The 44,668-nt window shown below is 67.4% G+C and carries 41 protein-coding genes; 5 read left to right on the top strand and 36 right to left on the bottom strand.

Features of this window, described 5'->3' with window-relative positions:
- Positions 1–38: 38 nt before the first annotated feature.
- The 32 genes from ACQG3P_RS01685 to ACQG3P_RS01530 form a co-directional block, all read right to left on the bottom strand.
- Positions 39–1,184: a flagellar hook-length control protein FliK gene (locus tag ACQG3P_RS01685; RefSeq protein WP_426804031.1), complete on the bottom strand. Its 1,146-nt coding sequence runs from the start codon at positions 1,182–1,184 to the stop codon at positions 39–41.
- Positions 1,184–1,639 (bottom strand): flagellar export protein FliJ, encoded by a 456-nt coding sequence (gene fliJ, locus ACQG3P_RS01680; protein ID WP_068851672.1) that lies wholly within the window; start codon positions 1,637–1,639, stop codon positions 1,184–1,186. Before fliJ ends, ACQG3P_RS01685 begins: the two co-directional genes overlap by 1 nt.
- Positions 1,640–1,642: 3 nt before the next feature.
- Entirely contained in the window at positions 1,643–3,025 is a 1,383-nt protein-coding gene (locus tag ACQG3P_RS01675; RefSeq protein ID WP_095363805.1) for a FliI/YscN family ATPase, read from the bottom strand.
- Entirely contained in the window at positions 3,022–3,657 is a 636-nt protein-coding gene (locus ACQG3P_RS01670) for a FliH/SctL family protein (protein ID WP_095363804.1), read from the bottom strand. Before ACQG3P_RS01670 ends, ACQG3P_RS01675 begins: the two co-directional genes overlap by 4 nt.
- Positions 3,654–4,640 carry a flagellar motor switch protein FliG gene (fliG, locus tag ACQG3P_RS01665; RefSeq protein ID WP_068854644.1) on the bottom strand — a complete coding sequence of 329 codons (987 nt, stop codon included), beginning with the start codon at positions 4,638–4,640 and terminating at the stop codon, positions 3,654–3,656. The genes ACQG3P_RS01670 and fliG overlap by 4 nt, the downstream gene beginning before the upstream one ends.
- Before the next feature lie 22 nt (positions 4,641–4,662).
- Complete coding sequence (gene fliF, locus ACQG3P_RS01660; RefSeq protein ID WP_426804013.1) at positions 4,663–6,309, bottom strand: flagellar basal-body MS-ring/collar protein FliF; 1,647 nt, start codon at positions 6,307–6,309, stop codon at positions 4,663–4,665.
- 12 nt (positions 6,310–6,321) lie between these two features.
- Complete coding sequence (gene fliE, locus ACQG3P_RS01655) at positions 6,322–6,678, bottom strand: flagellar hook-basal body complex protein FliE (RefSeq protein ID WP_068851684.1); 357 nt, start codon at positions 6,676–6,678, stop codon at positions 6,322–6,324.
- A gap of 241 nt (positions 6,679–6,919) precedes the next feature.
- Positions 6,920–7,948, bottom strand: a complete 1,029-nt coding sequence (locus ACQG3P_RS01650) for a YadA-like family protein (RefSeq protein WP_426804012.1) — start codon at positions 7,946–7,948, stop codon at positions 6,920–6,922.
- A 429-nt stretch (positions 7,949–8,377) separates the two neighbouring features.
- The gene (locus tag ACQG3P_RS01645) at positions 8,378–9,868 is read right to left on the bottom strand and encodes a sigma-54 dependent transcriptional regulator (protein WP_426804011.1); all 1,491 of its coding nucleotides are present in this window, start codon (positions 9,866–9,868) and stop codon (positions 8,378–8,380) included.
- Positions 9,865–10,242 (bottom strand): response regulator, encoded by a 378-nt coding sequence (locus ACQG3P_RS01640; protein ID WP_068851692.1) that lies wholly within the window; start codon positions 10,240–10,242, stop codon positions 9,865–9,867. Before ACQG3P_RS01640 ends, ACQG3P_RS01645 begins: the two co-directional genes overlap by 4 nt.
- A 14-nt stretch (positions 10,243–10,256) precedes the next feature.
- Positions 10,257–11,666, bottom strand: a complete 1,410-nt coding sequence (gene rpoN / locus ACQG3P_RS01635; RefSeq protein WP_320458626.1) for an RNA polymerase factor sigma-54 — start codon at positions 11,664–11,666, stop codon at positions 10,257–10,259.
- Positions 11,667–11,930: 264 nt separating this feature from the next.
- The gene (locus ACQG3P_RS01630) at positions 11,931–12,563 is read right to left on the bottom strand and encodes a response regulator (RefSeq protein WP_068851698.1); all 633 of its coding nucleotides are present in this window, start codon (positions 12,561–12,563) and stop codon (positions 11,931–11,933) included.
- 57 nt (positions 12,564–12,620) lie between these two features.
- Positions 12,621–13,205 carry a PilZ domain-containing protein gene (locus tag ACQG3P_RS01625; RefSeq protein WP_426804010.1) on the bottom strand — a complete coding sequence of 195 codons (585 nt, stop codon included), beginning with the start codon at positions 13,203–13,205 and terminating at the stop codon, positions 12,621–12,623.
- The gene (locus ACQG3P_RS01620) at positions 13,202–13,516 is read right to left on the bottom strand and encodes a hypothetical protein (RefSeq protein WP_093532807.1); all 315 of its coding nucleotides are present in this window, start codon (positions 13,514–13,516) and stop codon (positions 13,202–13,204) included. The genes ACQG3P_RS01625 and ACQG3P_RS01620 overlap by 4 nt, the downstream gene beginning before the upstream one ends.
- Positions 13,516–13,932 (bottom strand): flagellar export chaperone FliS, encoded by a 417-nt coding sequence (gene fliS, locus ACQG3P_RS01615; protein WP_068851708.1) that lies wholly within the window; start codon positions 13,930–13,932, stop codon positions 13,516–13,518. Before fliS ends, ACQG3P_RS01620 begins: the two co-directional genes overlap by 1 nt.
- Before the next feature lie 101 nt (positions 13,933–14,033).
- On the bottom strand, positions 14,034–15,392 hold the full coding sequence (gene fliD, locus ACQG3P_RS01610; protein ID WP_095363798.1) for a flagellar filament capping protein FliD: 1,359 nt from the start codon (positions 15,390–15,392) through the stop codon (positions 14,034–14,036).
- A 198-nt stretch (positions 15,393–15,590) separates the two neighbouring features.
- Positions 15,591–16,820, bottom strand: a complete 1,230-nt coding sequence (locus tag ACQG3P_RS01605; protein ID WP_068851713.1) for a flagellin — start codon at positions 16,818–16,820, stop codon at positions 15,591–15,593.
- A 229-nt stretch (positions 16,821–17,049) separates the two neighbouring features.
- On the bottom strand, positions 17,050–18,270 hold the full coding sequence (locus tag ACQG3P_RS01600; RefSeq protein WP_184123701.1) for a flagellin: 1,221 nt from the start codon (positions 18,268–18,270) through the stop codon (positions 17,050–17,052).
- 192 nt (positions 18,271–18,462) lie between these two features.
- The gene (locus ACQG3P_RS01595; protein ID WP_426804009.1) at positions 18,463–19,680 is read right to left on the bottom strand and encodes a flagellin; all 1,218 of its coding nucleotides are present in this window, start codon (positions 19,678–19,680) and stop codon (positions 18,463–18,465) included.
- Positions 19,681–19,871: 191 nt separating this feature from the next.
- The gene (locus tag ACQG3P_RS01590; protein WP_426804008.1) at positions 19,872–21,044 is read right to left on the bottom strand and encodes a flagellin; all 1,173 of its coding nucleotides are present in this window, start codon (positions 21,042–21,044) and stop codon (positions 19,872–19,874) included.
- Between the two features lie 247 nt (positions 21,045–21,291).
- Positions 21,292–22,497 (bottom strand): flagellar hook-associated protein FlgL, encoded by a 1,206-nt coding sequence (gene flgL, locus ACQG3P_RS01585; protein WP_068851723.1) that lies wholly within the window; start codon positions 22,495–22,497, stop codon positions 21,292–21,294.
- Positions 22,494–24,371 carry a flagellar hook-associated protein FlgK gene (gene flgK, locus ACQG3P_RS01580; RefSeq protein WP_426804007.1) on the bottom strand — a complete coding sequence of 626 codons (1,878 nt, stop codon included), beginning with the start codon at positions 24,369–24,371 and terminating at the stop codon, positions 22,494–22,496. Before flgK ends, flgL begins: the two co-directional genes overlap by 4 nt.
- An 8-nt stretch (positions 24,372–24,379) precedes the next feature.
- Positions 24,380–25,603 carry a glucosaminidase domain-containing protein gene (locus ACQG3P_RS01575; protein WP_426804006.1) on the bottom strand — a complete coding sequence of 408 codons (1,224 nt, stop codon included), beginning with the start codon at positions 25,601–25,603 and terminating at the stop codon, positions 24,380–24,382.
- Positions 25,603–26,745 (bottom strand): flagellar basal body P-ring protein FlgI, encoded by a 1,143-nt coding sequence (locus ACQG3P_RS01570; protein ID WP_426804005.1) that lies wholly within the window; start codon positions 26,743–26,745, stop codon positions 25,603–25,605. Before ACQG3P_RS01570 ends, ACQG3P_RS01575 begins: the two co-directional genes overlap by 1 nt.
- 8 nt (positions 26,746–26,753) lie before the next feature.
- Complete coding sequence (flgH, locus tag ACQG3P_RS01565) at positions 26,754–27,446, bottom strand: flagellar basal body L-ring protein FlgH (protein WP_068851731.1); 693 nt, start codon at positions 27,444–27,446, stop codon at positions 26,754–26,756.
- A 22-nt stretch (positions 27,447–27,468) separates the two neighbouring features.
- Positions 27,469–28,254: a flagellar basal-body rod protein FlgG gene (gene flgG, locus ACQG3P_RS01560; RefSeq protein WP_068851734.1), complete on the bottom strand. Its 786-nt coding sequence runs from the start codon at positions 28,252–28,254 to the stop codon at positions 27,469–27,471.
- Between the two features lie 105 nt (positions 28,255–28,359).
- Positions 28,360–29,112, bottom strand: a complete 753-nt coding sequence (locus tag ACQG3P_RS01555; RefSeq protein WP_068851737.1) for a flagellar basal body rod protein FlgF — start codon at positions 29,110–29,112, stop codon at positions 28,360–28,362.
- Positions 29,113–29,147: 35 nt separating this feature from the next.
- Positions 29,148–30,371, bottom strand: a complete 1,224-nt coding sequence (gene flgE / locus ACQG3P_RS01550; RefSeq protein WP_095364314.1) for a flagellar hook protein FlgE — start codon at positions 30,369–30,371, stop codon at positions 29,148–29,150.
- A gap of 31 nt (positions 30,372–30,402) precedes the next feature.
- Positions 30,403–31,083, bottom strand: a complete 681-nt coding sequence (locus ACQG3P_RS01545) for a flagellar hook capping FlgD N-terminal domain-containing protein (RefSeq protein WP_093532817.1) — start codon at positions 31,081–31,083, stop codon at positions 30,403–30,405.
- Between the two features lie 26 nt (positions 31,084–31,109).
- Complete coding sequence (flgC, locus tag ACQG3P_RS01540; RefSeq protein ID WP_068851745.1) at positions 31,110–31,517, bottom strand: flagellar basal body rod protein FlgC; 408 nt, start codon at positions 31,515–31,517, stop codon at positions 31,110–31,112.
- A 3-nt stretch (positions 31,518–31,520) separates the two neighbouring features.
- Positions 31,521–31,916, bottom strand: a complete 396-nt coding sequence (gene flgB, locus ACQG3P_RS01535; protein ID WP_068851748.1) for a flagellar basal body rod protein FlgB — start codon at positions 31,914–31,916, stop codon at positions 31,521–31,523.
- A 306-nt stretch (positions 31,917–32,222) separates the two neighbouring features.
- A complete protein-coding gene (locus tag ACQG3P_RS01530) occupies positions 32,223–33,167 on the bottom strand; it encodes a chemotaxis protein (RefSeq protein ID WP_068851752.1) in 945 nt (314 codons plus the stop codon).
- A 105-nt stretch (positions 33,168–33,272) separates the two neighbouring features.
- On the opposite strand from ACQG3P_RS01530, the gene flgA reads away from it, so the two are divergent.
- The 4 genes from flgA to ACQG3P_RS01510 all read left to right on the top strand — a co-directional run bounded on the left by flgA (position 33,273) and on the right by ACQG3P_RS01510 (position 35,928).
- Complete coding sequence (gene flgA, locus ACQG3P_RS01525; RefSeq protein WP_068851755.1) at positions 33,273–33,935, top strand: flagellar basal body P-ring formation chaperone FlgA; 663 nt, start codon at positions 33,273–33,275, stop codon at positions 33,933–33,935.
- A gap of 81 nt (positions 33,936–34,016) precedes the next feature.
- Entirely contained in the window at positions 34,017–34,319 is a 303-nt protein-coding gene (gene flgM, locus ACQG3P_RS01520; protein WP_068851758.1) for a flagellar biosynthesis anti-sigma factor FlgM, read from the top strand.
- A complete protein-coding gene (locus ACQG3P_RS01515; protein WP_093532818.1) occupies positions 34,316–34,654 on the top strand; it encodes a flagellar protein FlgN in 339 nt (112 codons plus the stop codon). The genes flgM and ACQG3P_RS01515 overlap by 4 nt, the downstream gene beginning before the upstream one ends.
- 44 nt (positions 34,655–34,698) lie before the next feature.
- Positions 34,699–35,928: an ATP-binding protein gene (locus ACQG3P_RS01510; RefSeq protein WP_179197305.1), complete on the top strand. Its 1,230-nt coding sequence runs from the start codon at positions 34,699–34,701 to the stop codon at positions 35,926–35,928.
- Positions 35,929–36,106: 178 nt separating this feature from the next.
- Here ACQG3P_RS01510 and ACQG3P_RS01505 read toward each other — a convergent pair whose 3' ends face one another.
- Together ACQG3P_RS01505 and ACQG3P_RS01500 are read right to left on the bottom strand one after the other, a co-directional pair.
- The gene (locus ACQG3P_RS01505) at positions 36,107–37,864 is read right to left on the bottom strand and encodes an EAL domain-containing protein (protein WP_426804004.1); all 1,758 of its coding nucleotides are present in this window, start codon (positions 37,862–37,864) and stop codon (positions 36,107–36,109) included.
- Positions 37,865–37,867: 3 nt separating this feature from the next.
- Positions 37,868–39,970: a PAS domain S-box protein gene (locus ACQG3P_RS01500; RefSeq protein ID WP_068851766.1), complete on the bottom strand. Its 2,103-nt coding sequence runs from the start codon at positions 39,968–39,970 to the stop codon at positions 37,868–37,870.
- A gap of 143 nt (positions 39,971–40,113) precedes the next feature.
- Between ACQG3P_RS01500 and ACQG3P_RS01495 the strand changes: the two genes are divergently transcribed.
- Positions 40,114–42,918 (top strand): bifunctional diguanylate cyclase/phosphodiesterase, encoded by a 2,805-nt coding sequence (locus ACQG3P_RS01495; RefSeq protein ID WP_426804003.1) that lies wholly within the window; start codon positions 40,114–40,116, stop codon positions 42,916–42,918.
- 144 nt (positions 42,919–43,062) lie between these two features.
- On the opposite strand, the gene ACQG3P_RS01490 is transcribed toward ACQG3P_RS01495, so the two are convergent.
- Complete coding sequence (locus tag ACQG3P_RS01490) at positions 43,063–43,320, bottom strand: hypothetical protein (RefSeq protein WP_426804002.1); 258 nt, start codon at positions 43,318–43,320, stop codon at positions 43,063–43,065.
- 98 nt (positions 43,321–43,418) lie between these two features.
- On the bottom strand, positions 43,419–44,609 hold the full coding sequence (locus ACQG3P_RS01485; RefSeq protein ID WP_068851775.1) for a methyl-accepting chemotaxis protein: 1,191 nt from the start codon (positions 44,607–44,609) through the stop codon (positions 43,419–43,421).
- Positions 44,610–44,668: the final 59 nt, after the last annotated feature.

Genomic DNA, 44,668 nt, shown 5'->3' with positions numbered 1-44,668 from the left:
TGCAAGAGCGGTAGGGCCCGACCGTTGGTCGGGTCGCTTTATGCGTATGCGTCGACCAATCCGCGCTGGCGCATCAATTGCGATGGGGAAATTGTCGTTTCGACCAATGCCGGGTCGCCGTCGGTGGTTCCGTGGCCTGCCTGGCCGCCGTTTGCCTTGCCGTCCTGCGCGGTCTGCTGGTGGCCAACGTCGGCATTGCCCAGCTGGAATCCCTGGTCGTTCAGCATTTCACGCAGGCGCGGGATGCTGGATTCGAGGGCGTGGCGGACGTCGGCGTGGGCGCTGCTGAAGCTGGCGTGGACCTTGTCGCCGTCCATCTGGAGGCGGACTTCGATCTGGCCGAGGTCGTGCGGGGTGACTTTGATGGTGGCGTGGCCGATTTTCTGGTCGGCCAGCCAGCCGATGCGGGCGCTCATGGCGTCGTCGAAGTCGTCGCCGCCGATGTGCGGGGTGGCGGTGGGGTCGCCCTGGAACGGGGTGCTGGCGGTGGCGGCGGCCTTGAGTTCGGCGGCGGCGTGCAGGGCGTGCAGGAGCGGGGTGGTGGGGGCGTCGGTGTCGCTGCCGGCGTTGGCGATGGCGTCTTTCAGCGAATCGGGCAGGGCGACGTCTTCCGTGACCTGGGCGTCGGCCGGCAGGGCGATGGGCGCGGCGCTGTTGGCAGTGACGGCGGGGGCGACGCCGGGCAGCGTGGGTGCGGGCAGTGCGCTGGTGGGGGTGGTGGGCGCGGTGGGGAGTGCCGGGTCGGCCTTGGCCAGGGCGGTGTCGGCATTGGCGGCCGGGGCGGCCATGACGGTGACGGCTTCGACGCCGGCCAAGGCCAGGCCGGCGAGGCCGAGCGGCGGCCATGGAGCGGTGTCGGCGTCGTCGGTGGCGTCGCTGGCGGTCGGCGTGTCGCTGGCGGCAGTCGTGGGGGCGGCGGCCGGGTCGGTGGCCTCGGCTGGCGCGTCCGCGCCGGGGCGGCCGGGGGCGTCGCCCGTGCTGCTGCCGCCGCTGTCGGCGGTCGTGGGTTTCTCTTTGCTGGCCTTGGCGGGCGCGTCTTTAGGGCCGCCGTCGGCTTTCAGCAGGGCGTCAAAGTCCCGACGTTCGCTGCCGCCGCTGGCGGTGTTGCGCGCGCTGGGGCTGGTGGGGGTGGCGCTGCTGCTGGCGGTGGGGCCGGCGCTGCTGCCGAGCAGGCTGGGGGGCATCACGGGGTGTCTCCGCTGTCGGTGTCTTCGGCGCGGGCCAGGCGGCTGCGGCGGGCGCCGAGGTCGTCCATTTCGCGCTGGTCGCGGCGGTCGACCAGGACTTTTTCCTGGGCGCGGTAGCTGGCGGCGAGCTGTTCGAGCACGGCTTTGTCGCGGCTGGCCAGGATCAGGCGGGCGCGTTCGGCTTCGACCTTTTCGCGGTTGCTGTCGACGGTCTGGCGCTGCTGGGCGACGGCGGTGTCGAGGCGGTCAAGGAAGGCGCGGCGGTTGAGCAGCTGGGCCGGGCTGGTGGCGGCCATCTGTGCGTTCGCGTACTCCTCGGCATAGCGCCGCAGCTCTTCCAGGCGTGAGAGGTGGGTGTCGAGCACGCGCTGGCGTTCGGCGAGGTCGCGGGCGACTTCGTCTTCGTGGTCCTGGGCCCGCTTGAGCAGGGGATCGATGCGCTTGGATTGCATGGGTTAGCCCTCAGGTTCCACCAAGCGCTTGAGCGCGGCCTGGCTGTGCGGCAGGTCGGCGGCTTTGCCGACGTCCTGGCCGAGGAAATCGACGATGTCCGACCAGCGTTCCAGTGCTTCGTCGGTGGCCGGGTCGTTGCCGCGCTGGTAGGCGCCGATGGCGATCAGGTCGCGGTTGCTGGAGTAGGCCGAGACCAGGCGCTTGAGCTTGCGGATGCGCAGGCGCCAGGGTTCGTCGGCGATTTCAGTGACGACGCGGCTGACCGACGATTCAACATCGATGGCCGGGTACAGGCCGCTGTCGGCCACGCGGCGGGAGAGCAGGATGTGGCCGTCGAGGATGGCGCGGGCGGCGTCGGCGATGGGGTCCTGCGGGTCGTCGCCTTCGGTCAGCACGGTGTAGAACGCGGTGATGGAGCCGCGGCCCTTGGCGCCGTTGCCGGCGCGTTCGACCAACGCGGGTAGTTTGGCGAACACCGAGGGCGGGTAGCCGCGGGTGGTCGGCGGTTCGCCGACGGACAGGCCGATTTCGCGCTGGGCCTGGGCGAAGCGGGTCAGCGAGTCCATCAGCAGCAGCACGTTCAGGCCCTGGTCGCGGAACCATTCGGCAATGGCGGTGGCGCGGTAGGCGCCGTGCAGGCGGGCCAACGGTGGGCGGTCGGCGGGGCTGGCCACCACCACGGCGCGGCGCAGGCCTTCTTCGCCGAGGGTGCTTTCGACGAAGTCGCGCACTTCGCGGCCACGTTCGCCGATCAGGCCGACCACGATCACATCGGCGGCGGTGTAGCGGGTCATCATGCCCAGCAGGGTGGACTTGCCGACGCCGGAACCGGCGAACAGGCCCACGCGCTGGCCACGGCCGATCGGCAGCAGGGCGTTGATGGCGCGCACGCCGACATCGAGCGGCTGGGTGATCGGTTCGCGGGCGAGCGGGTTGATCGAGACGCCGGCCATGCCGACGGTGCCTTCGGCGCGGATCGGACCCTTGCCGTCGAGCGGCACGCCGTCGCTGTCGATGACGCGGCCGAGCAGGCCTTCGCCGACTTCCACGCCGCCACGGCCCAGCGAGGGCACCACGCGGGCGTTGGGCAGCAGCCCGTGCAGCTCGGCGCTGGGCATCAGGTAGGTGCGTTCGCCGGCGAAGCCGACCACTTCGGCATCGACCCAGCCGCCATCGGCCACTTCGACCTTGCAGCTGGCGCCCATCGGCGATTCGCAGCCGACCGCTTCCAGGGTCAGGCCGACCGCGCGGCGCAACACGCCTTCGCGGATCAGGCCGCGACCATGTGCGCCGTCGGGCTTGATGCCGTCCAGGCGCGCGGCCAGGCGCAGGTTGCGCGCGGCGGACCAGTCCGCGGCGGGCGGGGGCAGGGACTCAGGGGTCATGCGCTGGCTCCGGATTTGCGCAGCACTGCATCCAGCGCGCCGCGCAGACGCGCCTCGAGGGTGCCGTCGATGCGCACGGCTTCGGCGTGCACGCGCAGGTCGCCACGGCTCAGGGTGAGGTCGGCGGTGAGGCGCTGGGTGGGCGAGAGCTGCAGCAGCGGGGCGAGTGCGGCGATGTCGTCGGGGTGCAGGCGCACTTCGACCTCGCGATTGGCACCGCCCACCGCGTCGACCGCTTCGCCAACCAGCTGCGCGAGCAGGGCGGGGTCGGCCTCGTAGGCGCGGCCGACCAGGGTGCCGGCGATGCGCACGGCCAGTTCGCCAAGCGCGGCCACCACTTCGTTTTCGAGACGCGCCAGTGGACGGCCGAAGTTGTCCAGGATGCCTTCGATCTGCGCGACCAGGCGGCGCACTTCGGCCTGGCCCTGGGCTTGGCCGTCGGCGTGGCCCTGTTCGAAACCGTCTTTCTCCGCAGCGTCCTGGATCGCCTGGATTTCTTCCAGGGTCGGCAGCTGCAGCAGCGGTTCGGGCTCGTGTTCGGCAACCGGTTCGTCGAGGTCGTAATGGTCGTCCTGCGGGGCGGCAGGGGCCGCCAGCAGGTCCGGGGCAAGCCAGCGCACGGCGTGGTTCACAGCATCGCCTCCGCGTTGCCGCCGAGGGTGACGGTGCCTTCATCGGCCATGCGCTTGACGATGGCCAGGATCTCGCGCTGCGCGGTTTCCACGTCCGACAGGCGCACCGGACCGCGTGCTTCCATGTCTTCAAGCAGGATTTCGGCGGCACGCTGGGACATGTTGCGGGTGATCTTGTCGCGCACCTTGATGTCGGCGCCGCGCAGGGCCAGGCCCAGGCGCTCGCCACTGACTTCGCGCAGCACCAGCTGCAGTTCGCGGTCTTCCAGGTCGATCAGGTCGTCGAACACGAACATCTTTTCCTGGATGCGCGCGCTCAGCGGCGCATCGATGCGCGAGATCTCGCCAAGGATGGCCTGGTCCTGGCCACTGTCCATGAAGTTGAGGATGTTGGCCGCGCACTGCACGCCGCCGATGTTGGACGACTTCAGGTTCTGGTTGCCGGCGAACTGGCGCTCCATGATCTCGTTCAGTTCGTTCAACGCGTTGGGCGGAATGCCGTCCAGGGTGGCGATGCGCAGCAGCACGTCCACGCGGGTGCGCTCGGGCAGCAGCTTGAGCGCATCGGCGGCCTGGTCGGTTTCCAGGTGGGCCATCACGATGGCGATGATCTGCGGGTGCTCGTTGCGCACCAGGTCGGCCACTGCACGCGGGTCCATCCACTTCAGCGCGTCCAGGCCGGTGGTGTTGCGGCCGAGCAGGATGCGGTCGATCAGGTTGCCGGCCTTCTCGCTGCCCAGAGCCTGTACCAGCATGTTGCGGATGTAGTCGTCCGAGCCGACGCCAAGCGAGGTCTTGGAGCCCAGTTCGGTGCTGAACTGGTCCATGACCCGCTCGACCTGCTCGCGGGTGATGTCGCTCATGGTCGCCATGGCGATGCCGATCTTCTGCACTTCCTTCGGTTCCATGTGGCGCAGCACGTCGGCCGCTTCCACTTCACCCAGGGACAGCAGCAGCACGGCGGCGCGCTGCACGCCGCTCAGCGGGGCAGGGGGGGCGGCGGGATCAATCATTGGCCACCCAGCCCTTGACCACCTGGGCCACGCGCTTGGAATCGGTCTTTACAGCTTCACGCGCCATGCGCAGTCGTTCCTCGTAGGAGTCCACGGGCAATGCCAGCGGCTCTTGGCCAGAAAGGTGTACCCGGTCCGAGCCGAGCTGGGGCAGGCCTTCGCCATCGTCCACCAGCTGCACGTCGGCGGTGTGCGGTTCGAGGCTGTCGTCCCTGCCGGGCTTCTTCGGGGTGCCGGTGATCGAGCGCAGCGCCGGGCGCAGTACGCCGAACACCAGCGCCAGCACCACGATGGCACCGAGCAGCAGGCGCAGGCCGTCCTGCACCTGCGGCAGTTCCCACCACTTCGGCCCTTCGACCGGGGTGACTTCACGCACGAACGGAGCGTTCATCACCGACACGGTGTCGCCACGCTCGGCGTTGAAGCCCACCGCCTGCTTGACCAGCGCTTCGACCCGGGTGAGTTCAGCGGCCGACAGCGGCTGCTCGGTGGTCTTGCCGTTGGCGCCCGGGCGCGGCACGTTGTCCAGCAGTACGGCGACGGAAACGCGCTTGATGCGGCCGGCCGGCTGGCGGCTGTGCTGCAGGGTGCGATCCAGTTCGTAGTTGCGTGTGGCGTTGCGCGCGGTTTCGGTAGGCGTGGCAGCGGTGGCCGGTGCCGCAGCCGGACCCGGCGGCGTGTTGCTGGCCGCACCCGGTACGCCCTGCGGGCCCGGGGTGGTCGTGCTGTTTTCGCTGGTCTGTTCGCTGCGCAGCTTCTGCGGCTCGCCGTTGTAGATTTCGCGGGCTTCTTCGGTGACCGAGAAGTCCATGTCCACGCTGACCTCCGGGTTGACCCGGCCCGGGCCGGTCATCGGCTCGAGCAGCTCGCGGATGCGCTGGTTGAACGAGGTTTCCTGGCGGCGCACCTGGTCGAACTGGGCGGCGTTGACCGCCGCTTCGCTGTTGGGGTCGGACACGCTGAGCATGCGCCCGCTCTGGTCGACCACGGTGACGCGCTCGGCGGCCAGGTCGGGAATGCTGGCGGCCACCATGTGCACGATGGCATCGATCTGGCCGCGTTCCAGCTGCTGGCCACCGCGCAGTTCCAGCACCACCGAGGCGCTGGCAACGTCGCGCTGGCGGGTGAAGGCGCTGGGCTTGGGAATGGCCAGGTGCACGCGCGAATCGCGGACCGGGCGCAGGGTGTTGATGGTGCGCGACAGCTCGGTTTCCAGCGAGTGCTGGTAGCGGGCATTTTCCATGAACTGGCTGACGCCGAAGCCGGGGTCGCGCTCCATCAGCTCGAAGCCGAGCCGGCCGCTATCGGTCAGGCCGGAGCCGGCCAGCTTCAGGCGCGCATCGTGCAGGTTCTTTTCCGGCACGGTGATGCCGCCGGTGGCGGCATCCAGTTCGAACGGAATCTGTGCCGCACGCAGCAGGTCGGTGGCTTCGGCGGTGGCCTTCTGGTCCAGGCCGGTGTACAGCGGCACCATCCCCGGCTTCTGCGACCAGAAGAACACGAACAGGCCTGCCGCAACGGCCACGGCGATCATCGCCATCAGGCCAAGCCGACGGGTGATCTGCAGGCTTTGCAGCCGGTCGAACCACTGGCCCGCCTTTTCGGCGTTCAGGGATTCCTTGGTGAGCGACAGGGCCATGCGTTTCTATCCTTACAGCGGCATGTTCATCACGTCCTGGTAAGCCTGGACGAGACGGTTGCGGACTTCCACGGTGGCGCGGAAGGCGATCTGGGACTGCTGCGAGGCGACCATCACCTTGGCCAGGTCGGCGCCGGGTTCACCCAGTTCGAAGGCGCGTGCGAGGGCGCCGGATTTCTGCTGCGCCTCGTTGACGCCGGCGATCGCGCCACGCAGGGTTTCGGTGAAGCTCGGGCCCTGCACGTCCTGCGGCGCCCCCAGCCCCTGCAGCCCTTGCAGGGCGTTGGTCTGGGGGGTCTCAACGGACTGACCGACCTGGGTCTGGTAGGTGCGGATCTGGGAAAGAATCGAGGTGACGGAGTGTGACATCTGGAACGTTCCGGCTGTTTGGGGGTTTCGAGTGATGACGTTGCAAGCCCCGTGCCGAAACGGCTGAGTGGTTCAGCGATGTCGTGATGCTGTCGTGTGAAGGGCTTTGGCGCGGCGGAATGCGGCTGCGTCATCGCGCCGTGGCGACTGCGCCGGAACCCCGGCGTCGGGAAACCGTCGCGCAGACGGAAACGGCGGCGTACCCGGGGGCCGCCGCCGTCGTGGTGAGGTCGGCCGTGGGCTACCAGATGATGGAAGCACCGGCACCCAGGGCGGTTTCGTCCCCGCTCTTCGACCCGCTCACGGACAGGGAGAAGGCCTGGGTGAAGCGATGGCGTACGCCCACCGCGAACGCGTTCTCGCCTTCTGAGTTGCCGTAGCCCACGCCGACCGCAGTCATGTCTTCGGCCTGGGGTGTGGTCAGGGCGTGCGACTGCGCCATCGACATTGCGCCTTGCCGGCTGATCCGGCGGTCCATGATCCGCAATGCGGCATCCATGCCGTCCAACCGGGTGTAGACGTCGGCGAACTGGTCGCCGACCTGTGCGCGGAACTGTTCCAGCGCGGCTGCTGCACCGCTGGCCATTCCGCCGATCTGGTTGACCTGCTGGTTGGTGTAATCGTTGGCCGCCGTCAATGTATCGCCGGCGACCTGGTCGGCATACGTGTTGGCCTCGGTCAGGGTGGCATCGGCCTGTTCGTCGGTGTACTGGTTGGCCGACGCGAGCGTGGTCGCGGCGGTGTCGTTGAGCTGGCTGACATTGACGCCGTCGGTGGCGTTCGTGCCGGCGGCCATGTTGGTGACCCGCCGCTCCGCTCCTGCCGCGCCCAGCGATACAGTGTCTGCCTGGTCGGCTACCGAATTGGCGCCCAGTGCGACCGAATTGTTCCCTGTGGCGGAGCTGTTGAACCCCACGGCGGTAGCGGCGTCGTCGCTGGCGGTCGCACTTCGGCCCAGCGCGGTGGTGAATTCGCCAGAGGCGTTGGAAAGACCACCCACTGCAACGGCGTTGCCGCCGCCTGCACTGCTGTCCGTGCCGAAGGCCGTGCCAAGGCCGCCGCTGGCAGTAGCGCCGTCGCCGCAGGCGAAAGCGCTCCCGCCTGTGGCGGTGGGTGCAGTGCCGCCGGTCTGGTTGCAGACCGACTGGGCCAGTGCAGGACCACTTGCGGACAGGAACACGCCCAATGCAGCGGCGGAGATGAGGAGGGAGCGGGTGGAGGTCGCGCGCGAAACACCACGCAATGCAATGCGATACCAGGAACGGTCCATGGCGGAGATCCTCGGGTGGCAGCGCGCCCGCCGGGCCAATGCCGGTCAGGCGATCTGCATGAATCCCCCGATTCCCCGTACGCGTCTCCCCCGCATACGGCTGCTGGCGACGCTATGCCCGGTGCCGTCATGGTGAGGTGAAGGGCCATCGCAGGAACTGCCGTATCCGGATCCCACCGGCGCCCGTAATAATTCGTAGCGCCGACTGTTAGTCGGCGACCGCGCGCAGCGCGGCGCAAGCATCCGGGGCCGGTGTGCAATCGGTTGCGACGATGCCACCGACGTTCAGACAATCCGAAGCCGCCCGTCAGACATCCTGACGCCGGAGCGAAGTAAGAGACGCCGTCCGGACCAATCGATCCCATCGGCTGAAACGCAAAAAGGCCCGGTGTAAACCGGGCCTTTCCGACTATGCGCATCCTGCAAACATCAACCCGCCAACTCAGCCTGGTCCCGCTCGATCCCATACTTGCGCAACTTCTCCACCAGCGTGGTACGCCGCAGGCCGAGCAGCTGGGCTGCATGCGCCACCACGCCCTGCGTGCGCTCCAGCGCCTCGTTGATCAGGGTCAGCTCGATGTTGGCCATGTGGTTGCGCAGGTCCAGGCCGGCGTCGGGCAGGGCCGGGGACTTGTCGGCCGGGGCGGCGCCGTTCGCTGCCGCCGCACCCGTCGCCGGGGCGTGGAAGGAGAAGCTGCGCAGGTCCAGGCGGTCGTCACCGGCCGGTGCCGGCGGCGCTGCTGCAACCGGCGCTGCCACCGCGAAATCACCGCGATACCGTGCCGGCAGGTCCTGCACGCGCACGTTGCCGCCCGGGTGCAGCACGGCCAGGCGCTCCACCAGGTTGGTCAGCTCGCGCACGTTGCCCGGCCATTCGTAGGCGGCCAGGGCCTGCAGCGCTTCCGGGCTGAAACGCACTTCGCCGCGGCCGGTGCGGGCCAGCTGGCCGGCAATGGTGGTGACCAGTGCGGGCAGGTCTTCGCTACGGTCGCGCAGCGCCGGCACTTCAATCGGGAACACATTGAGCCGGTAGAACAGATCCTCGCGGAACTTGCCATCGGCAATGCGCGATTCCAGGTCACGGTGGGTTGCGGCGATCACCCGTACGTTGCAGCGGATGGTCTGGTTGCCGCCCACGCGCTCGAAGCTGCGTTCCTGCAGCACGCGCAGCAGCTTCACCTGCATCGGCAGGCTCATGTCGCCGATTTCGTCCAGCAGCAGGGTGCCGCCCTCGGCCATCTCGAAACGGCCCTTGCGTGCGCTGAGTGCGCCGGTGAAGGCACCCTTTTCGTGACCGAACAGTTCGCTTTCCAGCAGGTCGGCCGGAATCGCGCCGCAGTTGATCGCCACGAACGGGCCATCGCGGCGCGGCGAGCGCTGGTGGATCGAACGCGACACCACTTCCTTGCCGGTACCCGATTCGCCCAGCACCAGCACGGTGGTGTCGAAGGCGGCCACCTGCTCGATCATCTGGCGCAGCGCGCTCACCGCCGCACCGTCGCCGGTGGGACCCTGGTCCTGGCTGGCGCCGGCCTGGTGTTCGGCATCGAGCCGCTTCAGGCTGGCACGGCGCAGCAGGGCTTCCATCTGCGCATGGCGCAGCGGGGCTTCCAGCGGCCACACATTGGCCTCATGCAGGCCGTGGCGCTGGGCGAACGCGGCAGCATCGCCGTCAATCAGCATCACCGGCGGCGGCAGGGCGCCCTGGCCGGCCCACGCGAACAGCGCTTCACTGCGCGCGCCCGGCTCCAGGCCGCCGATGATCACGGCCATCCAGTCGGTGGCACGGTGGCGGGTGGTATCGAAATCGGCCGCGTCGGCAATCCAGCGCGGGTTGAAGTCCATGAATTCCAGCAGGCCAACGGTGCGCTCGGCGCGCACGGCGTCGTTGTCCAGCACCAGGATGCGCGACTCGCTCATGGCGTCGGCTCCTTCAAGCCCTCCAGGATCGGCATGACCTCCTGGATGTAGGACAGCTTGCTGACGAAGTTGTCGGCACCGGCACGCAGGGCGTGCTCGCGGTGTTCGACGTCGTCGAAGTGGCTGGCGATGACGATGTACGGCGCATCGTCCTGGGTCTTGATCAGGCGGGTGGCCTGCAGCCCGCCCATTTCCGGCATGGCCAGGTCCATCAGCACCACCTGCGGGCGCAGCGACTCGGAACGCTCGATGGCTTCCAGGCCATTGCCGGCGCTGCCGACCACATCGAGCCAGTCGACCTTGCGGAAGTGGCGCATGGCGGCGTTGATGAAGCCCTCGTGGTCATCGACCAGCAGGACGGTGAGCTTGTTCATGTCGTGTACTTCCTTCAGCCCACCCGGGCCAGTAGCGGGGTGCGGGCATTGTGCCGGCGGCGTTCCCGGGCCGGGGCGATGTCCAGTTGTTCGCGGTATTTTGCAACGGTTCGGCGGGCAATGTTCACGCCCTGGCGTGACAGAAGTCCCGCAATGGCCTCATCAGCCAGCGGACGACCGGCCGGTTCGGCATCGATCAGGCGCCGGACCATGGCCTTCACGGCCTGACCGGAGACGCTGGCGCCTTCCAGGCGCACGGCGAAGAAGTGCTTCAGCTCCAGGGTGCCGCGCGGGGTCTGCAGGTACTTGCCGGTGGTGATGCGCGAGACGGTGGACTCGTGCATTCCGATGGCATCGGCCACTTCCTTCAGGGTCAGCGGGGCCATGGCCTCTTCGCCGCGGGTGAGGAAGCCGGCCTGGCGTTCGATGATCACGCGGGTGGTGCGCAGCAGGGTGTCGTAGCGCATGGACAGGCCACGGGTCAGCCAGCGGGCTTCCTGCAGCATGTCGCGCAACGGCTGGGCACTGTCGCCGGCATCGGCCAGGGCACTTTCGTAGGTGGGGTTGATGCTCAGGCGGCGGCTGGTGGCCGGGTTGAGCGCCACGCGCCACTGGCCATCGGCGTGCCAGGCCACCACGTCCGGGATGACCGCGCCGGAGGTATCCGGCAGCAGGCTGTCGCCCGGGCGCGGCTGCAGCGAGAGGATCAGGCGCACTGCTTCGTGGATGTCGGCGACTTCCGCCTCCAGCTGGCGGGCCAGGGCTGGGTAGTCGTGCGCGGCCAGGGCGTCCAGGCCGTGGTCCAGCACCCGCAGGGCCAGGTGGCGGGCCGGCACCCGGCCGTGCAGGGCGCGCAGCTGGACCGAGAGGCATTCGTGCAGGTCGCGGGCAGCCAGGCCGGCCGGGTCGCCGTGCAGGATCTGCTGGCGCACCGCTTCCACACCGGCGGCGTCCACGTCGCAATGGGCGCTGGCCAGCAGGGTCAGCTGCTCCAGCGGCGCGTCCAGGTAGCCGGCATCGTCGCAGTGCTCCAGCCAGAAGCGGGCCACGGTCAGTTCGCGTGCATCCAGCTCCAGTGACAGGCGCTGCAGGGCGCGCAGCTGGGGGTCGCTGGATTCGTCGGCGGCAATGCGCTGCAGGCGGTCGTCGTCGCCGTCGTGCCAGCTGGCCCCGGCCACGTCCCACATCGCCGGCTCGGGCAGTTCGTCGAAGGCGGCCACTTCCACGGTGGTGCCGGCTTCGCCGGTCTCGGCGGTGTCGGGCGCGGGCGCTTCTTCCAGCTCCAGCAGCGGGTTGGTGTCCAGTGCGCGGCGGATCTCCAGCTCCAGCTGCATGCCGTCCAGCTGCAGCAGTCGGATCGACTGCAGCAATTGCGGCGTGAGGTGCAGCTGCTGACCCATCTGGGTCGACATCATCGGCTTCATGTGGTGTATCCCCGTCGCCCCGAGCCCCCGGTGCGTTATGGAACACATCTTGCTTGTGATCCCGTGGGGGCGAAATCAGGGGGTTCCCTAGCGGGGTCGTCAGGTTCCCGACAGCGTGTGGGGAGATTCCTGACGGTATGTCTGGTTATTTGACGCTGGGCGCGGCGGGGATCGCTATTTCGGTGGTGTGTCCGGGTGCGCCCCGTTCAAAAACCCGGCGCTCGTGGCCGCCGTGGAAGGTGGGTGTCGGGGAATCGACGCCGGTTATTCCAGTTCGTGCTGGTGACGCGCGGCCAGCAGCAGCAGGTCGTTGGCGCGGCGGCAGCCCAGCGATTCCATCATGCGCGCGCGGTGGGTTTCCACCGTCTTGACGCTGATGCCCAGGTCGGCGGCAATTTCCTTATTGCTTTCACCCTTGCCGATCTGGCGCAGGATCTCGCGCTGGCGCGGCGAGAGCGCGGCAATGCCGACCGGCTTTTCCCTGCCCAGCATGGGCGCCAGCATCTTGGCCGAGATCTGCGGGCTCAGGAACACCTGGCCGGCATGGGCGGCGCGCAGGGCCAGGTCGAGCTCCTGGGGGGCGGCGTCCTTGACCACGAAGCCCACCGCACCGCGGTCCAGTGCGTCGCGCACGTGCACGGCGTCGTCGTGCATGGTCATCATCACCACGCGGGTGCCCGGCGCGCGGACCAGGATGTCGCTCAGGGCTTCCAGCCCGGTACGCCCGGGCAGGGACAGGTCCATCAGGATCACATCGGGGGAATGCAGCAGGGCCATTTCAAGCGCCTCCTTTGCATTGCTGGCCTCTGCGGCGACCTCGACGTCGGCAAAGCCCTGGAGCAGGCGGCTTAGGCCGGCGCGGACCAGGGTGTGATCGTCGACGATGAGAACGCGCACGGGCAGAGGAGATGTGAAGAAAAGAAGTTCTTCACATTATCCTAGCGCGGCCCTTTATTAAAGACCGCGCCGCCGGGAATCCGCCACCTGCCGCCGGTGCAGCCGGAACAGGTGACGCTCCAGCGCCATTTCCAGCCCGTCGCTCATGGGCGCGAAGCGCAGCCAGAGGAAACAGGAGCCGGCACCGGTGGCCGCTTCGGCCAGCACGGTAACGGGAAGGTCGATGTGGTCGGGCAGCCAGTCGCAGGGCTGCAGGCGGATCACCCCCAGGCTGCCGACCGGGGCACCGGTGCGGGCGCCCAGTTCCAGGCGGATGCCCCGGCGCGACCAGCGCAGCGGGCGCAGGTCCAGGTCCTGGGCGCTCTGCCGCACCAGCCGGCCGAGCAGCACCATGGTCAGGTCCAGCTTGGCTTCCAGGCGCTGCAGCTGGGCGCTGGACTCGCCACGGTCGTCATGACCGTCATCGCCCCGGGAATCCTCCACCAGGGCAACGCTGCGCAGCAGGGTTTCGGCGCTGCCGGGGCGGATCACGCTGCTGCCCAGGCGGAATTCGGCGGGCAGGGCGACATCGCAGCTCAGCGTTTCATCGAACAGCTCGCTTTCGGCCGGATGATGGATGTCGCTGGGGCGAAGTTCGCTCATGTCAGGGATTCTGCCCGGAGGTAGGCGAGGGACGCGCGAACGGCGCGTCGGTCGGCGGTGAGGTGGCTGCCCGCTTCGTCGCGGCGGGCCGCCATGCGGATGCTGACCTGCTGCTGGCGGGCGATCAGCCCACGCAGCGAGCCGGCGTCGATGCGGGCCTCGTGTTCGTCCAGGTACGCACGTACCTGCTGGTCGTAGGCGTCCATCAGGCGCTGGGTCAGGTCGTGGTCATCACCTTCAACCGCGCCCGACAGCCTGTCCAGCGCATCATGCAGGAGGTGAAGGACGTCGGGGGCGAGTGAGGCGTGCATCAGGCGCCTGCCGCAGCGGGCTGGCGCTGGTCGTGCGGGATGGCATTCCACGCAGAATCGATCTCGGTCAGCAGCTGCAGGGCTTCCTGCAGGGCAGCGCCGTCGTTGTGCAGGTTGGCATCGGTCAGGCGCTGCATGACGTAGTCGTACAGGGCCGACAGGTTGCCGGCGATGTCGCCGCCGGCTTCGTGGTCGAGCGAGCCATTGAGGTGGCCGACGATGGCGCAGGCCTCGCCGATGGCCTTGCCCTTGCGGGCCTGGTCGTTGCGCTCCAGGCAGGCCTCGGCCAGGCGGATGCGCTCGCAGGCACCGGTCAGCAGCATGGCGACCAGTTTGTGCGGGTCGGCATCGTTGACGGCGCTGGAAACGCCGACCTTGCGGTACTGCTCTGCGTACTGACGGCTGGAACCGTACATTGGAACTTCTCCTCTGGGACCCACGCCAGACATCAGGTGGTGGGTGCTGCCATGAATATCGGCGGTGCGGTGCGGAAACTTGAGCGTTGCCGCGCGGCGGGTCAGCTGCTGGTCTTCTTGGCCAGTGCCTGGGTCAGGCTGTCGCTGGTGGTCTGCATCTGGGTAACCAGGGTCTCCATGGCGGTGAACTGCTTGGTGTAGCGGTCGGAGACCTTTTCCATGCGCGCGTCGAGCGCGTCCAGGCGGCTTTCCAGATCCTTGATCTGCTTGTTCAGCGAATTGGTGCGCTGGGTGAGGGTGCCGGTTTCCTTGTCCAGGTTGCTCTTGATGAGCGTATCCATGGGCTTGCCGATGGCGCCGTCCTTGCCGAACAGGCGGGACACGGCATCGGGGTCCTTGCCGATGGCGGTCTCCATCTTGCCGCTGTCCAGGGTCAGGCTGCCGTCGGCCGCCATGGTGACGCCCATGTCCTTGAGGCCGTTGATGTTGCTGCTGAACTGGCTGCGCAGCTGCTGCTGCAGGCCGCGCACCATGGCGTCGCCGGTGAGTGCAGCGGCGGTCTTGCTGGTGGCGTTGTAGGCGCTGGTGGACTTCAGCGCGCTGTTCATGGCGTTGTAGGCGGCCACGAACGCGGCCATGTCGGTCTTGACCGCGGTGTTGTCGCGGGTAATCGTCAGGGTCTGGGTCTTGCCCGCTTCAGTGCCGGCCTTGGTCAGGGTCAGGTTCACGCCGGGCACGATGTCGCTGATCGTGTTGGAGCTGGAGGTTCGGGTGAACCCGTCGACGACGACCACGGCATCCTTGGGCTCGACGGTCTGGGTCATCGGGGAGCCGGCGGTGCCGTCGTAGGTCAGGGCCGCCAGGCCGCCGTTGCCGCCGCTGGCGGTGATCTTGACGGCACCCGACAGGCCGGTATCGACGGCACTGAGCATCAGATGCTGGCCATCGTCGGCGGTGATGACACTGGCGCTGACCACTTTGCCGCCGGCTGCCTTGTTGATCGCCGCGGCGATGTCGCTGAGCTTGCTGTCGGCGTTGATGGTGACGTCGAGGGTCTTGTCGCCATAGGCGATGGTCAGGGTGCCGTCGCCGATGACGGTGTCCTTGGCGAAGGCGCCGGAGCTGAGCTTCTGGCCCTGGGCCAGGGATTTGACTTCCACCTGGTGGGTGCCGGCAGAGGCGGAGGCGGCGCCTTCGCTGGTGTCGATGCTGGCGGTGAAGTTGGAATCGGTGATGGTACTGGCTTTGAAGGACGGCTTGTCGGCGTTCTTGATCAGGCTGGCCAGGGTGGTCTGCAGGTTGGTCATGCCACTGGTCAGGGTGGCCAGCGCCGACAATTTGGCACTGGCGGCGGTACCGGCGGAATTGATCTGGTTTTCCTGCGGTTCGCGCTCCTTGGCGACCAGCTGGGCCACCAGGGTGGGAATATCGAGGCCGGTACCAATGGTGCCAATCGCCATGTCTGCAGTCCTGTCTTGAAATGTGGGCACGCAACCGCCTGCGCTTCCTGCAGGTGGTATCGGCCCGGAACGGGGAGGCTTGAGGCCCGTCCACCTGGCGGTGGGCGCGCTGATGCCAAAGCAGGTGCAAGCGCCATGCCAAAACCATGAAAAAACCCCGCCGAAGCGGGGTTTTTCGTCACGCAACTGCAATAGCGGTTAGCCGTTGAGCAGGCTCATGACGCTGGAGGGCGACTGGTTGGCCTGGGCCAGCATCGCGGTGCCGGCCTGCTGCAGGATCTGCGTGCGGGTCAGTTCGGCGGTTTCCTTGGCGTAGTCGGTGTCGCGGATACGGCTGCGCGAGGCCGACAGGTTTTCCGAGGTGGTGTTGAGGTTGGCGATGGTCGAGGTGAAGCGGTTCTGGATCGCACCCATGTCGGCGCGCGAGGAGTTCACCGCGGTCAGCGCCTTGTCGACGATCGACAGGGCCTGCTGCGCACCGGCGACCGAGGAGATGTCCAGGTCGCTGGCGAATTTGTTGGCCAGGGCGGCGCCGGCAGCGGCGGTGGTGGCGGTGTACGCGGCCGGGGCGGTGGCGCCACCGGTGTAGGTGCCGGCGGTCAGGCCGATCGCGTTGAAGGTGCCGTCCGAGCCCACGCTGTTCTGCACGGAGGTCAGGTTGACCTTGCCGGCGGCGCCGTCGACCGAGGCGTACACGCCGGTCTGGTCCATCTTTTCGTTGATCGCGGCGGTCACCGCGGCCACTGTGGCCTTCTGGGTGGCAGCCGAGTCGACGCCGGCCTTCACGTTGATGTCGGACAGGGTGTACGACTTGCCGTCGGCGCCGGTGATGGCCATGCCGGTGATCTTGACGTCGGCGTTGGCAGCCGCAGCGACCGCGCCGACAGTGAAGCTGTTGCTGTCGAACTTGGCGCCGCCCAGCGCGTTGGCGCTGGCGTTGACGATGCTGTTGATGCCGATGGTCTGGCCCGAATCCGCACCGACCTGGAACAGTGCGCCGGAGAAGGAGCCGTCCAGCAGCTTGGTGCCGTTGAAGTTGGTCTGGCGGGAAACGCGGTCGATTTCCGAGGTCAGCTGCTTCACTTCCGCGTTCAGTGCTTCACGGTCGCTGTCGGAGTTGGTGGCGTTGGCCGACTGCACCGACAGTTCGCGGATGCGCTGCAGGTTGTTGCCGATTTCGACCATCGCGCCTTCGGCGGTCTGGGCCAGCGAAATGCCGTCGTTGGCGTTGCGCACCGCAACGTCCAGTCCGCGGATCTGGGTGCTGAAGCGCTCGGAAATCGCGAGGCCGGCGGCGTCGTCCTTGGCGCTGTTGATGCGCAGGCCCGAGGACAGGCGCTGGATCGTCGTGGCCAGGCTGGAGCCGCTGGTCGACAGGTTGCGCTGGGCGTTGAGCGACATCACGTTGGTGTTGATGACTTGTGCCATTTTCTTGCTCCTGGTGGCGATGATGTCGCCGGGTGATAGAGGTGTTTCTCCCGTGTGGGAGCGCCAAGCGATGTCGATCTGCCGTGGCTGAAATCAATAACGACCCAATGTCAAGAAGCTTTAATCAATGGGGTGAAAAAAACGCTGAATCCGTCACGTTTCATGAACGCCGACGCAAACAAAAAGCCCCGCTTTCGCGGGGCTTTTCGTTACACATCCTCCGCAGGCATCAACCCTGCAGCAGGCTCATCACGCTCGACGGCGACTGGTTGGCCTGGGCCAGCATCGCGGTGCCGGCCTGCTGCAGGATCTGCGTGCGGGTCAGCTCGGCGGTTTCCTTGGCGTAGTCGGTGTCGCGGATACGGCTGCGCGAGGCCGACAGGTTTTCCGAGGTGGTGTTGAGGTTGGCGATGGTGGAGGTGAAGCGGTTCTGGATCGCACCCATGTCAGCGCGCGAGGAGTTGACCGAGGTCAGCGCCTTGTCGACGATCGACAGGGCCTGCTGCGCACCGGCCACCGAGGAGATGTCCAGGTCGCTGGCGAACTTGGTGGCCAGGGCAGCGCCGGCGGCGGCGGTGGTCGGGGTGGCCGGGGTCGGCGCGGTGATGCCGGTCCAGGTGCCCGCGGTGACGGTGATGGCGTTGAACGTGCCGGTGTCGGAGACGCTGTTCTTGACCGAGGTCAGGTCGATCTTGCCGGCAGTGGCATTGACCGATGCGTACACGCCGGCCTGGTCCATCTTCTCGTTGATGGCGGCGGCAACGGCGGCGGTGGCGGCCTTCTGGGTGGCGGCAGCGTCGACGCCGGCCTTCACCGAGATGTCCGACAGCGTGTAGGCGGTGCCGTCGGCGCCCTTGATGGTCATGCCCTTGATGGTCACGTCACCGTTGGTGGCGGGCACGCCGATGTCCAGGGTGCTGGTGTCGAACTTGGCGCCGCCCAGCGCGCTGGCGCTGGCGTTGACGATGCTGTTGATGCCGATGGTCTGGCCCGAATCGGCGCCGACCTGGAACAGCGCGCCGGAGAACGAACCGTCCAGCAGCTTGGTGCCGTTGAAGTTGGTCTGGCGGGAGACGCGGTCGATTTCCGAGGTCAGCTGCTTCACTTCGGCGTTCAGCGCTTCACGGTCGCTGTCGGAGTTGGTCGCATTGGACGACTGCACCGACAGTTCACGGATACGCTGCAGGTTGTTGCCGATTTCGACCATCGCGCCTTCGGCGGTCTGGGCCAGCGAGATGCCGTCGTTGGCGTTGCGTACCGCAACGTCCAGGCCACGGATCTGGGTGCTGAAGCGCTCGGAGATAGCGAGGCCGGCGGCGTCGTCCTTGGCGCTGTTGATGCGCAGGCCCGAGGACAGGCGCTGGATGGTGGTGGCCAGGCTGGAACCGCTGGTCGACAGATTGCGCTGTGCGTTCAGCGACATCACATTGGTGTTGATGACTTGTGCCATTTCCGTGCTCCTGGGTGCGGTGATGCGGATTCAGTGGGCGCCTCGCGGGGGAGGCGGTGGGCAATGTGCCCGGGTTGAAATCATTAACGACAACCCGCAGGGAACCTTTAGGGCTGCAACGACCTGATTTCGCGTCTGTCAACAAAAAACCCCGCTTTCGCGGGGTTTTCCGTTACGCACCCTCCGCAGGCATCAGCCCTGCAGCAGGCTCATCACGCTCGAGGGCGACTGGTTGGCCTGGGCCAGCATCGCGGTGCCGGCCTGCTGCAGGATCTGCGTGCGGGTCAGCTCGGCGGTTTCCTTGGCGTAGTCGGTGTCGCGGATACGGCTGCGCGAGGCCGACAGGTTTTCCGAGGTGGTGCCCAGGTTGGCGATGGTGGAGGTGAAGCGGTTCTGGATCGCACCCATGTCGGCACGCGAGGAGTTGACTGCGGTCAGCGCCTTGTCGACGATCGACAGGGCCTGCTGCGCACCGGTGAAGGTGGAGATGTTCAGGTTGCTGGCGAACTGCGCGGTCAGGCCGGTGGCGTCGGCGGTCGGGGTCGGCGCGGTCGGTGCGGTGGCGCCGGTCCAGGTGCCCATGGTCACGGCGATGGCATTGAAGGTGCCGTCGTCAGCGACGTTGTTCTGCACCGAGGTCAGGTCCAGCTTGCCGGCGGTTGCGGCATCGACCGAGGCATAGACGCCGGTCTGGTCCATCTTGGCGTTGATCGCGGCGGCGATGGCCGAGGCGGTGGCCTTCTGGGTGGCGGCGGCGTCGACGCCGGCCTTCACTTCGATATCGTCCAGCTTGTACGACTTGCCGTCGGCACCCTTGATTTCCATGCCCGTGATGGTCGCGGCGGCATTGGTGCCCGGGGCGGCGACGGTGAAGGTGTTCTTGTCGAACTTGGCGCCGCCCAGTGCGCTGGCGCTGGCGTTGACGATGCTGTTGATGCCGATGGTCTGGCCCGAATCCGCACCGACCTGGAACAGGGCGCCGGAGAAGGAACCGTCCAGCAGCTTGGTGCCGTTGAAGTTGGTCTGGCGGGAAACGCGGTCGATTTCCGAGGTCAGCTGCTTCACTTCGGCGTTCAGCGCTTCACGGTCGCTGTCGGAGTTGGTGGCGTTGGCCGACTGCACCGACAGTTCGCGGATACGCTGCAGGTTGTTGCCGATTTCGACCATCGCGCCTTCGGCGGTCTGGGCCAGCGAGATGCCGTCGTTGGCGTTGCGAACGGCAACGTCCAGGCCGCGGATCTGGGTGCTGAAGCGCTCGGAGATCGCCAGGCCGGCGGCATCGTCCTTGGCGCTGTTGATGCGCAGGCCCGAGGACAGGCGCTGGATGGTGGTAGCCAGGCTGGAACCGCTGGTCGACAGATTGCGCTGTGCGTTCAGCGACATCACATTGGTGTTGATGACTTGTGCCATTTCCGTGCTCCTGGATACGAAGGTACTGCTGGTTTTTGGGGTGCCCCGGGGGAGGCAATGGGCGATGTGCCCTGGTTGAAATCATTAACGACACCCCGGCCGGAACCTTTAGGGCCCAGCGGGCGAAATTTGCGTTTGTCAACAAAAAACCCCGCCGGAGCGGGGTTTTCTGTGACGCGTGCTTGTGCGGATCAGCCGTTCAGCAGGCTCATGACGCTCGAGGGCGACTGGTTGGCCTGGGCCAGCATCGCGGTGCCGGCCTGCTGCAGGATCTGCGTGCGGGTCAGTTCGGCGGTTTCCTTGGCGTAGTCGGTGTCGCGGATACGGCTGCGCGAGGCCGACAGGTTTTCCGAGGTGGTGTTCAGGTTGGCGATGGTGGAGGTGAAGCGGTTCTGGATCGCACCCATGTCGGCACGCGAGGAGTTCACCGCCTTCAGGGCGTCGTCCACGATCGACAGGGCCTTCTGGGCGCCGGCGACCGAGGAGATGTCCACGCCGCTGACGGTGTCACGGGCGTCGGCGTCGGCATCGGCAATGCCGGCCAGGGCCACGGTGAGGCCGGTGGCGTCGGTGGTTGCCGCGGTGAAGGTGAAATCCTTGCCCGACTTGAGCGAGGTCAGTTCCAGCTTGCCGCTGGAATCCAGCGAGGCGTAGACGCCGCTCTGGTCCATCTTGTCGTTGATCGCGTTGACCAGCTTTTTGCTCACGTCGGCAGCCTTGTCACCCACCGCAACGTCAATGGAATCGATCGCGATACCATTGATTTCCATGTCGCTGACCGTGCCCTTGGCGGTGGCAGCACCGGTCATGGCCGCAGCGGTCGAGGTCTGCTTGGCGGCGTACAGGCCGTTGCCCAGCTCCGAGGTGCTGGAGTTGACGATGCTGTTGATGCCGATGGTCTGGCCCGAATCGGCGCCGATCTGGAACAGCGCGCCGGAGAAGGAGCCGTCCAGCAGCTTGGTGCCGTTGAAGTTGGTCTGGCGGGAAACGCGGTCGATTTCCGAGACCAGCTGGTTGACTTCGGCGTTCAGCGCTTCACGGTCGCTGTCGGAGTTGGTGGCGTTGGCTGACTGCACCGACAGTTCGCGGATACGCTGCAGGTTGTTGCCGATTTCCACCATCGCGCCTTCGGCGGTCTGGGCCAGCGAGATGCCGTCGTTGGCGTTGCGAACCGCAACGTCCAGGCCGCGGATCTGGGTGCTGAAGCGCTCGGAAATCGCCAGGCCGGCGGCGTCGTCCTTGGCGCTGTTGATGCGCAGGCCCGAGGACAGGCGCTGGATCGTGGTGGCCAGGCTGGAACCGCTGGTCGACAGATTGCGCTGAGCGTTCAGCGACATCACGTTGGTATTGATTACTTGTGCCATTTTTCTCTTTCCTGTGGGCAAGTTCCGGCCGCGGCGTGCACCCGGAGTTGACGCAGAGACCGCACCCGTGCCGGATGCAGCTGTTGCAGGAGAGATAACGGCGGTTGGCGCGAAGCCTTGAGAAAAAATACGCAGAAAACATCACCCGGGTAGGGTGATGGTCGGTGGTTGCGCGCGTCCGGCAGGGGCCGGAACACGCGCAACAGCCTGCAGCGCGGGGCGTTTTGCGCCCGGCGTGCGCGCTATGTCAGCGGATCGCGTTGAACAGCGACATCTGCTGCATCTGGGTGAAAATGGTCTGCGCGGCCTGCAGGGAAATCTGTTCCAGCTGGTACTGGCCGATGGCTTCGGCGTAGTCGAGGTCGCGCATGGCCGACAGGGTGGTCTTCAGGGTCACGCCGTTGGCGTCGCGCAGGGCGCCGGCATCGTCGATGGCCTTGAGCTGCGCACCGCCGGCGGCGCGGGCGTCGATGAACTTTTCCGAGGCACGGGCCACGTCACGGATGCCCGCCTGCAGGATGTTCTGCTGGCGGGCCACGGCGGTCGGATCGTCGGCGGCGTTGTCCAGCGCGTTGATCATGCCGTCCAGGGTGGAAAAGATATCGCGGGCATCGGCCGCACCGATCCCGAAGCTGTCGCCCGCCTTGGGTTCGCCTTCGATCCGCATGGAAACGCCTTCGAACGTGATGTCTTCGCCGGCCTTGAAGGCGCCGGTCTTGACCACGGTATTGGTTGCATCCACCACTTCATAGGCGTCCGGGCCGGTGAAGCGCAGGGTGTAGCTGGCGCCATCCCAGTTGCCGGAAGCCGGGTCGCGGCCAAAGGTGGTGAGCACGCCGGTGCCGGTGTTGGTGCCGGCCGCGCTGCCGTCCAGGGTGCCATCGCCGGTGCGGATGCGCAGGAAGATCTCGCTGCCGGGCAGGGCGTCCTTGACGAAGGTGTCCGGGGCTACTTCCACCTGGCGCTGGGTCTGGTCGCCGTTGTAGGTGACCACGCCATTGCTGAGCTTGAACGGCGCATCGGCGTCGTCGGTGCCGCCGAACAGGTAGCGGCCGGTGCCGTCGGTGGAATTGGCCAGCGACAGCAGGCCGTCGCGCACGCTCTTCAGTTCCGAGGCGATCGACTTCAGGTCGGCCGCCGACAATGCCGGGTTGTTGGCCTGGATGGTCAGCTCGGTGATATGGGCCATCATTTCGCCGGCCTGTGCCAATGCGTTTTCCTGCAGGCCCAGACGGTTTTCCACCACGTCGCCGTTGCGGGCGAAGCGGTCCAGCTCGGCCACGGCGCGGTCCAGGCCGACCGCGGTGCCGGCGGCGACCGGGTCGTCCTTGGCGCTGACCAGCTTCTTGCCGGTGGCCAGCTGCTGCTCCAGGTGGTTCATCTTGCTCTGCTTGGCCATCATCATCGAGATGGACTGGTTGAACATCATCCCGGTGGAGATTCGGTTGTTCATCGCGAAACGGCTCCCAGGATGGTCTGGAACATGGTGTCGGCAGTGGAAATCAGCTGTGAGGCGGCCTGGTAGGCCTGCTGCAGCCGGAGCATGTCGGCGGCTTCTTCGTCCAGGTTGACCCCGGACACCGAGTCGCGCGAGGCCTGTGCCTGGTCGGTGATGACCTGCTGGGCCTGCAGCGAGTAGTCGGCCGCGCGTGCGGCCGAGCCCACCAGCGTGGTCAGGCCACCCAGGGCACCGTTGAGCGTGACCGTGCCGGCGTTGAAGGTCTTGGCGTCTTCCACCTTGGCCAGCAGCAGCGCGTTGCTGTTGTCGCTGGAGCCGGCCGGGGTGGGGCTTATGTTGAAGCTGTCGCCGACCTTCGGCGCGCCATCGAGCACGAAGCTCCAGCCATTGGCGCTGATGGTCTGTCCAGCGGTATAGGTAAACGGCCCGGTGCCATCGATGGTGTATTCGGTGGCGCTGGTGAACACGATCGCGGCCGGATTGCGCAGGTTGGCGTTGGTGTAGTCGGCCACGGCCACGCCGCTGACCTTGCCGGTGCCGGTGTTGCTCAGGCCTGCGGCGGCCTTGATCGGCGCAGCCGCGGCAATGCGCGAGGTATCGGTGATCGCCACCGACAGGGTGCCGGCCACGCCGGCGGTGGGCTGCAGCAGGAAGCGGTCGTTCTGTGCCGGGGTGCCGGACATCACCATTTCCACGCCGTTGAGCACCAGCGGGTCGGCGGCGGTGCCGGTGCCGGTCATCGGCACGGCCGCACCGGTGTCGGCGCGCGTGGCCTGCCACGCACCGCCGTCGAACTTCAGCACGATGTTCTGGCCGTCCAGCTTGGACAGGTCGCCGAAGCTGGCGCTGAAGCTGGCGGTGCCGGTATTGCCGGTGTTGCCGGTGACGCGCGGGCTGCCATAGTTGAAGAAGTCGCCGCCCATGTTGCCGTACAGGTCAACGCCCTGGTGGTGGGTGTCGTTGAAGCTGCTGGCCAGGCCCACGGCGAGCTTGCCCAGCTCGGCCTGGGTGGGGGTGAGCACTGAATCGCGGAATTCGAGCAGGCCGCCGATCTGGCCGCCCAGGCTCTTCGGATCCAGGGTGATCTTCTGGCCCTGGGTTTCCATCGCCAGCTGCAGGCGCTCGGGCTGGTAGGGGTCGGTGACGGTGGTCACCTTGCTGGCGGTGGTGCCCACCACCACGGCCTGGCCGCCAGCGGTATAGACGTTCATGAAGCCGCCGTCCTGGATCACCGCGGTGCCGCCGGTGTAGCCGATCAGGTTGGCCACCAGCTGGTCGCGGCGGTCGAGCAGGTCCGGTGCGGCGGTATTGGCATTGCTGCCGATGGCGCCGTTGAGCTGGGCGATTTCCGCTGCCAGCCGGTTCACTTCGGAGGCGCCGGCGATCAGGCCGTTGTTGACCTCGCCATTGAGCGAATTGAGGCTCTCGTTGAGCTGCTTGAAGCGGCTGGCCAGGGTGCCGGCGTTGTCCAGCACGTTCTGGCGGTCGGCGGTGCCCGAGGCATTGGAGGACAGGCCGCTGACCGTGTCGAAGAAGTTCGACCACACACCGGACACATTGGTGGCGGTATCGGAGAACAGTGAATCCACGCGGTCGGCCAGGGTAGACAGCTGCTTCAGCCGCGCCAGTTCGCCGCTGCTGTCGAGCAGCCGCGAGATTGCCAGCTGGTCGGCCACGCGGCGCACGTCGGTGATGCGGGTGCCGTTGCCGATATCGCCATAGCCCAGGTTCTGCGGGCTGGCGGTGGCAAAGTCCACCTTCTGCCGGCTGTAGCCGGGCGTGTTGATGTTGGCGACGTTATGGCTGGTGGTGGCCAGTGCGCGCTGGAAGGCGAGCAGGGCGCTGGTGCCGGTGGAAAGTACGGACATGGGTTACCTCAACGACGGATTGCCCCCAGCCCGGCGGGGCTGGCGGTGCTGGCAAAGGTGCGGCCCAGGCGCTGGCTGGCATCGCCCACGGCGGCGATGGCGCGCTCGATGGTCGGGCCGCCGGCGATCGCGGCGATCTTGGCCGCGTAGCTGGGGTCGGTGGCGTAGCCGGCCTTCTGCAGGCCCTGGGCGAAGCCACGGACATCGCCGCCGGCCTGCAGCGCGTTCTGGTAGCGCGGGCTGTTCTTGAGCAGTTTCACGTAGTCGGCAAAGCTGTCGCCGACCGAGCCGTAGGCCCGGAAACTGGCGGTTTCATTGCGGCGCACGCCATCGACGTATTCGTGGGTGCCGCTGGTGGCGCGCTCGCCACTCCAGCCGCTGGCCTTGATGCCGAACAGGTTGTGCGAGCTGCCGCCGCCATTGCGCTGCACCAGCTTGCGGCCCCAGCCGGTTTCCAGCGCGGCCTGGGCGACCAGCGCCTTGGCGTCCACGCCCAGTTCGCGCGCGGCCTGCTGCGCGTGGCCCCAGATGCTGGCCACGAAGCCTTCGGGGGTATGTGCGCCAAGCTGGGCGGCGGCAGTGCTGCCGGCCAGCGTATCCACGGCGCTGGGGCCGGTGGTGGCGGCGGTGGTGCCGACGTCGCGCCAACGGTCGTCGGCCATTGCCCAGTTTTCGCCGGACGTATCGGTGGCGGGCGCGGCGCCGTACGGATCGCTGCGGCCGATCGCTTCATGCATCTGGCTGCTTTCACGTCCGGCAATCAGGTCCAGCGCACGCTCCATCGGCTGCAGCACCGCCGACGGTGCCTGCCCGCCAAGCTGCTGCAGCAGGTCCACTTCGCTTGGTGCGGAAGGCGCTGCACCGGATGCGGGCAGGGCCATCGGCGCGGCAGCCGGCGCGTTGAGCCGGTAGGCGCGCAGCGCCGCGGCGGGATTCAGGCTGGTGTCGGTGGGCTTGGTGGCCTCGGTCCCGCCACCGCCGAGCTGGCGCGAGATCATCGCCGACAGCCCCAGGCCGCGGCCCTTGGTCATCGCTTCGGCGATCTTCTGGTCGTACATGTCGCGGAACATCTGGTTTTCGCCGGGCAGCAGCGAATCGCCGAAACTGGCATCGCGCATGCTCTTGACCAGCATCTGCGCGAACTGGCCTTCCAGCTGGCGCGCGACCTTGTCGACCTTGGCCGGGCTGTTGGCCTGGGCCGGATTGAGCTCCAGTGACGGTTGGATGCGCATCAGATCACCTCGAGTTCGGCACTCAGCGCGCCGGCCTGCTTGAGCGCCTCCAGGATCGCGATCAGGTCGCCCGGGGCGGCGCCCACCGCATTGACCGCGTGCACGATCTCATCCAGGGTGCTGCCGCCGTTGAACTTGAACATGCGGCTGCCATCGTTGGTGGCGGTGATGGTGGACTGCGGCGTGGCCACGGTCTGGCCACCGGCGAAGGCATTGGGCTGACTGACGTTGGTGTTTTCGTTGATCGTCACGGTCAGCGAACCGTGCGAGATGGCCGCCGCGCCGACCCGCACCTGCGCGCCGATGACCACGGTGCCGGTACGCGAGTTGACCACCACCTTGGCCGGCGCGGTGCCGGGGGTGAGTTCCAGGTTTTCAATGCGGGCCAGCAGGCCGATGCGCGCGCCCGGGTCGTTGGGCGACTGCACCGCCACGGTGACGCCATCCACGGCGCGCGCGGCGCCATCGCCGAAGGCGTTGTTCAGCGCGGCGACCATGCGCGACACCGTGGTGAAGTCGTTCTTGTGCAGGTTGAGCGTGATTTCGCCGCCAGCGCTGAACACGTCGGGCAGGGCACGTTCGACCGTGGCACCGTTTGGAATGCGGCCGACGCTGGGCACGTTGACCGATACCCGCGAGCCATCCTTGCCCTGTGCGCCGAAGCCGCCCACCACCAGGTTGCCCTGGGCGATGGCGTAGACCTGGCCATCGGCACCGCGCAGCGGCGCCATCAGCAGGGAACCGCCACGCAGCGACACCGCGTTGCCGATCGAAGACACGGTGATGTCGATCGGCTGGCCCGGTTTGGCGAACGGCGGCAGCTCGGCGTGGATCGCCACGGCAGCTACGTTCTTCAGCTGCGGATTGACGTTGGCCGGCACATTCACGCCCAGCTCGCCCAGCAGGTTCTTCAGGCTCTGCACGGTGAAGGGGGCCTGGCTGGTGCGGTCGCCGCTGCCATCCAGACCGACCACCAGGCCGTAGCCGACCAGCGCATTGCCGCGCACGCCGCCCACCTGCGCCAGGTCCTTGATCCGCTCAGCCGAAGCAGGCGCCGCAACACCCAGAACGGAAGCGGCGATGACAACCGCGTAGAGCCACGCCGTGCGTGGCTGAACAACCAACCGAAGAAAGAATTTCATCATCAGCCTCAGAACGGCACCAGCGCCGAGTTGAAGAAACGACTCAGCCAGCCCATCGCATTGGACTGGGCGACCGGGCCACGACCGCCGTACACGATGCGTGCATCGGCCACGCGGCTGGAGGGAATGGTGTTGTCCGGGAAGATGTCCGCCGCGCGCACGATGCCCTGTACCTGCACCAGTTCGTCGCCCTGGTTCAGCCGCAGGTTCTTGGCCCCCTGCACGACCAGGTTGCCGTTGGGCAGGCGCTGCATCACGGTCACGGTCACGCTGCCCTGCAGGCGGTTGCTCTGCGCGCTGGTGCCCTTGCCGGTGAAGTCGCGCGAGCCGGTCGCGCTGGCGCCCAGGATGTCCTTGCCGCCCAGCGTCACCGGCGCACCGAACAGCGTGGGCGTGCCCAGCGCGAGGTTGGATTCCTTGTCGGTACTGGTGTTGGCGGTGGTCTGCGCGGTGGTGCTTTCGGTCAGGGTGATGGTCAGCAGGTCGCCGACATCACGTGCGCGGCGGTCCGAATACAGCTGCAGGCCGGGGCCCGAGGCGTAGATCGCCCCGGCGGTGGCCGGCGCGCTGGGCGCGACCACGGGCACGACCGGCGCCATTGCCGGATACGGGCGCACATCGCCCGCGATGACGCAGCCGCCGAGCAGGGCGGTCACGGCGCTGGCGAGCAGCAGGCGAAGGGTAGGGCGCAGAGGCGACATGGCAGGTTCCCGGTTCAACCGATCAGACGTTGTTGTTGAGGTAGCCGAGCATGGAGTCGGTAGTGGAGATCGCCTTGGCGTTCATTTCGTAGGCGCGCTGGGTTTCGATCATCGACACCAGCTCTTCGACCACGTTGACGTTGCTGCCTTCCAGCGCACCCTGCACCACGCTGCCCAGGCCGTTCAGGCCGGGGTTGCCGTTCTGTGCGGGGCCCGAGGCGGTGGTTTCCAGGAACAGGTTCTCACCGCGTGCCTGCAGGCCGGCCGGATTGACGAAGTCGGTAAGGGTCAGCGCGCCGATTTCGACCGAGGCGGCGTCGTCGGCCATCTTCACGCTGATGGTGCCGTCGGTGCCGATGGTGAGCGACTGCGCGCCCTCGGGAATCTGGATGCCCGGCTGCACCGGATAGCCGCTGTTGGTGACCAGTTCGCCCTGCTGGTTACGCTGGAACGAGCCGTCGCGGGTATACGCCGACGAACCATCGGGCATCTGCACTTCGAAGAAGCCGCGGCCGTTCACCATCACGTCCAGGGCGCGGCCGGTCTGCTGCTGGCTGCCCTGTTCGAAGTTCTTGGAGGTGGCCACCACGCGCACGCCGGTACCCAGCTGCAGGCCGGTGGGCAGCTGCGTCTGGGCCGAGGAGGAACCGCCGGGCTGGCGTACCTGCTGGTACAGCAGGTCTTCGAAGCTGGCACGGTCCTGCTTGAAGCCGGTGGTGTTGGTGTTGGCGAGGTTGTTGGAAACCACCGACATGCGCGTCTGCTGCGCATCCAGTCCGGTCTTGGCGATCCACAATGCCTGGTTCATGGCCTTGTTCCTGTGTTGATACGGGTGGCCACGCGGGGTGGCCGTTGTCCTGGCTGATGCATGGCGCGTGCCACAACCGCGCCGGAATTACGTCGGGGCGGCCGGTCAGCTGCCCAGGCGCAGCAGGGAGTTGGCGCTGCGGGCGTTTTCATCGCCGTGCTTGATCACCTTCACCTGCATTTCGTATTGCCGCTGCAGCTGGATCATCTGCACCAGCGCGCCGGCGGCATCGACGTTGCTGCCTTCGAGCTGGCCACTGTCCAGCGACTTGCCCTGGGCCTGCACGAACGGCTGCTGCGGGTCGGTGTTGCGCATCAACCCGTCCAGCCCGCGCTCCAGCCGCGCATCCTCGGCGGCGACCACGCGCAGGCGGCCGATCACCGCCATGGTCTGCGGGCCTTCGCCCTGCGGGATGATCGAGATGGTGCCGTCGTTGCCGATGTCCATCGCCTGGTGCGGCGGAATCGCGATCGGGGCGCCGTTCTCGTCCAGTACCGGATGGCCGCCGGCGGTCACCAGCTGGCCATTGGGCGTGATCGACAGCGATGCACCGCGGGTATAGGCCTCACCGCCCCCGGTCGGCGCCTGCACGGCCAGCCAGTTGCCTGCGTCCAGCGACAGGTCCAGCGCGTTGCCGGTGATGTGCTGCGCGCCCTGGCGCCGGTTGAAGCCGGCGTCCACGTGCAGGGCATCCACGCGCGAGGCGTAGCCGGCACCCTTGATCGGGAAGGCCTCGGTATTGGCGAGGGCTTCCTTGAATCCAGGCGTATCGGTGTTGGCCAGGTTGTGCGACAGCGTCCCCTGCGCCTGCAGGGACGCACGTGCACCGGTCATCGCGACGTAGAGCGCCTTGTCCATCGTTGTATTCCCGTGCTGCTGCGATCAGTGGCTCATCAACGGATGTTGATGATGGTCTGGGTGATCTGGTCCATCGTGGAGACCATCTGCGAGTTGGCCTGGAAGTTGCGCTGGGCGGTGATCATGTTCACCAGCTGCTCGGTCAGGTCGACCGTGGAGGCTTCCAGCGAACCGGCCTGTACCTTGCCCAGGTTGGAGCTGTCGGGCGCGCCGGTACGCGGGGTGCCGGAGCTGAAGGTCTCCACCCACAGGTTGTTGCCCTTGGCTTCCAGGCCCTGCGAGTTGTTGAAGGTGGTGAGCGCGACCTGGCCCAGCGGCTTGTCGTCGCCGTTGGTGTAGCGGGCATAGACCACGCCCTCTTCGGACACGGTGATCTCGTTGAGCTTGCCGGCGGCGTAGCCGTCCTGCTGGGTGTTGCGCAGCGCGAACTTTTCGCCGTACTGGGTCGACCCGGTGACATCCAGGGTCATCGCCAGGGTGCCGGCGCCGGTGGTCGGGGTGAACGGGTCCATCACGATCTGGCCGTTGGCCGGGTTGGTCAGTGCGCCTGCATCGTTGAAGGTGAGGGTGGTCGGGGTGCCCACGGCCTGGCCATCGACGTAGTTGTAGACCTGCCATTCGTTGGCGGTGGCCGTCTTGACGAAGTACGAGGTCTGGGTGTGGCTCACGCCCAGCGAGTCGTACACCGTGATGCCGCCGGTGGACTGGTTGTAGCTGTTGGAATCGGTCGGGTCGAACGTGGCCAGGGTCGGCTGCTTGGCGTTGGCCGGCAGGGTGAACGCCACGTTGACCTTGCCGGTCTGCTTGGGCGGGCTGTCGGTGGTGAGCAGCTGCAGGTCGGTCAGGCGGCCGCTGTCGAAGCTGGTGCCGTCGGCGTTGGGCGCGAACACCTGCAGGCGCGCACCCTGCGGGTTGGTCACGTAGCCGGCCTGGTCGGTCTGGAAGTTGCCGGCGCGCGAGTACACGCGGGCGCCGTTCATGCTCATGGTGAAGAAGCCTTCGCCGGAGATCGCCATGTCCAGGCTGCGCCCGGTCTGCTCGTTGTTGCCCTGCGAGAACTGCTGGGCCACGTTGGTCAGGCGCACGCCCGAACCCACTGCATTCTTGGACAGGCCATAGCTGGTGGCCGAGAACAGGTCGGCGAACTCGGCGCGCGATTCCTTGAAGCCGGTGGTGTTGACGTTGGCGATGTTGTTCGCGGTGACGTTCAGGTCGGCATTGGCGGCATTGATGCCGGACAGCGAGATGTTGAAGCCCATGGGATTCTCCTTGGATGCGTGACGAAGGGACTCAGCTGACGCGCAGCACGTAGTCGATCGGGGCCGTGCCCAGGCCCTTGAGGTTGAGGTAGAGGCCGTCCGAGCCGACGGTGACGCTTTCCACCGGTGCTTCGACGTAGGTGTTGATCTTGGTCTGGGTACCGGCGCTGTCGGTGTGGGTGGCGGCGATGGTGTAGCTGCCGGCGGCCATGCGGTTGCCGTTGGCATCCTTGCCATCCCAGTTGAAGGTCACTTCGCCGGCTTCCTTGGCTTCCACGCTGAGCTGGGTCACCTTCACGCCGTTGGCGTCGGTGATGTCCACGGTGACGTAGCCGGCGCCGGGCGCAGCGACCATGCCGCTGGTATCGCCTTCGGTTTCCAGCTGCCATTTGGTGGAGGGCACCAGCACGTCATGGCCGACCAGCGCCGCGCCGCGCAGCACCTGGTCGCCGGCCATCGATTCCTGGAAGCCCTGGACGGTGCTGTTGAGGTCATTGATGCCCTGCACCTGCGACAGCTGCGCCATCTGCGCCACCATCTGGGTGTTGTCCATGGGCTTGAGCGGATCCTGGTGCTGCAGCTGTTCGGTCATCAGGCGCAGGAAGTCGGCCTGGTCCAGGGTGTCCTTCTTCTTGGTGGTGCTGCTGTTGGGTGCGTTCAGGCCCAAGGCGCTGTAGATGTCGGTGTTGCCGACGCCGCTGGTGCTGCTCATGACGGTATGTCCTGCAATAAGAAGGGTCAGCGACCCATGGTCAGGGTGGCCAGCGCCAGTTCCTTGGCGGTGGTGAGCATCTCCACGCCGGCCTGGTAATTGCGCGAGGTCGAGATCAGGTTGACCATCTGGGCGACGGGGTCGACATCGGGCTGGTAGATGTAGCCATCGCCATCGGCCAGCGGGTGGCCGGGCTCGTAGCGCTTGATCGGCGCGGCGTTGCTCTGGCTGATTTCCTTCACCTGGACGGTGGTGATGTTCGGGTCGGTGCGGCTGGTGACCGACTGGAAGATCGGTTCGAGCGGCTTGTACACGGCATCGGCCGAGCCGGCGACGGTGTCGGCGTTGGACAGGTTGGAGGCCAGCGTGCTCATGCGCACGGACTGGGCCTGCAGCGCGGAGCCGGCGATATCGAAGATGGGCAGGTTGCTCATGGCTTATTGCCCCGTGATCGCGGTGAGCATGGAGCGCACCTTGGATTCGACGAAGCTCAGCGAGGCGCGATATTCCAGCGCGGCGCGGCCATAGGCGGCGCGCTCGGCATCGGGATCGACGGTATTGCCGTCGATGCTCGGCTGCACGCCTTCCTTGGTGATCTGGAACGGGTTGAGCCCACCGCCGATGCTGAAGTGCTGCTCATTGGTGGTCCGCATGAGCCCGTTGCTGTCGGCACCCTGGGCGTTGCGCAGGGCGGCATCGAAGTCCAGGTCCTGGGCCTTGTACCCGGGGGTATCGGCATTGCTCAGGTTGCTGGCAATCAGCTTCATCCGCTGCTCGCGCAACGGCATGGCCTGGGCATGGACACCCAGATAGTCGGAAATCAGGTTGGGCATGGCGCTCTCCCACGGGACGATGTGGGGAGTGGTGCAAGCGGCATGCCAGAAATAATGATTGGCCAGCTGAAGAGCGGCTGTTCATTGCTCCTGCGAGGCGGGCGACGGCAGCCCCTGCCGGGACACGCCGTGAACCCATCCATGGGGGCTCGTTCGCGCCATCCATGGCGCTCTACGGTCCCGTCAGGGGCTGCCGCCGCCCGCCAATCAACATTGCGTCAGCGGCCAGGCAAGCAAGGCAAGGGCAACAAGGCGCCGGCCACCCGTCCCGACCCTGCCCGCAGCAATCCAGCCGCTGCTTTTGCCTCAGGCCGCCAGGGCGACCTTGCGCAGGCGATCCAGCACGAAATCGGCCAGTTCGTGTGGGGAATACTTGGCTACGAAGGCGTTGGCGCCGACCCGCTCGACCATGGCGTTGTTGAATACGCCCGAGAGGGAGGTGTGCAGCAGCACGTACAGGCCGGCTAGGCCCGGATGGCGACGGATTTCCGTCGTCAGGGTGTAGCCGTCCATGGCCGGCATTTCGATGTCCGAAATGACCATGGCGTAACGCTCGGCCGGGTTTTCGCCGGCGGCGTGGATCTGCAGCAGGTGGTCCAGCGCCTGCTTGCCGTCCGAGAGCAGGGTGGCGCCCACGCCCAGCTGGTCCAGCACGCTGCGGATCTGCTGGCGGGCAACCCGCGAGTCGTCCACCACCAGCACCTGCAGCTGCGGGGCGTCGGCCGGCAGCGCCATCGAGGGGTCCAGCACGGCCTCGCCACGCACCTGGGCGATGTCGGCCAGCACGCTTTCCACGTCGATCACCTGGATCAGCTCACCCTGGAAGCGGGTGACGGCGGTCAGGTAGCTCGATTCGGCGCCCAGCTCCGGCGGCGGGTGGATGTCTTCGACCGCGATGTTGACGATGCGCTCCACGCCGCTGACCAGGAAGCCCTGGATCGAACGGTTGAATTCGGTCACCACCAGGTAGCCCGGCGACTTGTCGGCGTCCGGCTCGCGCTCGGGGTGGCCGATCGCCAGGCCCAGGTCCAGCACCGGTACCGAGCGGCCGCGCACGTCGGCCACGCCGGCGAACTGGCTGGGCAGCCCGGGTACCTGGAACAGGTCCGGCCGGCGCAGGACTTCCTGCACCTTGAACACGTTGACGCCAAAAAGCTGACGTCCGCCAAGGCGGAACAGCAGCAGGGCCAGGCGGTTGTGGCCCGCCAGGCGCGTGCGCTGGTCGATGCGGTTGAGCAGGTCATGTGACATGGGGGATGTATCGGCGGCATTGGCAATCACTTGAGCGCCGCGCGCCGTGCATGAACGGCACGGCCCTTGCAGGGTGCTGCGCATGTGCCTTGCCCCGGAGCCGCCATGCGTATCCTTCCTATAGTTGTCGCGCTGATCGCGTTGGCCGGTGCGTCCCCGCACGCCCAGGCCGCTGGCGGCTGGCAGCCGGTGGACAGCATCCGCGCCGCCGCGCTGTCCACGTTGCCGGCGGGCAGCGAAGGCGACACCACCCTGGATTCGGCGCTGCGCCTGCCGGCCTGCGGCCAGGACCTGCGCGCCCAGCCCACCGGCACCAGCACTGTGGAGGTCAGCTGCCCCGACGCGGGTGGCTGGCGCCTGTTCGTACCGGTGAAGGTGCGCCGCAACCAGACCGTGCTGATCCTCAATCGGGGCATTGCCGCTGGAGAAACGCTGGGGGTGGCCGATATCACCACGGCACAGCGAGACGTGGCCCGCATTGCCGGTGCCGCCCTGGCCGACCCGGCCGTGGCGGTGGGGCGGGTGGCGCGGCGTACGCTGAGTGCCGGCAGCCTGCTGTCGGCCAACGACCTGGTCGCCCAGCGTCTCATCCGCCGCGGCGACAGCGTCGCCCTGGTCTCCCGTTTTGGCGGGGTCGAGGTCCGGGTGGCGGGGAAGGCCCTGGCCGATGCAGGTGAAAATGAACGCGTATCCGTGGAGAATCTGTCGTCACGCAAGGTGGTCCAGGGCACGGTGGCGGCCAGCGGCGACGTTTTTGTGACGCGCTGACCACTCCAGCACGCAAAATCTCCTAAAGATGCCGGCCCCCGTGCCGTTATCCCTTGTGAACCGTAACTCCCAGGACAACCCATGAGCCAGAAAATCGACGGCAACCTGCAGGCGACCGCCCATCTGCGCAGCATTGCGCCGGGTAACAAGCCCAGCGTGAGCACCGATGCCCCGGCGCGGCCGGTGGAAGCGGCCGACAGCCTGAAGCTGACCGGCGAGGCCACCAGCCTGCAGGCGCTGCAGCGCGAACTGAGCACCGCCCCGGCGATCGATGCCGGCCGCGTGCAGGCCGTGCGCGAGTCGCTGCAGAACGGCACCTACAAGATCAATCCGGACGCGATCGCCTCGCGCATGCTTGAGCTGGACCAGCAGCTGCAGAAATGAAGCTGGCCATGAGCGAGCCATTGCAGCGCCTCAGCGATGCCTTGGACGTCGAACGCCAGGCCTTGGTGGAGCATGACGTCCAGTCCCTGATCCGCGCCACCAGCGCCAAGCTCGATGCGCTGCGTGCGCTGGAGCAGGTGTTGCCGGTGGGGCAGAACGAACGCCTGCAGGAGCTGGCCGAGCGCAACCGCGCCAACGGCGTGCTGCTGGCGCGCCGCCGCCGCGAGGTCAACTGGGCACTGCGCCAGCTGGGCCGCAGCGAAGCCTCCTCGGCGTACGACGCCAAGGGCCAGGCCAATACCCTGCATACGCGCAGGCCGCTGGCGGTCGCCTAGGCGCCAACACGGATATAGTGGGCACCTGTTTCGACTGCCCCGATGTGACCGTGACCGCGCCCACCACTTTTGTCACCGCACCGCTGCCGCCGCAGCCGGTTCTGCTTGCGCTGTTCGAGCGCATCAACGAAGGCGTGCTCCTGTTCCGTGATGACGGCAGCGTGGCCGTGGCCAACGCCGCCGTGCGCGGCATGCTCGGCCAGGCCGAGATCGATGCCGGCGTGGATCCCGCGCAATGGCTGCGCCAGCTGCTGCCGCCCGATGCGCTGGAGCATGCGCGCCTGCACGGCCACTGGAACGGCAGCCTGCCCGTGGGCGAACGCATGGTCATCGCGCATGTCTACCAGCAGGAAGACGCCGGCCGGCTTCATTACCTGGCGCTGTTCCGGCGCATCGAAGGCCAGGAAGACTACGAACGCGAGCTGCAGCAGCGCCACGCCGAGCTGCGCCAGGCCTACCTGCGCCTCAACGGCACCCAGGAAAAACTGCTGCAGTCGGAAAAGATGGCCTCCATCGGCCAGCTCGCCGCCGGCGTCGCGCACGAGATCAACAATCCCATCGGCTACGTGCACTCCAACCTGGGCAGCCTGCAGGAATACCTGCGCAGCCTGTTCACCGTGATCGAAGCCTATGAGCGGGCACTGCGCGCGCCGGACCCGAAGGCGCTGATTCCCGAAATCGACGATATCCGCAACCGCTTCGACATCGATTTCATCAGCCGCGACCTGCCGCAGCTGATGGCCGAATCACGCGAAGGCATCGAGCGGGTCACCCGGATCGTGCGTGACCTGAAGGACTTCTCGTACTCGGGCCGCGACGAATCGTGGAAGCTCGTCGACCTGCACTCGGGTCTTGAGTCCACGATCAACATCATCTGGAACGAGCTCAAGTACAAGGTGACGCTGCACCGCGAGTTCGGCCAGCTGCCGCTGGTGGAATGCCTGCCGTCCGAGCTCAACCAGGTCTACATGAACCTGCTGCTCAATGCCGGCCACGCCATCGCCGAGCGCGGCACCATCACCGTGCGCACCGGCGTGGACGGCGACTACGTCTGGGTGGAATTCGAAGACACCGGTGGCGGCATTTCGCCGGACCTGCGCCAGCGCATCTTCGACCCGTTCTTCACCACCAAGCCGGTGGGTAGCGGCACCGGGCTGGGGCTGTCGATCTCCTACAGCATCATCAACAAACACCACGGGCGGATTGACCTGGACAGCACCCCGGGCGTCGGGTCACGGTTCCGGTTGGTGTTGCCGATCAAGCAGCCGCGGTAAAGCGCAGTCCCGATCATTTTCATGCGTTACCGGGCGTTGCTGGGTTCACGGCAGTCGTTTGGGAACCGACTCTACCAGCGCAGTGCGTGCCTGCTGTTTGTTACCGCCCGCGACAAACTGTGAGGGGAGTGGGCTGCCCGTCGCCCTCCCCAGCACGTAGCAACCGAAACGCTGCTTTTTACTCGCTCTCCGGCGAAGGAATAGCCACCGGCTGGGCAGTATTGGCGCGGCGTTGTTCTTCGTGCGTGCGGAATGCCTGGTGGATGTGCTTGCGCAGCTCGTCGTCGTTCCAGGGCTTGGTCAGGAAGCGGTAGATCGCGCCGCGGTTGATCGCGTCGGTGACCGTGTTGAGGTCCGTGTAGCCCGACAGCACCAGCCGGATCGTGTCCGGGTACAGCATCTTCACCCGGCCCAGGAACTCCGTGCCGCTCATGTCGCTCATGCGCTGGTCCGACAGGATCACCTGCACATCGTTGATCGCCAGCAGGTCGAACGCATCGCGCACGTTGCCTGCCGCCAGGATCCGGTAACCATCGCGGCGGAACAGGCGCACCAGCGAACGCAGCACGTTCTCCTCGTCGTCCAGCAGCAGCAGCGTGCGGTCCGGGCGGGTTTCGGCGAACGCTTCCGGGCGCAGGTAGCGCCGGCGCAGGGTCATGCCCGCCGCGTCGGCCGACATCGGCTCGCCGAACAGGTACCCCTGGAACACGTCGCAGTCATTGCGGCGCAGGAAGCCCAGCTGCGCCTGCGATTCGACCCCGTTGGCAATCACCGTCATGCCCAGCTGGTGGCCCATGGCGATGATCGCGCGCGCAATGGCCGCCTCGCGGTTTCCGGCCGGCGCGCTCTTGATGAAGCTGCGGTCGATCTTCAACTTGTCTACCGGGTAGCGCACCAGCGCGCTCAGGCTGGAATCGCCGGTGCCGAAGTTGTCCAGGCTCAGGCTGATGCCTTCGTTGCGCAGGTTCACCAGCGTTTCGTGCACGAAGTTGACGTTGTTGGTCAGCGCACTTTCGTTGATTTCCAGCGTGAGCATGTGAGCCGGCACCCCGGCGGTCTGCATCAGCGCCATCACCTCACCGAAGAAGTTCGGACGCAGCAGCTGCAGCGTCGACACGTTCACCGCGATGGTGAAGTCATCGAAGCCCAGGTCCCGCCAGAGCCTGGCCTGCTTCAGTGCGCCCTCCAGCACCCACGTGCCGATCTGCACGATGATGCCCAGCCGCTCGGCGGTGCGCATGAAACGCTCCGGCACCAGCATGCCCAGCGTCGGTGACTGCCAGCGCAGCAGCGCCTCCATCCCGACCACGTGGCCATCGCGGGCGCTCACCAGCGGCTGGTAGCGCAGCTTCAGCTCGCCATTGGGAATGGCGTCCACAATCTGGCGCGCGATGATGCTCTCGCTGTGCGCGCTGGACGGGGTGTTGACCGCGTGGATGCGCACGGCATTGCCGCCCTCGCGGGCGGCCTGGTACAGCGCGTCCTCGGCATGGTCGAGCAGGCGCGAGGTCTCCGTCGCATGCTCCGGACACAGGCTGACGCCAAGCTTGCCGGTCATGAACAGCGTATACGGCAGCACAGACAGGGGCAGCTCAAGCTGCTGCCGGATCTCTTCGGCCAGGTCGTCCGGCAGCGGCAGGTCGGCGGTGCGCGGTACCGCGATCAGGAATTCATCGCTGCCATGCCGCCACAGCTTGCCGCGCCCGCGCAGGTGGTGCTGCAGGCGCTGGGCCACCAGCACCAGCGCCTGATCGCCGACCTCGGCGCTCATGTTCTCGTTGACCGACGCGAAGTGGTCGATATCCACGTGCATCAGCATCAACGGCGTGCCACCGGAGGCGGCCTCGGCCACCATCGCCTGCAGCGCAGGATTGCCGGCACCCAGCCGGGGCGGCGCGTCCTCGATGCTGACCAGGGGCAGGGAAGGGTTCCACATCACTCAATATTCCACGGTATCGGGGGTGGCCACACCATCGCTGCGATAAGGCAGGAACAGGTCGACCAGGGTGCCGGCGCCATGCGCCGACTCGATCTTGAGGGTGCCGCCGGCGCTCTGCGCGCGTTCGCGCATGACGATCAGGCCCAGCCCGCGCGGGCCGTCGGGGTCGAAACCTTCGCCGTCATCGCGCACCTGCAGGTGCAGGCCATGGTCCTGCACGTCCTGCAGCGTCAGGTGCACCTGGCTGGCGCGCGCATGGCGCAGCACATTGGTCAGGCTTTCCTGGGCGATGCGGAAACAGGCCTGCTCGATCTCACCCTGCGGCCGTCGCGGCAGCGCCGCGATGTCGGCCAGCAGTTCGATCGGCGAGGAACGGAACAGCACCCCGGCCTGCCAGCGCAACGCCGCCTCCAGGCCCAGTGCATCCAGCTGCGGCGGGCGCAGCAGGGTGGAGATGTCGCGCAGCTTGCCCACCGTGGTGTCGGCCAGCTGGATGATCTGCTCCAGGTCCTCGCCGCGCCGTTGCGGATCGGCTTCATCCTGTGCCGCATACGCCGACAGCTTCATGGCGGTGATGGCCTGGCCGATATCGTCGTGGAGGTCGCGCGAGATCGCGCGGCGCTCGTCTTCCTGCAGCGAGAACAGGCGCCCGGCCATGGCCTGCAGCTCGCGGTTGCTGGTTTCCAGCGCCTCGCGGATACGCTCGGGTTCGCTCAGGTCGCGCACGATCAACAGCTTGCAGTTGCGCCCGCCGTAACGCACCTCGCCCACCGCCAGCCCGGCCTGGAAGCCTTCGCCGTCCAGCCGGCGCATGCCGATGACTTCACTGCCGCTGCTGGGCAGGGGAATGGTGGCGAACAGCTGCGCGCGGACCCGGGACAGGTCGGTGGCGGCGACCAGCGCCGACAGCGGCTCGCCCAGCAGCGTGTGCTGCCCGTAGCCGAACTGGGCCGCGGCGCAGGCATTGGCATACAGCACGTGTTCGTCGGAGAGGATCACCACGCCGTCGGGCAGCACCCGGACCAGTTCGCGGAACTGCTCCTCACGCTCGCGCAGCAGGCGCCGCGAGTGTTCGCGCTCTGTTACATCCTGTAGGGTGCCCAACACGCGCGGGCGCCCGGCGTCGTCGGTGCCGCTCTCGGCGCGCAGGTGGACCATCAAGGCGCGACCGTCCATGGCCAGCAGCGGCAGCAGTACGTCGATCTGCACCTGCTCGCCCCGCATGTCCTGCAGCAGCTGTTCGCTCAGTGCGGCGGTGGACGGATCGGCCGGCACCAGCAGCTCGTCGAAGCGGTGCCAGCGCCGCGCTTCCGGTGGGCGCCGGCCCAGCAGGTGGTAGACCTGGTTGGAGTACTGGCCCATACCCGTGGCGGGGTCGACTTCCCACGCGCCGATCCGGGCCATTTCATGGGCTTCCTCGACACGGGCCAGGGCCTGGTCGCGGCGGCGCAGCGCCTGGTCTTCGCGGGTCCGGTCGATGGCGATCAGCAGCCGCGCCGGGCGGCCGGCGTAATCGAGGTAGTTGCTGCGCATTTCGATCCGCCGTGGGCTGCCGTCCTTCAACAGCAGGTCGGCGGTAAGCACGCACAGCTGGTCCGGCTGGGCCCGGATCTGCTCAAGCTTGGCGGCCAGGACTGCTTCGTCACCCGGTGGCCACAGCGCGGTCATCGGCAGGGCAGTGAACTCCTCGCGCGTCCAGCCGAACAGGCTGCACGCGGCCGGGTTGACGTCCAGGATCTCCAGCGTGTCCAGGTCGTACACCAGGATCGGCCCGGGATTGCCCTCGAACAGCTGCCGGTGGCGCTGCTCGGAGTGCTCCAGCTTCGCGTGGGTCTGCAGCACGTGGTGGGCGAGCGGGCGCAGCAGCAGGTAGATCAGCGCGCCGCTGAGGATGACGAAGAACGCCCCTTTGGCGGTCTGCCAGCGCGCGGCCGTGGCCAGGTCGGCGGTGAGCACCTGCACGGCGGCGTCGCTGCACAGGATCCACACCAGCGCCAGCACCAGATAGCCGAGCACCACCCGCCAGCGATCCCGGCGCAGGGCCTGGGCGAGCGGGTGGTCACGACGGTGCGGTGCGGGCGGGCCGGGCGGGACGACAGGCATGGGGCGCGACGGGAAGGGGTTGGGTGGGCGGTCCATAGTAGTGGCTGGGACGCCCCGGGCGCACGCGAGGCTCAACTATCGACCAGAACAGCCGCTAACGATTGCGTTCCCGGCTGTCGGGTGCGTTATCGGAGTCATACCGCGTGGACCAAGGCATCATCGCGAGTCTGCTGCAGCACCCCCTGGCCTCGGCCCTGGTCATCCTGGACCGGACCGGGCGCCCGCTCGCCGCCAATCCGGCCGCGCGCGAACATGGGTTGCCGGCTACCGTGGCGGCCTACGGCGAGCTGCTGGAAGACCTGCGGCTGCTGGCCGCCGATGGCGGCCTGGTGCCCTGCCAGCTGCCGGGCGGGCCCCGTGGACGCTTCGATGGCTGGATGCGCGCCGTGCACGACGCCGACGGCAACCTGCTGGCCTTCACCCTGAGCGTGCCCGAACCGGTGGCCGCCTACGCGGGCAGCCGCTGGGAAGTGGCGCTGGACCACGCCGGACACGGCTTGTGGGACTGGGACCTGCCCAGCGACGCGGTGACCCGTTCGCAGCGCTGGCATGACGTGCCGGCCGGCATGGACGAACACGCGGCGGCGGACGCCGGCCAGGCGTTGCTGGCGCCTGTGCATCCCGATGACCAGGCTGCGGTGCGCGCGGCGCTGGACGCGCACCTGCGCGGCGAAGGGGAGGTGTACACCGCCCAGTACCGCCTGCGCCATCCCGAAGGCGAGTGGCGCTGGGTGCTCGATCGCGGCCGCGTGGTGGCCCGAACCGTCGACGGACAGCCGCTGCGCATGGTCGGCACCCACACCGACATCCAGGCACAGAAACAGATGGAAGCCCTGCTGCTGGAGCAGCAGGTGCACCTGCGCGAGGCGCAGCGCATCGCCAGCATGGGCAGCTGGTCGTGGGATCCGGACAGCCGCCAGTTCTGGTGGTCGCCGGAGTTCCGGGCGCTGCTCGGCGTGGGCGATGCCCCGTTGAGCAGTCGCCGCCACTGGCTGCGCCTGCTGGAACCGCGTTCGCGCGGCCTGCTGCGGCAGGCCTGGCGGCGCATGCTGCGCGATGGCAAGCCCAGCACGCTGGCGCTGGAGCTTCCGCGCGGGAACGACAGCGCGCTGCACCTGCGATTGTGGATGCAGCCGCTGCTGAGCCCGGACGGGCGCATCCAGCGCCTGCTTGGCCAGGTCCAGAACATCACCGAACAGCACCAGACCGATGCGCTCATCCGCTGGCGGACCGAGCTGCTGAACCGGGTCTCGGCGCTGGGCAGGATCGGCGGTTGCGAGATCGACGTGGCCACCCGCCACATGCAGTGGACCGAGGAGTGCTACCGCATCCACGGGCTGCGCAAGGAACCGATCACCCTGGACCAGGCGCTGGCGCTGTACACGCAGGATTCGCGCGATGCCTTCGAGGCCGCACTGGCGCGCATTGCCGCCGGCGGCCTGCCCGAACAGCTGGACCTGTGTTTCTACCGCCAGTCCGGGCTGCGCGTCTGGGTGCAGGTGCTGGTCGAGCTGGACCATCGCGACGGCCTGCCAACCCGCTTCGTGGTGCTGTTCCGTGACATCACCCGCGAACGCGAAGCCAACGAGCGGATCGAGCTGCTGGCCCATTATGACCTGCTCACCGGCCTGCCCAACCGCATGCTGCTGCGCGAGCAGACCGCCGACGCCATCGAGGAAGCGCGCGATCGCGGCGCGCCGTTGGCGATGCTGTTCATCGACCTGGATGGCTTCAAGACCATCAACGACACCTTCGGCCACGCCACCGGCGATGCGCTGCTCAAGGCAGCGGCGGCGCGGCTGCACCAGAACCTGCGTAACGCCGACCTGTTCGGGCGCTTCAGCGGCGATGAGTTCATCGTGGTGCTGCGCGACCTGGCCGATCCGGAAGATGCCGGGCACGTGGCGCGCAAGCTGATCGCATCGCTGGCCGAGCCGCTGCAGCGCGGTGACACCACCTTGAAGGTGGGCGCCAGCGTGGGCATTGCGATGCTCGACGAAGGACGCACCGATTTCGATTCCCTGCTGCGCGCGGCCGATGCGGCCATGTATGCCGCCAAGGAAGCGGGGCGCAATACCTACCAGTACTACAGCCAGGACGCGTTGCTGCGGATCCAGCGCAAGCTGGAGATCGAGCACGCGCTGCTGGGCGCCATCGAGCGCGAAGAATTCAGCCTGGCCTACCAGCCGCTGCTGCATGCCGCGCAGGACCAGCCGCCGGCCATCGAGGCGCTGCTGCGCTGGCACCGCCCGGGGATTGGCTACTGCAGTCCGGCCGAGTTCATTCCCATTGCCGAGAAGTGCGGCGAGATCGTGCGCATCGGCGACTGGGTGCTGGCCGAAGCCTGCCGCCAGGCAGCCGCCTGGGACCGGGCAGGGCTGGTGTTCGACCGGATCGCGGTGAACGTGTCGGCCGTGCAGCTGCGTGACCGCGGCTTTGCCGAGCGGGTGATCGACATCTGCCACGCCCATGGCTGGGCACCGCAGCGGCTGGAACTGGAGCTGACCGAATCGGCGCTGATCCGTGACACCGACGTGCTGCGGCATTGCTTCGATGTACTGGAGCGGCACGGCGTGCCCTTGGCGGTGGACGACTTCGGTACCGGCTTCTCCAACCTGCACTACCTCAACCGTTTCCCGGTGGGCCGCCTGAAGATCGACCGCAGCTTCGTGCAGGGCATGCTCCACGATGCCGGTACCGCCGAGGTCACCCAGGCCATCGTGCACCTGGGCCACGCGCTGGGCATGAAAGTGGTGGCCGAAGGCGTGGAAACCGAGCAGGAAGAAGCGATGCTGCGCCGCCAGGGCTGCGATGAGATCCAGGGCTACCTGTATTCGCGCCCGCTGACCCCGCGTGACCTGGCCCAGTGGCTGAAGCACGGTGGCGGACAGATGCAGGCGATTGCCGCCCCGGCGGGTGACGCGTTGCGGATTCCCGTCGCCCCCTGACGGGGCGTGGGCCGGCCAACGGCCGGCGCTACCGCTGTCCGTTGCCCGTTGATGATCCCGATGCCGTCGTGTCCATGACCGTTGACCGGCCTGTGGTGGGTTGATTCCGATCCACGTATTGTTACGGGCCCATCGGGACCCGTATCAACCAATACTTTCTCCGCTCAGTCCCAGGTCCCACGCCAATCCCGCCAATGCGGGATCCAGCGGCGGTGCCGCCGGTGCCGTCGCCATCATTCCCGCCAGTTCCCGTTGCGCCTGTTGTTCCAGCGCCGCCAACAGCGCACGCCCGCTCTTCGGCACTACGGGCGCCAGAGCAGGGGGCATGACGTCGCCCGCAGCGTCGGGCGACGCGCCGTTACCGGCAGGAATCAATTGGGAGGGGGCGGCGTTCAACAGCATGCGGCAGTCTTCAGCAGATGGGTCAGGGTGCTACACGCACGAAAGCCCCGGCAATGCCGGGGCCCTCGTGGAATGCCGTTGCGGGCACGAATGGCAGGTCAGAACAGTTCAACCGCACCGGCTGCCATGCTCTGCTGGCTCACCGGCTTGTGCGGCGGGCGTTCCCATTCGCTGCGCATTTCGCGCAGGCGGTTGCCGGTACGCTGCAGCGCGGTGGCCACTTCGGCATCGAACACGCCGCCGTTACGGTGCAGCAGTTCCTGCAGGCCGACCGCTTCACGGTTGATCGAGGTCAGGCGGTCCAGGTGGGTGTGCACGCCGCCCAGGGCCTGGGTGGCGATGTCCTCGAACTGCAGGGCGCGCACGGCTTCGGCCACGCTGCTGTCGATGGCACGGCCGCACTCGGAAATCTCGCGCATGCCTTCGCCCAGCGACGCGTTGATCTGCGCCACGTTGTCGAGCATGGCCGCCGCTTCGTGACGCGCTTCGCGGGAGCGGTCCATGTCCCGCGAGGCCATGTTGGAGACCGTCTCGCGGACCTTGGCGATGGCGTCCTTGGAGCTGTGCGCCAGCTTGCGGATCTGCTCGTTGAACGTGGTGGAACGCTCGGAGAGGTTGCGCACCTCGTCGGCCACCACCGCGAAGCCGCGACCGGCTTCACCGGCACGGGCTGCTTCGATGGCCGCGTTCAGCGCCAGCAGGTTGGTCTGGTCGGCGATCGACTTGACGTCTTCCAGCAGCGCGAAGATGCCATCCAGGTGCTGCGCCATCTGGTCGATGTGCTGCACGGTGTTGCTGCTCTGGCCGCTGACCTGTTCCAGCGCTTCCACCAGCTGTTCCATGCGGTGGCTGGCGTGCTGGGCGAAACGGGCCACGTCGACGCCGGCGCCGCCGTCTTCACCGGCGCGGTCGACGATCCGGGCCAGTGCCTGGCTCTGCTGGCGGGACTTGCGGTTCATGGCATCGAAGCTGCCACCCAGGCCGGCCACGGCCTGGCGGATCAGGTCACGGGCGCGTTCGATTTCGCCACGCGAACCGTCGATTTCGTTGCCGACGAACGAGCGCAGCTCGGTCAGCAGCTGGTCCTGTTCCCGCATCATGCGGGCATGCTCGGGCGAGCGCTGGGTCTGGGCGCGGGCGGTCCACCACGCGAACCCCAGCCAGCTGAGCGTCATCGTGGTCAGGATCGCCCAGCGCAGGGCGGCCGGCCATTCAAAGCCGATGGCGAAGGGAAGCAGCAGGGTCAGGACCAGGGGGGCGGCCAGACTAGTGAAGAGGCGTGAGTACATGGACGTTCTCGGGGAGGTGCACGGATGATGTATCGGCCGTACCCCCGTTTGCTTTAGGA

Source organism: Stenotrophomonas sp. SrG (assembly GCF_050031795.1).
Lineage (GTDB): Bacteria > Pseudomonadota > Gammaproteobacteria > Xanthomonadales > Xanthomonadaceae > Stenotrophomonas > Stenotrophomonas rhizophila_A.
This window is presented reverse-complemented; position numbering and strand designations above follow the sequence as displayed.

Bases quoted from the DNA above. Each gene is read 5' to 3' on its own strand.
- flgL (WP_068851723.1), bottom strand. From the start codon at position 22,497: ATGAACAACCGAATCTCCACCGGGATGATGTTCAACCAGTCCATCTCG.
- ACQG3P_RS01675 (WP_095363805.1), bottom strand. From the start codon at position 3,025: ATGACCCCTGAGTCCCTGCCCCCGCCCGCCGCGGACTGGTCCGCCGCG.
- flgE (WP_095364314.1), bottom strand. From the start codon at position 30,371: ATGGGCTTCAACATCTCGCTGTCCGGCATCAATGCCGCCAATGCCGAC.
- ACQG3P_RS01605 (WP_068851713.1), bottom strand. From the start codon at position 16,820: ATGGCACAAGTCATCAACACCAACGTGATGTCGCTCAACGCCCAGCGC.
- flgC (WP_068851745.1), bottom strand. From the start codon at position 31,517: ATGAGCAACCTGCCCATCTTCGATATCGCCGGCTCCGCGCTGCAGGCC.
- fliJ (WP_068851672.1), bottom strand. From the start codon at position 1,639: ATGCAATCCAAGCGCATCGATCCCCTGCTCAAGCGGGCCCAGGACCAC.
- fliS (WP_068851708.1), bottom strand. From the start codon at position 13,932: ATGTACGGTTCCAGCCGTCAGTACGCAGAGCAGTACCGCAAGGTCGGC.
- ACQG3P_RS01485 (WP_068851775.1), bottom strand. From the start codon at position 44,609: ATGTACTCACGCCTCTTCACTAGTCTGGCCGCCCCCCTGGTCCTGACC.
- flgH (WP_068851731.1), bottom strand. From the start codon at position 27,446: ATGTCGCCTCTGCGCCCTACCCTTCGCCTGCTGCTCGCCAGCGCCGTG.
- flgA (WP_068851755.1), top strand. From the start codon at position 33,273: ATGCGTATCCTTCCTATAGTTGTCGCGCTGATCGCGTTGGCCGGTGCG.
- flgM (WP_068851758.1), top strand. From the start codon at position 34,017: ATGAGCCAGAAAATCGACGGCAACCTGCAGGCGACCGCCCATCTGCGC.
- ACQG3P_RS01530 (WP_068851752.1), bottom strand. From the start codon at position 33,167: ATGTCACATGACCTGCTCAACCGCATCGACCAGCGCACGCGCCTGGCG.
- flgG (WP_068851734.1), bottom strand. From the start codon at position 28,254: ATGAACCAGGCATTGTGGATCGCCAAGACCGGACTGGATGCGCAGCAG.
- ACQG3P_RS01555 (WP_068851737.1), bottom strand. From the start codon at position 29,112: ATGGACAAGGCGCTCTACGTCGCGATGACCGGTGCACGTGCGTCCCTG.
- fliF (WP_426804013.1), bottom strand. From the start codon at position 6,309: ATGGCCCTGTCGCTCACCAAGGAATCCCTGAACGCCGAAAAGGCGGGC.
- ACQG3P_RS01645 (WP_426804011.1), bottom strand. From the start codon at position 9,868: ATGAGCGAGTCGCGCATCCTGGTGCTGGACAACGACGCCGTGCGCGCC.
- ACQG3P_RS01545 (WP_093532817.1), bottom strand. From the start codon at position 31,083: ATGAGCAGCACCAGCGGCGTCGGCAACACCGACATCTACAGCGCCTTG.
- ACQG3P_RS01590 (WP_426804008.1), bottom strand. From the start codon at position 21,044: ATGGCACAAGTAATCAATACCAACGTGATGTCGCTGAACGCTCAGCGC.
- flgK (WP_426804007.1), bottom strand. From the start codon at position 24,371: ATGTCCGTACTTTCCACCGGCACCAGCGCCCTGCTCGCCTTCCAGCGC.
- flgB (WP_068851748.1), bottom strand. From the start codon at position 31,916: ATGCCCAACCTGATTTCCGACTATCTGGGTGTCCATGCCCAGGCCATG.
- ACQG3P_RS01595 (WP_426804009.1), bottom strand. From the start codon at position 19,680: ATGGCACAAGTCATCAACACCAATGTGATGTCGCTGAACGCACAGCGC.
- ACQG3P_RS01640 (WP_068851692.1), bottom strand. From the start codon at position 10,242: ATGAACAAGCTCACCGTCCTGCTGGTCGATGACCACGAGGGCTTCATC.
- ACQG3P_RS01575 (WP_426804006.1), bottom strand. From the start codon at position 25,603: ATGCGCATCCAACCGTCACTGGAGCTCAATCCGGCCCAGGCCAACAGC.
- ACQG3P_RS01685 (WP_426804031.1), bottom strand. From the start codon at position 1,184: ATGCCCCCCAGCCTGCTCGGCAGCAGCGCCGGCCCCACCGCCAGCAGC.
- ACQG3P_RS01625 (WP_426804010.1), bottom strand. From the start codon at position 13,205: ATGAGCGAACTTCGCCCCAGCGACATCCATCATCCGGCCGAAAGCGAG.
- ACQG3P_RS01600 (WP_184123701.1), bottom strand. From the start codon at position 18,270: ATGGCACAAGTCATCAACACCAATGTGATGTCGCTGAACGCACAGCGC.
- ACQG3P_RS01570 (WP_426804005.1), bottom strand. From the start codon at position 26,745: ATGAAATTCTTTCTTCGGTTGGTTGTTCAGCCACGCACGGCGTGGCTC.
- ACQG3P_RS01490 (WP_426804002.1), bottom strand. From the start codon at position 43,320: ATGCTGTTGAACGCCGCCCCCTCCCAATTGATTCCTGCCGGTAACGGC.
- fliE (WP_068851684.1), bottom strand. From the start codon at position 6,678: ATGTCACACTCCGTCACCTCGATTCTTTCCCAGATCCGCACCTACCAG.
- rpoN (WP_320458626.1), bottom strand. From the start codon at position 11,666: ATGAAGCCGATGATGTCGACCCAGATGGGTCAGCAGCTGCACCTCACG.
- fliD (WP_095363798.1), bottom strand. From the start codon at position 15,392: ATGGCGATTGGCACCATTGGTACCGGCCTCGATATTCCCACCCTGGTG.
- ACQG3P_RS01515 (WP_093532818.1), top strand. From the start codon at position 34,316: ATGAAGCTGGCCATGAGCGAGCCATTGCAGCGCCTCAGCGATGCCTTG.
- ACQG3P_RS01500 (WP_068851766.1), bottom strand. From the start codon at position 39,970: ATGCCTGTCGTCCCGCCCGGCCCGCCCGCACCGCACCGTCGTGACCAC.
- ACQG3P_RS01650 (WP_426804012.1), bottom strand. From the start codon at position 7,948: ATGGACCGTTCCTGGTATCGCATTGCATTGCGTGGTGTTTCGCGCGCG.
- ACQG3P_RS01620 (WP_093532807.1), bottom strand. From the start codon at position 13,516: ATGCACGCCTCACTCGCCCCCGACGTCCTTCACCTCCTGCATGATGCG.
- ACQG3P_RS01505 (WP_426804004.1), bottom strand. From the start codon at position 37,864: ATGTGGAACCCTTCCCTGCCCCTGGTCAGCATCGAGGACGCGCCGCCC.